This is a genomic window from Telluria sp. ZB4P34 (assembly GCF_059686055.1).
Genome location: NZ_JCASIF010000012.1, coordinates 57672 through 114947 on the forward strand (window position 1 = coordinate 57672; position 57276 = coordinate 114947).

Below are 57276 nucleotides of genomic sequence, written 5' to 3' on the forward strand. Positions count from 1 at the left end.
CCGGCGCCGGCAGCGCCATGGACGACCAGGAACTGAGCTGGTTCGTCGACAACGACGTGGCCAAGCGGCTGCTGAGCGTGCCGGGCGTGGGCGCCGTCAAGCGGGTCGGCGGCGTCACCCGCGAAGTGCGGATCGAACTCGACGACGCCCGCATGGCCGCCCTGCAGGTGTCGGCCCTGGACGTCTCGCGCCAGCTGCGCAACGTGCAGCGCGAAGCGGCCGGCGGGCGCGGCGACGTGGGAGGGGCCGAGCAGTCGGTGCGCACCATCGCCACCGTACAGTCGGCGCAGGAACTGGCGCAGATGGAGATCCCGCTGCCGGACGGCCGCCACGTGAAGCTCGACCAGGTGGCCACCGTCAGCGACACCGTGTCCGAACCGCGGGCGGTCGCCGAGTACGACGGCCGCAAAGTGGTTGGCTTCGAGGTGTTCCGTACCCGCGGCGCGGGCGAGGTCGACGTGGCCCAAGGCGCGGCAGCGGCAGTCGCCGCGCTGCAGAAGGAACACCCGAACGTGGTGCTGCGCCAGGTGGTCGATAATTCGGCGCCGGTGCAGGAGAACTTCGACGCCTCGATGGAAATGCTGTACGAAGGCGCCATATTGGCGGTGCTGGTGGTGTGGTGGTTCCTGCGCGACTGGCGCGCCACCCTGGTGGCGGCCGCCGCGCTGCCCCTGTCGGTGATCCCGGCTTTCCTGGGCATGTACCTGTTCGGCTACACCCTGAACATGGTCACGCTGCTATCGCTGGCCCTGGTGATCGGTGTGCTGGTGGACGACGCCATCGTCGAGATCGAGAACATTTCGCGCCACCTGCGCATGGGGAAGACCCCGATGGAGGCGGCGCTGGAGGCGGCCGACGAAATCGGGATGGCGGTGATCGCCACCACCTTCGCGCTGGTCGCGGTGTTCCTGCCCACCGCCTTCATGGGCGGCATTGCGGGCAAGTTCTTCAAGCAGTTCGGCTGGACCGCGGTGATCGCCATCCTGGCCTCGCTGGTGGTGGCGCGCCTGCTCACCCCGATGATGGCCGCCTACCTGCTCAAGCCCGCCAAGCACCTCGGCGAGGAAAAGGACGGCCCGCTGATGCGCCGCTACATGGCCGCCATGCAGTGGTGCCTGCGCCACCGCCTGGTGACCGCGATTGGCTCGGGCCTGTTCTTCGTCGGCTCGATCATGCTGGTGCCGCTGCTGCCGACCGGCTTCGTGCCGCCGTCCGACCGTTCGCAGACCCAGGTCACGGTCGAGCTGCCGCCGGGCTCCACGCTGGCCGACACGCATGCGATCGCCGAGCAGGCGCGGCTGGCGGCGATGAGCGTGCCGGAAGTGCGGCACGTGTTCAGCTCGATCGGCGGCGGCTCCAGCGGCGACGCCTTCGCCCCGGGTGCGGCAGCCGAGGCGCGCCGCGCGGTGCTGACCGTGAGCACGGTGGAAAAGGGCGAGCGCGACGTCGGCGTGTCCGACATCGAGCGCAGGCTGCGCGCGAAGATGTCGCAGATTCCGGGCGCCCGCTTCAACGTCGGCGCCAACGATACCGGCACCAAGATGCAGCTGGTGCTGCGCAGCGAAGACCCGCAAGCCCTGGTGACGACGGCGCGCCAGGCCGAGCGCGAACTGCGCACTTTGCAAAACATCGGCAACGTCAGCTCCAGTGCCTCGCTGGTGCGTCCGGAGATCATCGTGCGCCCGGACTTCGCACGCGCGGCCGACCTGGGCGTGACGGCGGCCGCGATCGGCGAAACGGTGCGCGTGGCCACGGCCGGCGACTACGACATCGCGCTGGCCAAGATGAACCTGGCCGAGCGCCAGGTGCCGATCCGCGTCAAGCTGCCGGACACGGTGCGCGCCGACCTCGACGCCATCGGGCGGCTCACGGTGCCGGGTGCACGCGGCCCGGTGCTGCTGGCGAACGTGGCCACCATCACGATGGAAAGCGGCCCGGCCCAGATCGACCGCCTCAACCGCAGCCGCCAGGTGACGCTGGACGTCGAGCTGCAGGGCCGCTCGCTGGGCGAAGTGAACGAGGAAGCGCGCGCCCTGCCCGTGTTCAAGAATTTGCCGCCCTCGGTACAGATTGCGGAACTCGGCGACGCGGAGGAGATGAAGACCCTGTTCGCCAGCTTCGGCATCGCGATGACCATCGGCGTGCTGTGCATCTACGGCGTGCTGGTGCTGCTGTTCAACGACTTCATGCAGCCGGTGACCATCCTGGCCGCGCTGCCGCTGTCGATCGGCGGCGCCTTCGTGGCCCTGCTGCTCACCCATAACGCGCTGTCGATGCCAACCATGATCGGCCTGATCATGCTGATGGGGATCGTGACCAAGAACTCGATCCTGCTGGTGGACTACGCCATCCTGGCGCGCCAGGCCGGCATGAACCGGTTCGACGCCCTGGTCGACGCCTGCCACAAGCGGAGCCGCCCGATCGTGATGACCACCATCGCCATGGGCGCCGGCATGATGCCGCTGGCGCTGGGCGTGTCGGGTGATGCGGCCTTCCGCTCGCCGATGGCGGTCGCCGTGATTGGCGGCCTGATCACTTCCACGCTGCTGAGCCTGCTGGTGGTGCCGGCCGTGTTCACCTACGTGGATGACTTCGAGCACTTCATGAAGCGCCAGATGGGCCGGCTGCGGCGCAAGCAGGCGCCGGCGAAGGTAGAGAAAAGCGTGATCGATCCGGTGAAATAAGCACCGGCTGACGATGCGGCCGGACGACGGCGTGCCCCCGGCAAGGCACGCCGTTTTTTCATCGGCCTTGTGGAAATCCGAGCAAGTTCAGCCCACGCCTTCGTGTATTCTCGTCTGTCGTATCACCTCGTCAGGAGTTCCGCAGAATGAGGTCCCGCCTTCGCCGCGCCTGCCTGTTTGCCGCGTGTGTCGCACTGTCGCTTCCCGCCATCGCCAGCGACACCTTGTCCCCGGCGCCTGCCGGGCAGTTCATCCGCGCCATGCAGGAGCAGCGTTTCGATGACGCCGGGGCGATGTTCAAGCCAAGGACGGGGGACACGCCGGCAGCGACTGCGGCGCAGTTGAAAAGGATCGCCAGCCGGATCGGCGGCCTGGCATCGCTGCACAATGTGCCGTCGCTACCGAATGGGAGGACGTTCAAGCTGGTGGCGCCATCGGCGCCGCCCGCCCCGAGGGCGGGCAGCTATCATCAGGTGATCTATGGGGCGATCGCCGCCGACGGCCAGCCGGTGTTCTACATCGTGGCGCTCGACCCTGAAGGCACGCCGCAACGCGTGCTGTGGCTGGAGATCCATCTGCCGGTCCAGGACGCCGCTTCCACACAGCGTGCGACGCAGCTCCTGCGCGACCTGATCTGACCGCCGCAGACAGCGCAAGAAAAAACCCGGCCAGGCTCACGCCTGCCGGGTTTGTCTTGAACGCCTCAGCGATCAGTCGCGGTAGTAGCGATACTCTTCACGCTTGGTGCTGTTCGAGCCGCCCAGCAGCTTGGCCAGCAGGAAGCCGACACCGGCCGCGACCAGCAGGGCGGTGCCCGGGTTGGTCTTCACGTACTCGGTGCTCTTGGTCGAGTAGGTCGAGTAGGTTTCACCCAGCTGGCCTTTGCGCTGGCCCAGGCTTTCCGAGGCGCCGCTCAGCATGCCGGTCAGGCGGTCGACACCGGCGTGTGCGGTGCTGACCAGGCGGTCGACCAGCGGCTGCGCGCTTTGCGCGAGCTGGTCGATTTTCTCGTGCGCCTTGTCCGGGGTGATGTTCGACATGGCAGCCTTGATGCCGCCCTGTCCGCCCTGCGACTGCGACTGGTCGCCGCTCGACGACGAATCGGACGACTGCGCGCTGGCGCCACCCATGCTGCCGCTGCTGCTGGCGGTGGTGCCCGAGCTGCTGCCGGTGGTGCTGCCTGCGGAGCTGCCGCTCGAACCCAGGGCGCTGTTGCCGCCGCTGGTGCTGCTCAGGCTGCCGCTAGTGCTGCCCAGGCTGCCGCTGCTGCCGGCTGCGCTGGAAGCCTGGGAGCCGGTGCTGCCCAGGTTGCCGGAGCCCTGGGTGCTGCTTTGCAGGCTGCCGGCATTGCTATTGCCGCCCACGGCGCCGCTGCTCGAGCCGGTAGCCGGCTTGGCGCTGCTTGGCGAAGCGTTGGTGCTGCCGAGGCTGCTGCCCGACGAGCTGCTCTGGCTGCTGCCCGATGCACCGCTGCCCTGGCTCAGGCCGGAACCCTGGCTCTTGCCGATGCTCGAACCTGCACCTTCGCGGCTTGCGTCGCTGCCTTTTCCCTCGGTAGATTTCTGATTATCCATGATGTATCCCTCGTAAAAATGTAGACCAACGCGATTAGACCGATACTCGACTATCACCACATTCTTCCTCGATTCCGCCCCTAATGGAGCGAGGAGACGAGAATTTCCTGCGCTATCTCAAGGCCGAACTTCGATCCTTGCCCTAGGCCCATTCTCATGAACCAAGACCCAAAGCTAACGTAAAAGTTCAGCGGTTGGCGCACACGTCATCATCGCTGCGTGGGCGGTCGCCTGTGGCGGTCCGACAATGCGCGCAGTATCGGACACTGCGTCGCGATACAAAAAATACAACGTTGCAGCCATTGGGACCGTGCGTTGCCTAACAGAGCTGAGGTATCGCTCGCGCAATGAACGATTTCGCCTGTCTCCTCCGCAGCCGCCGGCGTGAGCACACACGCGGACTGCCATGGCCTGAATGTTTCCCATTTGTGCGCCGCTTCCGAAAAGAAATTAATATAATTGTAACTTCCAACACCCGCGCGCGTAGAGATTCCCATGACGGCACACAACCTGGTATTCGACCGCATCGCCATGCTCAGGTATCTGATGATCATCGGCGTCGTTGTCCTGCATACACCGCCTTATGTGCCGATCCAGGAGATCGGTCCGGGTGTCTTCGACTTCATCAAGGCCTTCTTCCAGAGCGCGGCGTTCCGCGCGACGGTGCCGGTACTGACGCTGATCTCGGGCTATCTCCTGTTCCGCTCGGGACTGGATCAGCAATGGAAGAAACTGCTTAGCAAGAAGGCGCGTACGATCGTCCTGCCTTTCCTGGTGTTCAACCTGGCGGTCCTGGCAGGCGCCTTCGGGGCCCAACGCGTGCTCGGGCTCAGCATGAGTTACCAGCTCGTGCCTTTCGATCTGTCGACGTGGTTCGACGCGGCCTTCGGCCTGACGCAGTCTCCGATCAACTACCCGCTGAATTTTCTGCGCGACCTGGTCGTGCTGATGCTGCTTGCTCCCCTGCTCGGATTCGCGTTGCGTATTCGGCCATGGATCGGCTTCGCAGTGGTGTTCCTCATTTTCTTCAACAACCTGGACGGGATGCTGGTGCTGCGCGATGTGATGCCGCTCATGTTCTATGTCGGCGGACTGGCAGCGACGCGCAACTGGAATCTGCTGGCCCTGGACCGTTACGCCCTGCCCAGCCTGGTCGTCTTGCTCGTCCTGTGCCTGTGTGTGGTCTATTTCCGGATCGGTAACACCACCTATTTCCGCATGGTGGCCCCCTTCCTGATCTGGCCGGCGGCCGCACTCCTGCACGATACGCGCGTGGGGCGCTGGCTGCAGTCCCAGAGCAAGCTGAGCTTCTTCATCTTCCTGGCCCATGCGCCCCTGATGCTGGTGCTGTCGGTGGCCTACCAGAAGCTGGGCGAGCCGATCCCGTATCCACTCTACTGGTGTGCGATGCCGGTGGTGATCGTGGCCATCCTGAGCGTGCTGTACCGCGTGCTCATGCGCATCTGCCCGCGCCTGTTCGCCCCCATCATCGGCGCCGAGCCGTCCGGCAAACGCGAGGGAATACCGTCGCTGGCCGTGCCTGCGGGTCTGCCGCGCTGAAGGGAGCGCCGGCTGCGCCTCGCGGCCAGTTCGCGCATCGCGGCGGGCGGGACTCAGGCGCCGCCGAGGCTTGCCTCGTTTTCCTTGGGTTGCGCTGTTGCGGGCTTCGCCGCTGCCAGTGAGAAGGGACGCTCCACCATCAGGAACAGCAGCATCGATGGAACGAGCGTCCACACGAATGCCAAGGGCAGCAGCAGGAAAAACATCCGGCCCGTCGGCAGCACCATGAATGCCGCCTTCAGCGCCAGGCCATGGATCAGATAATACGAATAGCTCATATTCCCCAGACGGCGCATCGGCGTCCAGGTGAACGCGCGCGCCAGGATGCTGTCCGGATGCACGAAGCAATGCAGGCAAAACAGGTAGAACGCGGCAAACAGGCCCAGCGTTTCGACCGTTCCCGATATCGGCAGCACGGTTGCCGCCAGGCCCAGCACCAGTGCCAAGGCGCCCACCACGGCATTCGGCGCCCTCGCGCGCTTGACCGATTCATACAGCAGCATTCCCGACATGAACATGATCAGGCGAATATGGCCGCCATACAGGCTGCAATAGACCACGGTCAGGAAGGCCGCCACCAGGACCACGTCGCTGCGCCGGTGCGTGCCGAGCGGACGCAGGAAGAACACGGCCGCCGGCATGACGAGATAGAAGAACATCTCATAGCTCAGTGACCACGCCACCGTGATCATCGGTTCGATCGGCAGCATGCCCGGCAGGAGCAGCAGATTCTGGAGCAGGTAGCGGAACGCGCCCTCGTCCGGAATCTTGCTCTCGTTGGGAAACACGAAAGACAGCACGCAATAGGCGGCGAAGACAGCGAGAAAGGCGGGATAGATGCGCCGGATGCGGCGCGCCATGTAGGGCATGAACGCCTGCCTGCGCGATACCAGGCTGCCGTAGATCAGATAACCGCTCAACACGAAGAACAGGTCGACACCGGCATTGCCCATACTGTGGATGACTGTCGACATCCACACCGCACCATCGGGATCGGCCAGGCTCGCATAATGCACCAGGAATACCAGGAACACGGCAAAGCCGCGCATGCCTTCCATCGGCCGCAGATTGCTGCCGGCGACTTCTCTCGAGAGTTCGAATTTGCTCATTGCTGTCCGTGTCGCCGACGCCATGGAAACCGCCGGAACCGGCATGATGGGAAACCGCAGCTGGCACGCCGTTGACGTTGCCTCAGGCATATAAATACACCGCTATATTACCTTCGGGCAAAAGAAAAAGGCTACATACCGAAGCATATAGCCTTTTACTTGTTGCATCTTGGTGCCGCTGACCGGAATCGAACTGGTGACCTTCGCATTACGAATGCGCTGCTCTACCGACTGAGCTACAGCGGCGAAACCTGGATCCCGCCTGTCTTTTCACCATCTGCACAGCGGCCCGTCGGGACCTGCTGCGCGCCCTCCGACAGCAAGCCGGGCAGGTGAAAGAACCATATTTTAGCAAACAATGCGGCAAACTTGCTAGTGTGTATCGAAGTACGCCGCATTTTTTACCGAACGGTCAAGTTTTCCGGAAGGGTCCTTATTCGGCGTGGTAACGCGTCACCAGTTCGACTTCCGACTTCGAGCCCAGGAACACCGGCACGCGCTGGTGCAGCTTGGTCGGCTGGATGTCCATGATGCGGCCCTTGCCGTCGGTGGCGGCGCCGCCGGCCTGCTCGACGATCATGGCCATCGGGTTGGCTTCGTACATCAGGCGCAGCTTGCCCGGCGAGCCGGGATCGCGCATGTCGGCCGGGTACATGAAGACGCCGCCGCGGTTCAGGATGCGGTGCACGTCGGCCACCATCGAGGCGATCCAGCGCATGTTGAAGTCCTTGCCGCGCGGGCCGGTGGAGCCCGCCAGCATCTCGTCCACGTAGCGCTGCACCGGCGCATGCCAGTGGCGCTTGTTCGACATGTTGATCGCGAATTCCTTTGTGGTTTCCGGGATCTGCATGTCGCTCTGGGTCAGCACCCACGACCCCATCTCGCGGTCGAGGGTGAAGCACTGCACGCCGTTGCCGGTGGTGAGCACCAGCATGGTCTGCGGACCATACACGGCATAGCCGGCCGCCACCTGCTGCGTGCCCGGTTGCAGGAAGTCCTGCTCGCTGGGTTCCTTCATGCCTTCCGGCGCCTTCAGCACCGAGAAGATGGTGCCGATCGAGACATTGACGTCGATGTTGGACGAGCCGTCGAGCGGGTCGAACAGCAGCAGGAACTCGCCCTTCGGGTAACGGCTCGGGATCTTGCGGATGGTTTCCATCTCTTCCGACGCCATTGCCGCCAGGTGGCCGCCCCACTCGTTCGCCTCGAGCAGGATCTCGTTCGAGATCACGTCGAGCTTCTTCTGCACTTCGCCCTGGATGTTCTCGGTGTCGGCGCTGCCCAGCACTTCGCCGAGCGCACCCTTGCTGACCGAGTAGCTGATGCGCTTGCACGCGCGCGCGACCACCTCGATCAGGAGGCGCAGTTCGGCGTTGATGGTCTGGTGGAGACGCTGTTCCTCGACCAGGTATTGCGTGAGACTGACGCGTTTCATTGACTTCCTTTGGTTTGGTTTGGATTCTTGTGATCTGGCTTTTATGTAGGGTGGTCGGCTCTGCCGACCGCGCGTTCAACTTCGACATGCGTCATGGCTGCGCATGGGCTGGCTGAACGCGCGGTCGGCGAAGCCGACCACCCTACGTTAATTCGCGAGTGCTTTCGTCACGACCTCGCGCACGTCGTTCGACAGCCGCTGCTGCCCCGCCACCTGCTGCAGCGCCGTCTTCATGTGCTGCTGCAGCTCCGGGGTATAGCGGCGCCAGCGGTCCATGGCGCGCGCCAGGCGCGCCGCCACCTGCGGGTTGAGAGCGTCGAGCAGGGTCACGTGCTCGGCCCAGAACAGGTAGCCGCTGCCGTTCGGCGCGTGGAACTCAACCGGGTTGCCCATGCAATAGGTCGCGATCAGGCTGCGCGCGCGGTTCGGGTTGCGCAGGTTGAAGGCCGGGTGGCGCATCAGCTCGCGGATTTTGGCGATGTCGGTGGTCGGGGCCGCGGCCTGCATCGCGAACCACTTGTCCACCACCAGCGCCTCGCCCTGGAATTCGTCGTAGAAGCGCACCAGTTCCTCGTCGGCCTGCGGCGCGCGCGCGTGGATCAGGGCGCCCAGTGCCGCCGCACGGTCGGTCATGTTGTCGGCGTCGCGGCACTGGCGCAGCGCCAGCGCGATGGTGTCTTCGTCCGGCGCCGCGTTCAGGTAGGCCAGCGCCAGGTTCTTGAGGGCGCGCTTGCCGGCGGAGACCGCATCCGGGCTGTACGGGCCGGGCGTCTGGTTGGCCTCGTACTGCGCCAGCAGTTCGCCGCGCAGGCGCGCGCCGATGTTGGCGCGCATGAACTGGCGCGCCATGTGCACGGCCAGCGGATCGACCACCGCTAGCTGCTCGGCGATCATGGTCTCGGTCGGAAGCAGCAGCGCCTGCTCGCGGAAGGCCGGGTCGAGCGACTCGTCGAGCAGCACCCGGCGCATCGCCTCGATAAAGGTATCGTCCAGGCTCAGGCGGGTCGAGACCGGGGCCTCGCCGGTCAGCTTGAGCAGGCGGCCCATGGCCAGGCGCTGCCCGGCTTCCCAGCGGTTGACCGGGTCGCTGTCGTGCTTGAACAGGTGCAGCAGGTCGCTGTCGCTGTAGCCGTGTTGCAGGATCACCGGCGCGGAGAAGTCGCGCAGTACGGACGGCACCGGCTGCTCGGTCACATTGCTGAACACGAAGGTCTGCTGGGCATCGAGCAGTTCGAGCACGGCCGTGCTGCCCATCTCCTTGCCGTCCACCGTGAGCGGCATGTCGCGGCCCTCGCGGTCGAGCAGGCCGACCGCCACCGGGATGTGGAAGGGAAGCTTGTCCGGCTGGCCCGGGGTCGGCGGGCAGGACTGGAACAGGGTCAGCGAATACGTCTGCGCCGCCTCGTCGTAGCGGGTTTCGAAGCGCAGCACCGGGGTGCCGGCCTGGTCGTACCAGCGCTCGAACTGGGTCAGGTCGCGGCCGTTGGCGTCCGCCATCGCCAGGCGGAAGTCGTCGCAAGTGACGGCCTGCTCGTCGTGGCGTTCAAAATACAGGTCCATGCCCTTGCGGAAGCCTTCGCGGCCCAGCAGGGTCTGAACCATGCGCACCACTTCGGCGCCCTTCTCGTACACCGTGACCGTATAAAAATTGTTGATCTCGACAAACGAGTCCGGGCGCACCGGATGCGCCATCGGGCCGGCGTCCTCGGGGAACTGGGCCTGGCGCAGGGTGCGCACCTGGTCGATGCGGGTCACGGCGCGGCCGCTGTCGGTGCCGATCATGTCGGCCGTGAATTCCTGGTCGCGGAACACCGTCAGGCCTTCCTTCAGCGACAGCTGGAACCAGTCGCGGCAGGTGACGCGGTTGCCGGTCCAGTTGTGGAAGTACTCGTGCGCCACCACCGCTTCGATGCCCTGGAAATCGATGTCGGTGGCCACGCGCGGATTGGCCAGCACGAACTTGGTATTGAAGATGTTCAGGCCCTTGTTCTCCATCGCGCCCATGTTGAAGTCGCCCGTGGCGACGATCATGAAGCGGTCGAGGTCGAGCTCCAGGCCGTAGCGTTCCTCGTCCCAGCGGATGCTGTGCTTGAGCGACTGCATCGCATAGTCGGTCTTGTCGAGGTTGCCGTCTTCCACCCATACCTGCAGCAGGACGTCGCGGCCATCCGCCAGGCGGAAGCGTTCTTCCTGGCACACCAGGCGCGCGGCCACCAGCGCGAACAGGTAGGAAGGCTTCTTGAACGGGTCTTCCCACTTGGCGTAGTGGCGGCCGTCGCCCAGCTCACCTTCTTCCAGCAGGTTACCGTTGGAGAGCAGCACCGGATAGCGCTCCTTGTCGGCGCGCAGCATCACCGTGAACTTCGCCATCACGTCCGGGCGGTCCGGGAAATAGGTGATGCGGCGGAAGCCCTCGGCCTCGCACTGGGTGAAGAAGTTGCCGTTCGAGGTGTACAGGCCGCTCAGGGTGGTGTTCTGCTCCGGCACGCACACGGTCTCGATCTCGAGCGTGGCTTCATCGGGCGCATTCGGGATCGTGAGCATGCTGCCGTTGATCGCGTAGTCGCGCTCCGCCAGCAGCCGCCCGTTCAGGCGCAAGGCCACCAGTTCGATGTCCTCACCGTAGAGTTCGATCTCGCGCTGGGCGCTGTCGGGATTGCGGCGCACCGTCATGCGGTTGGCCACCACGGTGCGGGCGGGGTCGAGGTCGAAGCCGAGTTCCACGGTATCCACCAGGTAGCTGGGCGGGGTGTAGTCACTGCGGTAAACCGTCTGGGGCGTATCGGTGCGCATAGGGAAATCCGCAAAAAGGACAGGTTGAGATACGTAACTGAAGTGTTTATTTTACCAACAAGGCTTCCCGGCGCCCGCCACGTTTGGCGCATGTATCGGAATGTGGCGCGAGTAACCGGGTGTAAATTGTTTGTAGAAGATGCTGAACAGAAGGTAATCTAGACGATCGGAAAAGTCCGCATAGACGAGGGAGATAGCAATGAAACGCCTGATGATCGCCGCCGGAGCGGCGTTCGCAATGCTGCTGACGGGGTGCGCCACCACGATCCGCAGCGATGTCACCACCTTCCACCAGTGGCCCGCCCAGGTCGAGGACAAGAGTTATGTATTCGAAGCGCCGCCGGTGCACGACGACACGCTGGAGTACCGCGCCTACCAGGACCTGGTGCGTGGCCAGCTGGCGCGCCTGGGCTTCCGCGACGCCAGCAGCGGCGGCGGCAAGCCGGCGCTGGCGGTATCGATGCGCTTTACCACCACCGAGGTGCCGGTGCGCGTGGTCGAGCCGGTCATGCCCTTCTACCACCCGTTCTACCACCCGATGCAGCGCTTCGGCTACCGCGGCCTGCGCCGTCCGTTCTGGGGCTACCACCCGTTCTACCACGATCCATTCTTCAGCCCGGGCTACCAGGTCTCGATCGAGCACATGTACCGCCGCGAGCTGCAGGTCGGGATCAAGTCGGCCGCCGACGGCAAGCGCCTGTTCGACGTCACCGTGCACAACACCAGCCGCCAGCTGTCCACGCCCGCGCTGATGCCGGCGCTGGTGCAGAGCGCCTTCGAGGGCTTCCCGGGCCCGTCGGGCGTGGCGCGCCGGGTGGAGTTGAAGCAGCAGAACGGCTAATAGGCCGCAACGCAAAACGGAGCCGCTGGCTCCGTTTTTTGTAGGGTGGGCGGGTTTCCCGCCCGCGCGTTCAACGATTGCCAGCACTGCCACGGCATATCGTCCTGAAGCTATTCCCGCGTGGGCGGAGAATCCGCCCACGCTACGTGAAATACGCCTCCGACCCGAAGGTGATCGCCACGATCAGTACCAGCGCGAACGCCAGCACGATCAGCAGCCGCCCGAACTTCGGCGAGCCGTCGTCTTCCTTGTCGGGGCGGCTCATGGCAGCAGCACCGTCGAACCGGTGGTGCGGCGCCCTTCGAGCGCACGGTGCGCCTGCGCCGCATCGGCCAGCGCGAAGCGCTGCTTGACCTCGATCTTCAGCTTCCCGCTCTCCACCATGTCGAACAGCTCGCGCGCCATCGCCTCCAGGGCTTGCCGGTTGGCCGCATAGGCGAACAGCGTCGGCCGCGTGATGTACAGCGAGCCGCGCGACGCCAGTTCGGAAAGTAGAAACGGCGGCACCGCGCCCGAGGCGTTGCCGAAGCTGACCATCAGCCCGCGCGGCTGCAGGCAGTCGAGCGAGCGGATGAAGGTATCCTTGCCCACCGAGTCGTACACCACCGGCACCTTGACCCCGCCGGTAATCTCCCGCACCCGCTGCACCACGTCCTCGGTGCTGTAGTTGATGACGTGGGCCGCCCCATGGGCGCGCGCCAGCGCCGCCTTCTCTTCCGAGCCCACGGTGCCGATCAGCTCGACGCCCAGCGCCCTGGCCCACTGGCAGGCGATCAGCCCGACGCCGCCCGCCGCCGCATGGAACAGGATGGTCTGGCCGGGCTGCAGTGCATAGGTCTGGCGGAACAGGTACTGCACCGTCAGGCCCTGCAGCATCATCGCGGCCCCCAGCTCGAAGGAGATCGCATCGGGCAGTTTCACCAGCATGTCGGCCGGCATGACGCGCGCCCCGCTGTAGGCGCCAGCCGGACCGCCGGCGTAGGCCACCCGGTCACCGGGCGCGACGTGCGTGACGCCCTCGCCCACCGCCTCCACCACGCCGGCGCCTTCCTGGCCCAGGCCGGACGGCAGCGCCATCTTGTACAGGCCGGTGCGGTAATAGGTGTCGATGTAGTTCAGGCCGATCGCATGGTGGCGCACGCGCGCCTCGCCCGGCCCCGGCTCGCCGACCTCGACGTCCACGTAATCGAGTACTTCCGGGCCGCCGGTGGCGGCGATGCGGATTGCTTTGACCAGCATGGGGTTCTCCACATGCGCCTCCTTCAGCCCTGCACGCGGGCGGCCGTCGCCAGCTGCGTCAGCACCAGGCGCGCGGTCGAGACATTGGTGGCGCAGGCGATGTCGTGCACGTCGCAGGCGCGCACCAGCGCATTGATGTCGGGTTCGTGGGGCTGCGGCGTCATCGGGTCGCGCAGGAAGATCACGCAATCGATCTCGCCCTGCACCAGCTGGGCGCCGATCTGCAGGTCGCCGCCGACCGGGCCGGAGTGCTTGCGCTCGACCGTGAGGCCCAGCTCGTTGGCCAGCCGCCCGCCGGTGGTGCCGGTGGCCGACAGCGTGCAGCCCTGGAGGAAATCGCGGTACTCGCCCGCGAGGGCGATCATGTCGTCCTTCTTCTTGTCGTGCGCGATCAATGCAATGCGTGGTGGTCTGTTTGGCGTCGTCATTTTTTCAGCGAGAGAGAATAAATCCCCAGCAGCACCAGGCCGGTGCCGGCCAGCTGCACGCCGGTCACCGGCTCGCCGAGGATCAGCGCACCGAGGAACAGCGTCGACACCGGACCGATCATCCCGGCCTGCGAGGCGGTCGCGGCGCCGATGCGCTGGACCGCGGCCATGGTCATGAACACGGGGAAGATCGTACAGAATACCCCATTCACCAGCGAGAGCCAGTAAACCTCGGCCGGCTGCACCAGCATGCTGCTTGGGCGCAGCAGGAAGAACTGGCCGATGCAGGCCACGCTCGACACGCACATCGCGTACGCCACCAGGCGCAGCGAACCGATGCGCTTGACCATCTCGCCGGTGCCGAGCAGGTAGACGGCATAACAGATGGCCGAGCCCAGCACGAGCAGGGAGCCGATCGCCGTGTCACCCGAGCCACCGGCCAGGTCGTGCACGAACACCAGCACGATGCCGCAGTAGGCCAGGCCCAGCGCCGCCCACTCCACGGCCTTGACGCGCCGCTTGAAGATCGCCACGTTCGCCAGCAGCACGAAGGTGGGAGTCAGGAACAGGATCAGCCGCTCGAGCCCGACCGAGATGTGCTGCAGGCCGAGGAAGTCGAGGTAGCTCGACAGGTAGTAGCCGAGCAGGCCCAGCACCACGATGCGCCAGCGGTCGCTGCCCGATAGCGGCGGCTGGGTCCGCATCTTCCAGAATGCGACGGCCGCAAACACCGGAAGCGAGAACAGCATTCTGAACGCGATCAAGGTTACCGCGTCGATGTGGTAGCGATACAGCAGTTTGGCGACGATGGCCTTCGTAGAAAACAGGACGGCGCCCGCGATGGCGATCGACAGGCCGGCGACGAGCGCTGCACGTGGTAAAGGAGCAGCAGAGTTGGCGGGGGCGCTTGGGTTCATCCGACGATTGTAAGCGTGATCTGCCGGGCTTGCTGGAGCTGGCCCCATCCGCAAGACAGAACGCGGCCGCCGCAGCGCTGTCGAACAGCGCACGTCAACCATACCGAGGAGAGACAGAATGACGAACTCGTCAAACCATGGGCGCAAGCGGCGCCGGGCGGGCGCAAGGATCGTGCGAATGAGGGGTCCGCTCGCGCGGCGCGGGAGCCATCGATGAGCCTGGCCGGCATCGATGAACGCCCGGGCCGGCCGCTGGCGCTGGGCCTGGCCTGGATGGCCCTGCTCGCCTGCACCTGCTGGGCGTGGTTTGCTTTCCACGGCGCCGCGCCGCAGTGGGCCGCCGGCGCCGCGTCCCCGCCGCCGGCGCCCCTGCGCGCGGGCGGGCTGCTGCTATTCGCCATGTGGACCGGGCTGTGCGTGGCGCTGATGCTGCCGGCCGCGGTGGGGGGACTGTTCGTCTACCTGCGTGTCGCGCGCCGCCGCGGGGCCGTGCGCTGGCCGCGCCTGGCGACCTTGCTGTTCGTGCTCGGCTGCCTGCTGGCCTGGGCCGGCTTCGCGGCGCTGGCGACCCTGCTGCACTGGGCCCTGCACGACGCCGGCCTGCTCGAGGCCACGCTGGCGGCCCCCGATCCGGTGCTGGGACTGGCGCTGGTGGCGGCCGGCGCCTGGCAGTGGACCCCGGCCAAGCATGCCTGCCTGCAGCACTGCCGCGCGCCGCTGCCGGGCGTGCTGGTCGACTGGCGCGCCGGCGCGCCTGGCCCGCTGTGGCAGGGAGCGGAACACGGCCGCCTGTGCCTGGGCTGCTGCTGGCTGCTGCTCCTGCTCCTGCTGGGCGGCGGGCCGGGCAATCCGGCCATCGTGCTTGCGGTGGGGCTGCTGGCGCTGGCCGAACTGCAGCTCGAGGAAGGCGCGCTGGCTGCCTGCGTGGCCGGCGCGGCGATGGTCGCCTTGGGAACCTTGTTCTTGTTTCCGTGACATCCCCGGACCGATTTTGCACGAAGGGGCTATGTTAAAATGTCGCCCATTCTTGCATCAGGGAAGCTAGATCACCGGCCGCGCAGCGCGCACCCGGCGCACCGGCTTCCCCTACCGTCTAAGGAAATCTCGACATGGCTGGACACAGCAAATGGGCTTAAAACCAGTCGAACATATCAGCAAATTTTGACGGTGTCAACAAGTACAAGTCATTGATTTTATTGGGTTTTATTTTTAGACGATTTTAAGCAAATCAGTCGAAATCAGCCTGTCTCACCACACCATTGTGTTTTTTTTGTGTTTTTATGCTTGAGATTATACTTGCTGATTTGAGAAGAATTTTTGGCAACAAAGTCCTGCTCACTCCTGAAGACATTGCTGAAATAATTGGCATGTCCGTAGGTCAGCAAGCCAACAAGCGAAGTGAGGGTAAATTTCCGATACCGTATGAAGATGAGACAGGTCGGATAAAAATTAGCATCTATAGCCTTGCTGAGTATCTTGCCAATCACGGTCGGCAACAGGTTAAACAGGCTCTCAAGCACGAAATTTCACTCTCACCTGACAAACCTACTAGAGTGCAGAAAAAAGCCCGTAAAGGGCATCTAGAGAAGGATTGGTGGGCATTTAGACAGAGAGCAATTGTTGCAATCATCAACAGGTCAATTCTAGAATTTGAACTTGCTGTTCAGCCTGAAAAAACGAAGAAGCACATCGGATTCAAATAAAAGCCAACAACAACAATGAAATATATTAAGGCAATATTGATGCTTATTCCCCTTATCATAGGGGTGCTTCTTCCAATAGTTGCCATTGTATTTGGCTTAATGCACATGCTCATAGATGAGCCAAAATCATTCTTGTTCGTTCTGTCGTATTGTGCAGGTATTTCAGGAATATTTTATGTAATATATTTGTTGCTTAAAAATCCTAAGACTGCATTGCCGACAAAAATAATAATTTCAATCTTTGCTGTAATTTTCTTTGTGAAGTCTTGCAATGAATATTCAGGATCTGGCTGTGGATCAAGCCGATATTTTGACTGTGATTACTGACAGATTTTAAACTCTAAAAGCCAGCCTTTCGGTTGGCTTTTTTACATCTTGAGTTTTTTACTGCGAGTTTTTTGACTGCTTAATTTAAGATTTTCAACAAGATCCGCTGACATTTTTTCAGCCGCTCGAATTCTCGCTTCTTCCTTCATTTTTTCTTCCAGTTGGAACTTCGCGCGAAGGACTTCTTGCTTAGTTTTTAAAACTATTAATTCGGCATCTTTTGCTTCTTTTTCTTTGTATTGCCTGAACTGTTCTTCTCTTTCCAATTCTTGTTTTTTCTTATAAATGGCATTAGCAATATCTAGCAAGCCATTCTTATCAGTTTTCTTTTGCAAATTTCCAGGCATAGGTTTTGGCAAACCTCGTTTTGCTTGTGCTTTCATTTGAATAAACTCATCAGCAGATTTTTGACAAGCATCATCATCTAAGGTGGTTGCCTTAACTGCTTCTTTCACTGCATTCTTCTTATATTTTTCAATATCATTTTCGTTTATATATAGTTTGTATTGGTTCTCATGCCTACTTCCATCAACATAACATTTTTGTGCTGATGTATTTGGATTTCCAAGATGGTAGGTATTTTTAACAGTAACACCTTGGCTTTTGTGGCTTGATATTGCAAAGCAATGGTTGAATTTATTGTATTCACCTGAATTAAATTTCACGGTTCTAAATCCATCTTTTTCAGAACCAATTTTCACCTCGATGTTGAAATGCCCATTCTTGGCAATCTCAATTTTCTGAATTATTCCTTGCTCGGCATTGTTGAATAAGTTCGCACTCTTATTGCTTTTATCTTTAAAATTTTGCAAGAATACAATTCTATCCCCTTTGCAAAAACCTCTTTCCTGCTTAACGACAGATAAACCTGATTTTCTCTCAACCTCAATTGATACTTGATTTTTATAATCAATGCCTGAGTTACCTTGCTTTATTAATGCATTACGAATTTTGTCATTGATGTAGTCAATTTCACTATTTAAGCCACAAACAATAATCTTGCTTTCTTCCTTATCGGCTAAATAGTCAGCACATAATTTATCAGCAAGTTTACTGTTATCTTTATCCTTGACAAGCAAGTTATTTTTTTCAAGATTTTCAAAGACCTTATCAATATCCTTATCTCTATAGCCTTCGGCAATTTCTTTAGCAACTTCGTTTTTTTGCCTAGTGTTCTCCTGGAGCCTAGAAATGTCATTTTTATCTAACTGATTTTGGATCTGAACAAAAGCATTCCCGTAAGAAACTGATTGGAGTTGTTTTTGATCTCCTACCAATAACAATTGGGAATTCGACTGTCTAGCCCAATCTGTAATTTTTCGATAATCTTCTGCCCCGATCATTCCTGCTTCATCAAAAATTAAAACGGAGTTCTTATTTTCAGACAAGAACTTTGGTTTAATTTCTCCAGTGTTTAAATCAAATGCCTTAGCAATAAACTGCTTCGTATTCAAACAATTTTGCTCTTCAATATTAGCCTCGGTTAAGGCTTTACTTGTTTTGGTTTGTGTTGAAATACCAAAGACTTTCTTTCCATTCTTTGAGTGGAACAGATTAGCAAATTTTATTACAGACGAAGTTTTGCCTGTTCCAGCATCACCGATAACTAAAGTAATTGCCTTATCCTCGACAATATTCTTACATGCTTCTAACTGTCCGTCTTTCAATGGCTTCTTATTTTCTCTTGCTTCGCTAACAAATTTAGCAAGAATTTTCCTTGAGTTTTCTCTCTCCTCTATACTTGGAATATTCAATGTATTCTTGATTACTTCAATATTTTCCTTGAGTAGTCTTTCATTCAATACAATATCAAGTTTAGTAAATCTTCCGTCTTCCATCTTAATCAATCTATCTTTACCGTTCTCTTTCATTGATAGGGTTTTGATAGTATTTTCAATTGATTTGTTGAAGTCTTCAACACTATTAAACTGCTTTGAGTATTTCAATTCTTGGATAATTGCTTTCCTTAGTTTGGTTTCTTCAATTACTCCATCGGTTTCAAACCCAGCAGTAGATAGAATTTTTTTGTAATCGATCTCTTTGTATTCCTGCCTTGCAGTCTTCTGAACTTCATCAATACTTTCTTGCTCTGCTATAGAAATGTTTTTATTCACTTCATTTTTAACAATTTCTAATATTTCATTCGCATTGTGGTGAATTTTTTCATTTTGGGTATTTCTACGAACCTTATCTGCAAAGGCTGCTTCAGCCTGAACTGTTGAAGAAAAATAATTCCCTTTCTCTTTTTGCTCTTCAATAAATGCTTCAATTTCAGCCTGTCTTTTTGACATGGATAATTCTTGGCTCCTGGTATAACCAGCAATGCGAAAGGTTTCAAAACCATCTTCGGTGGTCATTGCCTCTGTTTTAAAACCAGCCTTCTGAAGTTCTGAATTTAGTAAACCATCATGCATGGCAGAATTTTCAAGCTGTCGCTTGAAAATTTGTTCAGGATCGATAGCAAGCATTTTCTTTTCAAAGACATAGTTGCCTTTATCGTCCTTCATTCTATTGCCGTCTTTATCATGCTTATATAACGAGAATTCAGCAAACGGCACACCTTCATCGTGCTTGTGCAAATGGGGGTCTAAACCCCTATCCTCGTAGTGAGTAAAACTCATCACAAGCCACTTTGTTTGTTGAGGATCAAAATCCTGATATTCGCCTTTCTTGCAACTAGGCTTCAACTGCTTTGCATATTCTGCATACATCATTTCATTGGTTTTTTCTAATGCAGAATTAATTCTATCTCGTTCGTCTTGTGAACCTTTTGCAAAATGAATTGAGACAGACTTTGGAACTGTCGACAGCATCGACAGTCCAGTTTGCTGATTTTCTTTTATGTTGATTAAATTCTTTGATTTTTTTAGTTTGTAACCGTGGATTTTTTCAAACTCATCGTTACCAATTGGGGATTTACCACTCTTCAACTCAGAAAAAACTTTCTTCGAATATTTTATATTCCAAAGGTCAGCAAGACCTCCCGACATCTTTGCCTCATAATGGCTATTTTCTTGGTTGAGATAATTCTCATATGCTTTAAAGTCCATTGTTTCAGGCTTGATGCCTTGTTCGCTCAAATATCTGCTGAACCTTTCTGTATCAAAAGCCAGGTCAGGATTGCTATTGTGTGCTGTTTCAGCATCGGCTAAATAGTCGACTGTTCCTGAACCTGCTTTTGAAATCTTAATCACTTACTTCTCCCATAAACTTTTAACTTTTGAGACAAACGATTTGTCTTTTGCTTTAATCCAATCATTTATTTCTTTAAAAAACTGCTTTTGATTTTTTTCTCGTTCTGCTGACACTGAAAACATTTGACCAACTTGAATCTTTAATTTTTCCACTCTATCTTTTTGCCCAATAATTTCACTGTCAGTTTTATCTAAATTTTCCTTTAAAGTAGAATTTTCAGATTTCAGTGTTCCAATCTCTTCCTTTAGTTTTCCGATCTCGATTGCTAACTGCTGGTATTGAAAAGACATTCTTACGGCTGTTTCTTTAAGTTCTTCGGTTACATTCGCATTCATTTCTTCGTTCATTCGTAGATAAGCATTTTCTATCAACTGCTCTAAAACACTATCAAAAGAACGATTGAAATAATTCCTCAACTGGATCAGTTTTTCATTTTTATCTTTAGTTATCCTAAAAGTTTTTTTTGTTTTCTCCATCATTGCTGACTACTCCCATCAATTATCTCTCTTAAAAAATCTTCCTTTGCTTGGCACCTTGTATAAAAAAGCATAGGTTTTGGTGCATCTTGTGAATTTTTTACATATGTATTTTTATGAAGTTTCTGGCAATAACATGTTAAGAACTCGATCTCATCATTGCTTGATAATCCTACTTTTCCCTCTTGCCAAATCGCATTTGGACAGTCCCAGCAGGCAAACCCATGTTCAGGCTTTAAATTAATGTCTTTCATTTAGTTCTCCCTGCTGTTTGGATAAATCTCGATTTCTCCGTCTTGATAGATGCAACCGAACACACAGTCGTTTGCATCAGCAATGTCGGCACAACCCAAATTTTCTAATTCATCTTCGTCGTAATATCCCATACCGCTATCTGTAAAAATTCTTGCCATAACTTTTCCTCTATATTGTATTTTTCATAATACAAATATATTAAATTTAAAATTAAAGTCAAGTTTTTGAGATGGCTTTTTGCTGGCATGAGAAAAACCCGATAAATAAAGGCTTAAGGGAACCATCAGATTTTCCTTTTGTAAAAAGGAAGTGACCTAGTCAATTTTAGATTTTCTTATTTTTAGATGTAAAAAAACCTGCTCTCGCAGGTTCGTTTTTGCTGTTGCTGGATTTTCTTAGTTCAGTGCAGATGCATCTTCACTATCGTGTTTTTCTTCAACTTTTTCTATATCTAGAACTAGTGAGTGAAGGAGTTTTGCTTCTGCAATGTTCTTTATTTTTCCTTTGAGATATTTGGTAATATCTCGCGGAGTAAATGGTTTATTTTGTTGTTTAAACTTCTCTTTTAACTCAATTGCTCTGTCAATTATACTGTGAGCCTCATTCTCATCATACATATCCAGCATTTTTTTCAGGTCAACAAAATGAGTAAATGTAATTCTATCCGCCCATCTAATATCTTCTTCGTCAATCATGTTGGAACTCTTGTTTAATAGCACATGGTAAAGAAGAGCATATTTCAAGGTCTTAAACTGAGTTCTTCTGAAAAATGAGTATGAAATTCCTTTGAACTGATTGTAATTTTGATGGAAGAGTTTTTCGAATTCTGTGATCGCTCGATCTGACAAATAGAATTTCAGGTGTTCAATGTTACCTATCGTTCTGTTTAATTCATCTTTGATTATTTCAATGCCTTGGTTATGTCTGAGCAATGCTTTTTTCTTATCTCTTTCTTCACAAAATACATAATTGAACCTTTGGGCAAAACCGTCTAATAGCATTTCTTCGGTAATGTATTTAGTGAAGGTTCTATCAACTGTCGAACCATAGATGCTTATTGCAGGTTCATGAGCCACAGTGCTATCTTTTCCTGTGGTCCTGGATATATCAGCATTGTCGTAGGTCTTTAAAAAATAGTCTTTTAACTCAAGTAGATATGTTTGTTGTTCCATTCCTGCTAATAGTTGAGCAAACTCGTCTTTGACGAGTAAACCTTTAGGAGTTTGTGCCAGATTTTGAACATATGCTTTTGCTGTTGTGAACGGCTCTAATTTTTTCAAGTCGACATCTGCAAATAATTTTGAGATGAAACTCTCGACTGTGCTTTTTCCTGATCCAGATGGGGCAAGGATTATGTTCCAAATGTCTGGGTAGATTTTCTGCCCATGTAGATCAATATGAATCTCTTTGCTAAGTAGGTAGCCTGCTAGATAGTGTAAAACACCAAAAAATGCAATTTGATGAGGAAAATCTGTTCCTTTTCTTGTCTGCTCAATCACAAGGTTTAATACAGAATTTACGGGTGTTAGAGCCATAATCCTATCCCAATCATTGCCAGTCTTTATGCTTCTTGATAAACAGTAGAGACTGATAAATTCTGCATATTTTTCTTTGTCGTGCTGGATTTTAGCCAGCATCTCTATCATTTTTGCTCTGTTAAATGCCATTTGATTTCTCCTTTATTTCAACTCATTAAAGCAAAAAAATTCCAAATGTCAACAGATGGAGACAATTTTTTTCTCCTTTTTTCAAAAATATATACCCCCCACCCCCCTATATTTTTCTCCTTTTCTGGCAAGCAGCCCGTATTTATTGGGTTTCAGCCGTTTTTTCTTTTCTCCTTTCTTTCTCCTTGTTCTCCATAAAATCTCTGAAAGCCTTTATGTATCGGATTTATGCTTGATTTTTCCGTTTCGGCATTGAGGTTTGTTATATCGTCTTTATAACAAATTTTTCTCCAAACATAAAAAATCCCCTTGCGGGGATATCTTGGTTAATACTGTAAAAGTTTACATTACCCTTGCTATAGATTTTTACGGTAAAAAACTAAAGATAGGTCCTACAAAGGGCTCCAATTATTAAATATGTACGGTATTCTTTGACTATGAAAACACTCAAGAAAACCCTCATATTTGTTCTTATTATTCTCCTGCCTGGTCCCATGCTTGCTTGGTGGATTTGGAAGAGATTTGTGAATTATCTCAAGAACTTATAAGAAAAGCCCCATGTAGGGGCTTTTGGTTAATACTCAATTTTACAGTAATCTTACTGTATTATTTTACAGTGCATCACCTTTGATAAATTCTTTCACGATGCTCTTGCCAATTTCACGAAGATATTCAGGATCTTTCACGAGATCAAACCAAGTGTCAAACACTCGCCATTGTTCTGCCTTGTCTAACTTTTTAATACATTCAAACGGCTCGGATACATTGCCAGTTAGCCACTGGCTGAGCCAGTAAACCCTTTGCTTCTCATGCTCATTGTTTGATAGTTGTTCAATGGCTTCAAGGTCGAAAACCTCTTTAAATTGGTCTTCGCCAAGGTTAGCCATATGATTTTCATCATTGATAAATTCACTGATTTTCATAATTTCTCGAATGTAAAAGCCCCAACTTGTGGGGCTGTTTGTTTAAAAATACTTACCAAAGTTTATGAAGTATTGATGAAGGTCGCAAATGTGCATACCTTTTAAGAGAATTTAGACTTGCATGTCCTGTAATAGAAGCAATCTCCATATCGGTCAAATTTGGTGCTTTTTCGTAGAATCGGCTAGTCCCTTCGTGCCTCAGATCATGCCATCGAATGTCATGTATTTCTGCCTTATTACAACAAATTTTAAACTGTCGGCTGAGTTGATGTTCGCTTACATCGTAAAAATCGAATACCCGTTTATTTCTCTTGTTTTCAGGATTGTGATGTTTCTTAATCCACTGCAAGATCTTTCTTGCTGTTGAACTGATTGGGATTTTTCGGGTTTTTTTAGTTTTAGTATTTTTTGCCAAGAATGTTACTTCTTGATTTTTAATATCAACTTCGCTCCACTCCAACTTCAACATTTCGCCAATCCTGCAAGCAGTCTCAATTGCAAATAAAACTGTAAGTTTTAATTCTTTTTGTTTAACTCGGCATCGATGTTTGATTGTCTTGAAAAGTTCAGCAGTTTCATCACGGCTAAACCGTCGTTCTCGTTGGGTTGAACCTGTCGGACATTTGGCAAGTTTGAAAATCTCTTGACTATAGCCGTGTTGAACACTGTGATGTTCAAGAACATTTTTTAAGGCTACATAGTAATGGTAAACCGTCGACGGCTCGTTTATTTCTAACCGTTTATCAATCCATTTTTGAAGAATTTTTGCGGTCAAACTTCCAACGGTGAAATGTTCAAATTCTGTCTTCAAAAAATGTAACCTGTTAAAATGCTTCTTTGTCTTTAAGACTCTTTGCTTGTTTGGGTTCTTGATATACCAATCAATTACTTCTGAAATTTTAAGTTTTGTGTTGGATTTTGAGGTGATCGTCTTGTTGTTTAAGACATTTGCCTCATTGACAATTGCCCATCTGGTAGCCTCTTCTTTGGTTGCAAAGGTCTTACTTTTGGGCGGGTAGCCCGTTCGTCGTATCTGCACTTGAAACGACTTCACCTTGGTCGTAGGATGGGTCCTCTCGTAGATGCTTGCCATCTATGATGCTCCTGGTTGTGTGTTTTTTTGAGATAATAACTGACTGACGGAAACGACATTGTGTTTTTGTTGTGTTTTTCGGCTGAGTCAGCCAACACAAATGTCTCTAACTTACTGATTTTAAAAGAGAATATTTAAAAATGGCTGGACACAGCAAATGGGCCAACATCAAGCATAAGAAAGCCGCCACCGACGCCAAGCGCGGCAAGATCTGGACGCGCCTGATCAAGGAGATCACCGTGGCCGCACGCATGGGCGGCAGCGACATCGCTTCCAACCCGCGTCTGCGCCTGGCAGTTGAAAAAGCGGCCGATGCGAATATGCCGAAGGATAACGTCACGCGCGCGATCCAGCGCGGCGCCGGCGAGCTCGAAGGCGTCGCCTACGAGGAAATCCGCTACGAAGGCTACGGCATCGGCGGCGCGGCCATCATCGTCGACTGCCTGACCGACAACCGCGTGCGCACCGTGGCCGAAGTGCGCCACGCCTTCAACAAGTACGGCGGCAACATGGGCACCGAGGGTTCGGTGGCTTTCATGTTCAAGCACGTCGGCCAGTTCCAGTTCGCGCCGGGCGTGGACGAGGACAAGCTGATGGAGGCGGCGCTCGAATCGGGCGCCGACGACGTGGTGCAGGACGAGGAAGGCGGCTTCGAAGTGCTGTGCCACCCGTTCTCCTATTCCGGCGTGAAGGAAGCGCTGGAAAAGGCCGGCTTCAAGGCCGAGGTATCGGAAGTCATCATGAAGCCGGACAACGAGACCGTCCTCACCGGCGAAGACGCCGTCAAGATGCAGAAGATCCTCGACGCGCTGGAAAACCTGGACGACGTCCAGGACGTCTACACCAACGCGATCATCGAAGAGTAAACACGAAGAGCAAGCGGAAAAACCACCATGAAAATCCTCGTAGTCGGCTCCGGCGGCCGTGAACATGCCCTGTCCTGGAAACTGGCGCAGTCGGAACGGGTCCAGACAGTCTTCGTCGCTCCCGGCAACGGTGGCACCGCGCTGGACACGCGCCTGGTGAACGTCGAGATCACCGACCCGGCCGCGCTGGCCGACTTCGCGGTGGCCGAAGGCGTGGCCCTGACCCTGGTCGGTCCCGAAGCGCCGCTGGCGGCCGGCATCGTCAACCTGTTCCGCGCGCGCGGCCTGAAGATCTTCGGCCCGACGAAAGAAGCGGCGCAGCTGGAAAGCTCGAAGGATTTCGCCAAGGCCTTCATGCAGCGCCACGGCATCCCGACCGCGAAGTACCAGAGCTTCTCGCATGCCGCCGACGCCCATGCCTACGTCGATGCGAACGGCGCCCCGATCGTCATCAAGGCCGACGGCCTGGCCGCCGGCAAGGGCGTGGTGGTGGCCATGACGCTGGAAGAGGCTCATTCTGCCGTCGACCACATGCTGTCGGATAACGCCTTCGGCGACGCCGGCGCGCGCATCGTCATCGAGGAATTCCTGGCCGGCGAAGAAGCCAGCTTCATCGTCATGTGCGACGGCAAGAATGTGCTGGCGCTCGCGACCAGCCAGGACCACAAGCGCCTGAAAGACAACGACGAAGGCCCGAACACGGGCGGCATGGGCGCCTACTCCCCTGCCCCGATCGTGACCCCGTCGATGCACGCGCGCGTGATGCGCGAGATCATCAATCCGACCATCCAGGGCATGGCCAAGGACGGCATCGTCTTCACCGGCTTCCTGTATGCGGGACTGATGATCGACGGCGAAGGCAACCCGCGTACGCTGGAATTCAACTGCCGCATGGGCGACCCGGAAACCCAGCCGATCATGGCGCGCCTGAAAAGCGACCTGGCCACCGTGCTCGACCACGCCTGCAACGGCAGCCTCGACGCGGTCGAGCTGGAATGGGACCGCCGCACCGCCGTGGGCGTCGTCCTGGCCGCCGCAGGCTATCCGGACAGCCCGCGCAAGGGCGACGTCATCGACGGCATCCCGGCCGAGACGCCGGAATGCGTGACGTTCCATGCCGGCACCCAGCTGGTGGGCGGCTCGCTGCAGACCAACGGCGGACGCGTGCTGTGCGTGGTCGGCCTGGGCGACAGCATCAGGATGGCGCAGAAGCAGTCCTATGAGACGGTGGAGAAGATCCACTTCAACGGCGCCCAGTACCGCCGCGACATCGGCTGGCGCGGCCTGAAGCAGGGCTGAAGCCGTAGGCTTCTTCAACAGCAGCTTCCACAATGCCCGGCCCGCAGCATGCGGGCCGTTTTTGTCGGGGCAGCGGCCGCGGTGTACAATCGCCCCTTTTGAAACCGACCCATTCTCCATGTCCATCCCCAACCCCGACGCCGTCAAGGCCTGGCTGCTCGACCTGCAGGAGCGCATCGTGCATGCGCTCGAGGCGGTCGACGGCAAGCCCTTCCTGGCCGACAGCTGGGAACGGGCCGAAGGCGGCGGCGGGATCTCGCGCCTGATCGAAGAGGGCAATGTCTTCGAGCGCGGCGGCTGCAATTTCTCGCACGTGCGCGGCGCCAGCCTGCCGCCATCGGCGATGGCCGCGCGCCCCGAGCTGGCGGGCCGCGCCTGGGAAGCGATGGGGGTGTCGCTGGTGCTGCACCCGCGCAACCCGTATGCGCCGACCGTGCACATGAACGTGCGCTTCTTCGAAGCTACGGCTGAGGGCAAGGACCCGGTCTGGTGGTTCGGCGGCGGCATGGACCTGACGCCCTATTACGGCAACGCGGACGATGCGCGCCACTTCCACCAGGTCTGCCATGACGCGCTGGCGCCGTATGGCGCCGACCTGCACCCGCGCTTCAAGCGCTGGTGCGACGAGTATTTCTACCTGAAGCACCGCAAGGAGCCGCGCGGCGTGGGCGGCATCTTCTTCGACGACTTCAACGAGACCGGCTTCGACGCCGCGTTCGCCATGGTCAAGCGGGTCGGCGACGGCTTCCTGGACGCCTACCTACCGATCGTCGAGGCGCGCAAGGACCTGCCCTATGGCGAGCGCGAGCGCGACTTCCAGGCTTACCGGCGCGGACGCTATGTCGAGTTCAACCTCGTGTGGGACCGCGGCACCCTGTTCGGCCTGCAGTCGGGCGGCCGCACCGAGGCGATCCTCATGTCGATGCCGCCGATCGTGAAATGGCGCTACGACTGGCATCCGGAAGCGGGCAGCCCCGAAGCCGCGCTGTACACCGACTTCCTCGTCCACCGCGACTGGCTGGACGCCGGACCACATTCGTGAACCCCTGCATTGCCCTGCTGGGTGGCAGCTTCGACCCGGTGCACCACGGCCACGTCGCGCTGGCCGCCCTGTTCGCCGACCTGTTGCGGCCCGACCAGCTGCGCATCCTGCCGGCCCGTCCGTGGCAGAAGGGCAGCCTGCAGGCCAGCGACGCCCAGCGCGTGGCGATGCTGGAACTGGCCTTCGCCGGCCAGCCCTTCCCGGTCACGATCGACCTGCAGGAGATCGAACGCGGCAGCGCCACCTATACCGTGGACACGCTGCGCGGCCTGCGCGCGGAACTGGGCGAGGCTGCCTCGATCGTCTTCGTGATGGGCGCCGACCAGTTGCAAAAGCTCGACACCTGGCGCGACTGGCCCGTGCTGTTCAGCCTGGCTAACCTCGGCGTGGCGGCACGCCCGGGCTATGCACTGGACCAGGACAAGCTGCCGCCCGCGGTGGCCCAGGCGCTCGCAGGACGACTGGCGACGCCCGCGGAAGTGCGCGCTACGCCCTGCGGCAAGGTATGCCTGGCACACACTTTAGCGGTCAACATTTCCGCAACCCAAGTCCGACACCGCTTACGCGCGGGCGACAAGAAGGGCACAGACATAAGCGCGCTCCTTCCGCCGCAAGTGCTAGACTATATTCAACAACACAACTTATACAAAAGCTAATGGATATCAAGAAACTGCAAACGCTCGTCGTCGACGCCCTCGAGGACGTCAAGGGCCAGGACATTGTCCTGTTCGACACGATGCACCTGACCAGCCTGTTCGACCGCATCGCGGTCGTCTCGGGCACCTCGAACCGCCAGACGAAGGCGCTGGCCGCCTCGGTGCGCGACAAGGTCAAGGCAGCAGGCGGCGATGTCGTGGGCCTGGAAGGCGAGGACACCGGCGAATGGGTGCTGGTCGACCTGGGCGACATGATCGTCCACATCATGCAGCCGGCCATCCGCCAGTACTACCGCCTGGAAGAAATCTGGGGCGAGAAGCCGGTCAAGCTGGGCGCCGCCAAGCGCAAGTCGACGCCGGAAGCGGCCGAGGCAGCCGAGTCGAAGACCAAGTCGAAGCACCTGGCCGCCAACAAGGACGAGCCGGAAGCCCAGCCGGTCAACGAGCGCAAGCCTGCCGCCAAGCGCGCCGCCAAGACCGCTACCGGCGCCACCGCCGCGAAGAAGCCGGCCGCCAAGAAGGTTCCGACCGGAAAGACCGTGAAGGTCGCGCCGAGCAAGAGCGAAGTCGCCGCCGTCGAAGCCACCAAGGCCAAGCCGCCGAAGCGTACCCCAAAGGCTGCTGCCCCCGCAGATGCCGAGCCGGTGAAAAAAGTGATCCGCCGCGTGAAGAAGGCCGCCGAATAAGCGCCTTCTCATGCAGCTGATCATTGCCGCAGTCGGGCACAAGATGCCGGCCTGGATCGAATCCGGGTTCGGCGAGTATACGAAGCGCATGCCGCCCGAGCTGCGCATCGTGCTCAAGGAAATCAAGCCGGTCGAACGCTCCGGCAGCAAGACTGCCGCCACCGCGATGGCGCTTGAGCGCGAGCGCATCGAAGCCGTGCTGCCGAAAGGCGTGCGCATCATCGCCCTCGATGAACGCGGAAAGGACCTGACCAGCGTCGGCCTGTCGCAGATGCTGGAGCAGTGGCAGCAGGATGGGCGCGACACCGCCTTCCTGATCGGCGGCGCCGACGGTCTCGACCCTGCCCTGAAGGCGCGCGCCGAAGGCATGATCCGCATCTCCAGCATGACGCTGCCGCACGGAATCGTGCGCGTCATGCTGGCGGAACAGTTGTACCGTGCCTGGTCGATCACCCAGAACCACCCGTATCACCGCGTCTGAAGCGCTCCCAGATGAAACTTACCGACAAGAAGATCTACCTCGCCTCGAAGAGCCCGCGCAGGCGCGAACTGCTGCGCCAGGTCGGCGTGGAATTCGAACTGCTGATGCTGCGCGGCGACCCGGCGCGCGGCATCGACGTCAGCGAAGACGTGCTGCCGGGCGAAGACCCGCACGCCTACGTGGCGCGCGTGGCCAGGGAAAAAGGCGCCTTCGCCTGGAACATTCTGCAGATGCGCCGCCAGCCGCTGCGCCCGGTGCTGACGGCGGATACCACCGTCACCATCGACGGCGAAATCCTGGGCAAGCCGGCCGACCATGCCGAAGCAGTTGCCATGCTCGAGCGCCTGTCCGGGCGCACGCACGAGGTGCTGACCTCGGTGGCGGTGCATGCGGAGCGCGTCGCCGAGCAGCTCACGCAGGTGTCGACGGTGCGCTTCGCCACCCTCACTCCGGCCCAGATCCAGACCTACTGCGCCACGCCGGAACCCTACGACAAGGCCGGCGGCTACGGCATCCAGGGACTGGCCGCGCTGTTCGTCGAGCACATCGAGGGCAGCCATTCGGGAATCATGGGGCTGCCGCTGTTCGAGACGGCGAACCTGCTGCGCAAGGCGGGCTACCCCGTGTAGGGTGGTCGGCTTCGCCGGCCGCGCGTTCAAATCACGCATGAATTGACGCGCCGCGACGGCATTGGCGTTGGTTGAACGCGCGGTCGGCAGAGCCGACCACCCTACGTAAAACCCTCTGCCCGGCCTCCTTCGCGTGCGCCCACCGTGTATCATGTCACTCTGAACAATACTGCACGGCCGGCCATGAACGAAGACATCCTCATCAACATCACCCCGCAGGAAACGCGCGTGGCGCTGATCCTGCAGGGCGCTGTGCAGGAACTGCACATCGAGCGCACCCTCACGCGCGGGTTGGCGGGGAACGTCTATCTCGGCAAGGTCGTGCGCGTCCTGCCGGGCATGCAGTCGGCCTTCATCGACATCGGCCTGGAGCGCGCGGCTTTCCTGCACGTGGCCGATATCTGGGAAGCGCGCAACCACGAAGGCCCCAACGGCGCCCTGGCCGCGCCCACGCCCATCGAAAAGCTGCTGTTCGACGGCCAGGTCCTGACCGTGCAGGTCATCAAGGACCCGATCGGCACCAAGGGCGCGCGCCTGTCCACCCAGATCTCGATCGCGGGCCGCATGCTGGTCTACCTGCCGCAGGACCAGCACATCGGCATCTCGCAGAAGATCGAGAAGGAAGCCGACCGCGAGCACCTGCGCACCCGCCTGACCAACCTGCTGCCCAAGGAAGAACGGGGCGGCTACATCGTGCGCACCCAGGCCGAGGAAGCCTCGGATGCGGACCTGGCCGCCGACGTCGACTACCTGCGCAAGACCTGGGCCGCGGTGCAGCAGGGCGCGCGCACCCGGCCGCCCACCTCGCTGCTCTACCAGGACCTGAACCTGGCCCAGCGCGTCCTGCGCGACTTCGTAACCGACGAGACCGCCACCATCCAGGTCGACTCGCGCGAGAACTACAACATGCTGGTCGAGTTCGCGCAGGTCTACACCCCGAGCGTGCTGTCGCGCCTCACCCACTACACCGGCGAGCGTCCGCTGTTCGACCTGTACGGCGTGGAGGAAGAAATCCTGCGCGCCCTCGGCCGGCGCGTGGACCTGAAAAGCGGCGGCTACCTGATCGTCGACCAGACCGAGGCGATGACGACCATCGACGTCAACACCGGCGGCTACGTCGGCGGGCGCAACTTCGCCGACACCATCTTCAAGACCAACCTGGAAGCGGCGCACGCCATCGCGCGCCAGCTGCGCCTGCGCAACCTGGGCGGCATCATCATCCTCGACTTCATCGACATGGAGAACAACGAGCACCGCAACGCCGTGCTCGCGGAACTGAAAAAAACCCTGGCGCGCGACCGCACCAAGGTCTCCGTCAGCGGCTTCTCGGCCCTCGGCCTGGTCGAGATGACGCGCAAGCGCACGCGCGAATCGCTGGCCCACATCCTGTGCGAGCCCTGCCCGGCCTGCAGCGGCAAGGGGCAAGTGAAAACCTCGCGCACGATCTGCTACGAGATCCTGCGCGAACTGCTGCGCGAGGCCAAGCAGTTCAACCCGCGCGAGTTCCGCATCGTCGCCTCGCAGGAGGTGATCGACCTGTTCCTGGAAGAAGAATCGCAGCACCTGGCCATGCTGGGCGACTTCATCGGCAAGCGCATCTCGCTGCAGGTGGAAAAGGGCTACCACCAGGAACAGTACGATGTCATCCTGATGTAACAATCGGGCGGCGCGCCAGCCCCATGCCGGTATGATGGTCTCGACATACAAGGCAAGGACATCGATGGAAACCGAACCGACATTGACCCTGGCAGCATCCAAGGAAGCGGCGCCGGCAGCCGTCAAGGCGGCGCGCGTGCGCCTGAAGCGCAAGATGCGCATGGAAGATGCGCTCCAGTGCATCGGCCTGAACTGCCTGGCGCAGGTCGAAGCCAACCGCCCGGGCGTGCTGGCGCAAAACGCCGAGAGCCTGCACCAGATGCGCGTCGGCCTGCGCCGCCTGCGCGCCCTGCTCGCCATGTTCCGCGAACTGGCCCCGCTGCCGTCCGAACTGCAGCAGGAACTCGACTGGCTGTCCGGCGAACTGGGCGCCACGCGCGACTGGGACGTACTGGCCGACACCACCCTCCCGACACTGGGCGGCATCCATACCGAAGCCCTGCAGGCGGCGGCGCGCGAGCGCGCCCGCCTGCTCCACCGCGAGCTGCTCGGCACGCTGCAGTCGCCGCGCGCCGCCAGGCTGCTGCAGGACATGCACGACTGGCTGCATGGCCGCCAGTGGCGTCCCGCCGCCGGCCTGTCGCCGGACGATCCGCTGGAGCAAGCCGCCCTCGACGGACTGGTGCCGCTCATGCGCAAGGCCCGCAAACGCCTGCGCAAGCGCATCAAGTCGCTCGACGAGCACGACGCCGACGCCCGCCATCGCGTACGCATCGCGGCCAAGAAGGCGCGCTATGCGGCCGAATTCTTCCGCGACCTGCTGCCGGCCAAGGACGCCAAGGCCTATATAAAGGCCTTGTCGAGCGTGCAGGACCGGCTCGGGCGCCTGAACGACCTCGCCGTGGCCGGCAAGCTGCTGCCGGTGCTCGAGAACAGTGGCCATGCGCACGACGGCGCCTATGCGCGCGGCTGGGTGGGCGGGGCCGCCAGCACCGCGGCCGACGGCCTGGGTGACGCGCTGGCCAAGGCCGCGCGCCTGAAGCTGCCGTAAAGCCGGGATGAACGTGCTGCCCCGCGCCTGGGACGACGCCTGGCAGGCGCTCGGTCTGGCGCCCCCAGACGGCGCCTACGGCCGGCTGCTGGACGCCTATCGCGAACCGCAGCGGCACTACCACACCCTGCAACACCTCGAAGAATGCTTCACGCTGGCGCACACCTTGCAGCCGCAGATGGCGCATCCTGGCGAGGTCCTGCTCGCACTCTGGTTCCATGATGCCGTCTACGACGTGCGCGCGCGCGACAACGAAGAACGATCGGCCGCCTTGGCCGACCGGCTCATGCTGGAGGCGGGACTCGGCGATGCCGTCCGCATGCGCGTGTGCGAGCTGATCAATGCCACACGGCACGACGCCCTGCCCGCCACCCCGGACGCCGCCCTCCTCACCGACATCGACCTGGCGATCCTGGGGGCGGCGCCCGCCCGTTTCGCCGAGTACGAACGCCAGATCCGCGCCGAATATGCCTGGGTTCCCGACGACGTCTATGCCCTCAAGCGGCGCGCGGTGCTGCGCGGCTTCCTGGACCGGGAACGCATCTACCAGACCCCGGCACCCTACGCGCAGTTCGAGGCGGACGCACGGCGCAACCTGGCACTGGCAAGCTGAAGCCCGTACTGGCCGCAGCTACAAGATCAGGACATTGTTTCACCCACATTGTCCGCTTTCCTGTATACAATATTTCCATCGTTAAACGCGCGCCACGGTGCGCGCCAGGCCCGGCAGCCCGCCAGCTTCATGGAGAGAGACCGATGCAGGAACACGTTGCGGAGTCGCCGGACCATTCGGCCACGCTGGATGAGCGGCTGACGGCTGCCGTCCAGAAGCGCAACAGGGAGCTTGCCGACTATTTCGCTCACTGGGCCGCGGCCGAAGGCTGCGCCAACGGCATCCGGCGCCTGGTCGGCGATGCGGACACGGGTGCCGAGGCCCTGATGGCGACGCTGTCCCGGATCGAGGACAGCCTGGACCTGATCCACGCCTACTTTACCGAGCTCGGCCGTATCCCGCGCCACAACGGTGATTTCGAGCTCGACAGCTACCTGTGTTCCGTATTCGAGCGCCAGATCGGCAACGGCCAGATTCGCTGCATCGACGACATCCCGGAACAATTCCACGACCATTTCCGCCATCTGGTCGGGACCGAAGCCCATGAGGCCATCGACTTGCCGCGCGATACGGAAAGCATCCTTGCCGACCTCGGCTGCGCGCGCCGGACACTGGACGAACTGCTCGCCCGGCCGGTCGATTTTTCCGGCTACTTTCCGGCAGGAAAAACATTAGGTTCGCCCGCGCTCGACGGCTTGCGCCAGGAGCTCGATTCCTCGTGGGACGCCTTCCTGGTCGCCGCACGCGCGCTTGCCTGCCGTTTCTGAGCACCGCCAGCCCTCTCTCGCCCGCCATACCTGCCACCTGCCGCCCCCCAAGCCCGAGGCCCGGCGGCGTTCGCACGAACATCTCTTGCAAGACCGCAGTTCAACGCCGTGTTCAATTGAGAAAAAAGTCTGTGAGAAAATTATTTTTATGTAATGATCTTGTCACATTATGTGTTGACCTTTTATTACTACAGTGTTGCGTTATTAAGAATCCAATAACTACTTAACATCATTATTGACGCCATGGACAATCACACCATCCGACTCGACCTGGATCGCGTCATACAAGTCTTGATGGCGATCGCAGCGTTTCTACTCATCGGAAGCTTCACTGGTCAGTTGTCGAAATTTCTTCTCGGGTACGACAATGTCAAAGGTCTGGTGCCCATGTTCAACGTCAATCAGGAACAAAACCTTCCAACCTTTTTCTCGGTGCTGCTGGCCCTGTCATGCGTGGCGCTGCTGACGATCACGGGCCTGCTTACGCGGGCCGACCACAAGCGCGATGCGGGCTACTGGTTCGCCCTCGCGCTGGGCTTTCTTTTCCTGTCGTATGACGAAGCCTTCCAGGTCCACGAACAGCTGATGAGCCCGATGCGCGCGATGATGGGCAGCCGTGCAACCGGGGTCCTGTATTTTGCCTGGGTCGTTCCCGGCATCCTGGGCGTCGTCACGATCCTTGCCGTGTTCATGCGATTCGTCCTGCGCCTTCCGCCGGCGACGCGCAAGGGCTGCATCCTGTCCTGCGCATTGTATGTGGGCGGATGCATCGGGATGGAATTGATCTCGGGACGCTATGTCGAGCTGCATGGCGCCGACCTGACGCACGCCATGCTGACGACGATCGAGGAAGGCATGGAAATGCTGGGCTTTATCTGGTTCGTGCGCACCTTGCTCATCCACATCACCACCTGCCATCGCCACGTGACGCTCGACCTGGAGGCCGTGGCGGGCCCGGTCGCGAACCCCTGAACGGGCGCGCCGCCTACCTGCGGGCGGACGGGAAGAACAGCTGCTCGCCTTCCGGCCGGAAGGCCGCGATCTGCGCCTGGCCTGCCGGGGAAGTGATCCAGTCGATCAGCTGCCTGGCGCCCTGGTAGTTGACGCCCTTGTGCCTGGCCGGACTGACCGCGATGATGCCGTAGGGGTTGAACATGCGCTTGTCGCCTTCCACCAGCACGGCCAGGCCGGTCCTGGCCTTGTAGGCGCCGTAGGTGGCGCGGTCGGTCAGCGTATAGGCGCGCATCTCGGCCGCCATGTTCAGCACTTCGCCCATGCCCAGGCCTGCCGACACGTAGCGCGCGCCTGCCGGTCTGGTTCCAGCGGCCTGCCAGTAGCCCTTTTCCATCACGTCGGTGCCCGAGTTGTCGCCGCGCGAGATGAATTTGACGCCGCTCGCCGCGATCTTCCGGAAGGCGGCGATCACATCCTTGCCGCCCTTGACGCCGGCCGGGTCGGCGGCCGGGCCGACGACGAGGAAGTCGTTGTACATCACCTCGCGGCGGTCCACGCCCCACCCTTCCGCCACGAACCTGTCTTCCAGCTGGCGCGCGTGCACCAGGGTCACGTCGACGTCGCCGTTCTTGCCCAGCTCGAGCGCCTTGCCGGTGCCGACCGCGATCACGTGCACCTTGATCCCTGTCTTCGCTTCGAAGGCCGGCAGCAGCGCCTTGAGCAGGCCCGAGTTCTCGGTGCTGGTGGTGGTCGACAAGCGAATCGCTTCCTGCGCCTGCGCCGGCGGCGCGGCCAGGACGGCGCTCAACAGCAAGGACATGGCGGTGCGGCGTTGCATGGTGTTCTCCCGGTGGTGGATGTTGGACAAGACAGCCTAGCGGTATTAGCGGTACTCCAGGCGTCCGTCGCGCAGCTTCAAGCGCCGGACACCGGGCAGCCCGATCAGGTCGCGGTCGTGGCAGGCCATCACCACGCTGCTGCCCGCTTCCAGCAAGGTGGGAATCAGGCTGATGACCTGCTCGCGCGCCGGACCATCGAGGTTGGCCGTGGGCTCGTCGAGCAGTAGCAGGCGCGGCCGCAGTACGCGGGCGCGCGCCAGCGCCACGCGCTGCTTCTCCCCGCCCGACAGGCGCGCCGGCGCGGTATCGCGCAGGTGCGCCACGCCGGCCCACGCCATCGCTTCCTCGACCATGGGCGCCACCCGGTGCCGGCTCTCGCCGCGCGCCAGCAGGCCGTAGGCGATGTTGTGGGCGACGCTGGTCGAGAACATGATCGGGTGCTGGTGCACGAAGACGATGGCGCGCCGCAGCGCTGCCGGGTACGGATGCAGGGGCATGCCGCGCCCGTCGAATTCGACCGTGCAGGCATCGACGCGTTCCAGTCCCGCCAGGGTGCGCAGCAGCGTGGACTTGCCGGCGCCGTTGGCGCCGGTCAGCACGTAGGCCGTCGCGGCCTCGATGGGCAGGGTGTCGATCTCGAACAGCGTGCGCTCCCCGTGGCGCTTGCGCAGGCCGTGCAGGGTCAGCAACCCGGTAGAGGCCGGATTCACCAGCGTCCTCCGGCCGTATGCGCTTCGCCCTGCAGCAGCACCAGCGCGCCGTTCATCAGGAGCGCCAGCGACACCAGCACGATGCCCAGCGCGATCCCCTGCGCGAAGTCGCCCTTGCTGGTTTCCAGCGCGATGGCGGTGGTGATGGTGCGGGTCTGCCCTTCGATGTTCCCGCCCACCATCAGCGCGCAGCCGACCTCCGAGATCACGCGGCCGAAACCGCTGATGACGGCCGCCATCACGCCGTAGCGCGCCTCGTGCAACACGGTCAGCATCACCCGCCAGTTCGCCGCGCCATGGGCGATCGCCGTCTCGGCGTAGCGCGGGTCGGCCGCCTGCACGGCCGCCACCGTAAAGGCGAGCAGGACCGGCAGCCCGATCACCATCTGTCCGAGGATCACGCCCTGCTGGGTGAACAGCCATTCCAGCGAGCCCATCGGTCCGCGCCGCGACAGCAGCAGGTAGAGCAGCAGGCCGATCAGGACCGTGGGCAGCGACAGCGCCGCCTGGGCCAGCCAGACGGCCAGGCGACGGCCCGGAAAACGGTGCATGGCGATGACGTAGCCGAGGAAGACCGCCGGCGGGGCCGCCAGCAGCAGCCCGAGCACGCTGGTCTTGAGCGACACCCAGACGATCCGCCACAGCGCCTCGTCGCCGGAGAACAGCAGCGCGAATGCGTGCGCGGTGGCGTCCAGCATCAGGCTTGCGTGTGATAAGGGGCGTTCAGGGGTTCCAGCAGACCTGGCTCGAATACCAGCCGCTCGTGCCCCGCGAGCAGCAGGAAATGCTTGCCCGAGCAGCGTGCCAGCAGCGACATCCCCACCTGCTGCGCCACCGCATGTCCCATTTGCGTGGTGCCCGAACGCGACAGCAGGAATGGAATGCCCATCTGGGCGCCCTTGATCACCATTTCCGAGGTCAGGCGCCCCGTGGTGTAGAACACCTTGTCGCCGCCCTCGACACCGTCGAGCCACATCAGGCCGGCGATGGCGTCCACCGCATTGTGGCGCCCCACGTCCTCCACGAAGTACAGCAGTTCGCCGGCGTTCGAGAACAGGGCGCAGCCGTGCACCGAGCCGGCCTGCTTGTAGACCGACTGCTGGGTGCGGATGGTGTCGACGATGCGGTAGACCACCGATTGCGGAAGGCGCGCATCCACCGGCAGCGCGATCCGGTCGACCTCGTCCATCAGGCCGCCGAATACCGAACCCTGGCCGCAGCCGGTGGTGACGACTTTCTTCGCGGTGCGCTCCGCGATGTCGGTGATGCCGCCGCGCGTGCGCACCGCCACGGCCTCGACCGCCCAGTCGACCTGGATCGAGACGATGTCGTCGGGCGCGCGCACCAGGCGCTGGTTGCGCAGGTAGCCCAGGGTCAGGGCTTCGGGCGCGCCGCCCAGGGTCATGAGGGTGACGATTTCGCGCTTGTCGACATAGATGGTGAGCGGACGCTCGGCCGGGATATGGATGGCCGATGCGCGGCCGCGCTCGTCCAGCGCGCGCACCTCGTGCGTGAGGGGCGCGCGCGCATCGGACAGTGCCGGGCGGTAGCGCGGCGGATGTGGATCGTTCATGCCCCCGATTGTGCCATGCTCGCCAATATTTGGCCGCCACCATAGCTTCCCTGCGGCGCGACTTCGCCGCCGGGGGTGACCTTGATCGCACAGTACTTGAACTCGGGGATTTTCCCGAATGGATCGAGCGCCGCATTGGTCAGGCGGTTGATGGCCGCTTCGTAGTAGCAGAAGGGCACGAAGATCGCCCCCACCGGCGAACTGTCGTCGGCGCGCGCGTACAGCACCACTTCGCCGCGGCGCGAGGCGACCGTGATCGCCTGCCCCGGCCGGATGCCCAGGCGCTCCAGGTCGAGCGGATGCACCAGCGCCACCGGATCCGGCTCGATCGCATCGAGCACCGTGGCGCGCCGGGTCATGCTGCCGGTATGCCAGTGCTCGAGCTGGCGGCCGGTGATCAGCACCATCGGATAGTCGGCATCCGGGCGCTCGTCGGCCGGAATGATGTCGGCCGGGACGAAGCGGGCCTTGCCGCCCTCTCGCGGGAACTGCGCGGTGAACACCACCGGCTGGCCCGCATCGCCCTCGTTCGGGCAGGGGTAGACCACCGCCCCGTCGCGCTCCAGGCGCTCCCAGGTGATGCCGCCGATGCTTGCCATGGTGCGGCGCATCTCGTCGAACACTTCCGACACGTGGCCGTAGTTCCATGGCAGCCCGAGGCGCTGCGCCATCTGCTGGATGATCCACAGGTCTTGCCTGGCCTCGCCCGGCGGGTCGATCGCCTGCCGGCCAAGCTGCACCAGGCGGTCGGTGTTGGTGAAGCTGCCGGTCTTTTCCGGGAAGCTTGAGGCCGGCAGGATCACGTCGGCCAGGTAGGCCGTCTCGGTCAGGAAGATATCCTGCACCACCAGGTGCTCGAGCGCTGCCAGCGCGGCGCGCGCATGGTTGGCGTCGGGGTCGGACATGGCAGGGTTCTCGCCCATGATATACATGCCGCGAATCTGACCGGCGTCGATCGCGTCCATGATCTCCACCACGGTCAGGCCCGGCTTCGGGTCCAGGGTCGCGCCCCAGGCCCGCTCGAAGCGCGCGCGCGCTTCCGGATTGTCGACCCGCTGGTAGTCGGGCAGCATCATCGGGATCAGGCCGGCGTCGGAAGCGCCCTGCACGTTGTTCTGGCCGCGCAGCGGATGCAGGCCGGTGCCGGGGCGGCCGATCTGGCCGGTCATGAGGCTGAGCGCAATCAGGCAGCGCGCGTTGTCGGTGCCGTGCACGTGCTGCGACACGCCCATGCCCCACAGGATCATCGAGCCCTTCGAGCGCGCGTACAGGCGCGCCACGTAGCGGATGGTGTCGGCGTCGATGCCGCAGATCGGCGCCATCGCTTCCGGACTGTAGTCGGCGACGTTCTTTTCCAGGTCGTCGTAGCCGACCGTGCGGCCGGCGATGAAGCCGCGGTCGACCAGGCCTTCGCTGACGATCACGTGCATCATGGCGTTGAGCAGGGCGACGTCGGTGTCGGGTTTGAACTGCAGGTAGCGGTGCGCGTGGCGCGCCAGCTCGGAGCGGCGCGGGTCCATCACGACCAATCTTGCGCCGGCCTTCACCGCGTTCTTGATCCAGGTGGCGGCGACCGGGTGGTTGACGGTGGGGTTGGCGCCGATGACCACGATCACCTCGGCGCGCATCACGTCCATCACCGGGTTCGACACCGCACCCGAGCCGATGCCTTCCAGCAGGGCGGACACCGAAGAGGCATGGCACAGGCGGGTGCAGTGGTCGACGTTGTTGGTGCCAAAGCCGGTGCGCACCAGCTTCTGGAACAGGTAGGCTTCCTCGTTGCTGCCCTTGGCCGAACCGAAGCCGGCCAGCGCCGCGCCGCCGTGGGTGTCGCGGATGCCGGCCAGCCTGCCGCCGGCCAGGGCCAGCGCTTCTTCCCAGCTGGCTTCGCGGAACACCTCCAGCACCCGGTCGGGGTCCATGCTGAAGTCGCCGCTCTTGGGCATGCCTTCGCGGCGGACCAGGGGCATGGTGAGGCGGTGCGGGTGGTGCGCGTAGTCGAAACCGTAGCGGCCCTTGACGCACAGGCGGCCCTGGTTGGCCGGGCCGTCGCGTCCCTCGACGTACAGGATCTTATTGTCCTTGATGTTGTAGGTAAGCTGGCAGCCCACGCCGCAGTAGGGGCAGACCGAATCGACCTGCCTGTCGGGGATGCGCAGCGCCACTTCGCGCGCCGGCATCAGGGCGCCGGTCGGGCAGGCCTGCACGCATTCGCCGCAGGCCACGCAGGTGGAGGCGCCCATCGGGTCGTCCTGGTCGAACACGATCTTTGTGTCCTGGCCGCGGAAGGCCAGGCCGATCACGTCGTTCACCTGCTCGTCGCGGCAGGCGCGCACGCAGCGCGTGCACTGGATGCAGGCATCCAGGTTGACCGTGATGGCGGCATGGGTCCGGTCCGCCTGCGGCTGGCGCCGCGTGGGCGCGAAGCGCGGCTTGCCGATGCCGAGCTTTTCCGCCCACAGGTCGACCTCGTTCCTGCGCGTGTACTCCGCCTCGGGCATGTCGGCCTGCAGCAGCTCCAGCACCATCTTCTGGGCGGCCAGCGCGCGCGGGCTGTCGGTCCTGACCTTCATGCCGGGCGTGGGCGCGCGGCAGCACGAGGGCGCCAGCACCCGTTCGCCGTCGATCTCCACCATGCAGGAGCGGCAGTTGCCGACCGCCTCCATACCTTCCTTGTAGCACAGGCGCGGCACCTCGATGCCTTCGCGTGCGGCGACCTCGATCAGCGGCTCGTGCGCCAGCGCCTGGACCGTACGGCCATTGAGTTCAAACGAAACGGTGGGGATGGAAGCATTCACGCTTGCACCACGGGGTTGTCGAGTTCGTGGGGGAAGTAGCGGATCACGCAGTCGATCGGGTTGGGCGCGGCCTGCCCCAGGCCGCAGATCGAGGCGTCGCGCATCACCTGCGACAGCTCGCCCAGCAGCGCCGTGTCCCACTGCGGCCGGCGGATCAGGTCGAGCGCCTTGGCGGTGCCGTTGCGGCAGGGCGTGCACTGGCCGCAGGATTCGTCCTTGAAGAAGGCCAGGGTGTTGCGCGCGGCGGCCACGGCGCTGTCGTGGCTTGACAACACCACCACCGCGGCCGAGCCGATGAAGCAACCATACGGTTGCAGCGTGTCGAAGTCGAGCGGGATGTCGCCCATGCTGGCCGGCAGGATGCCGCCCGAGGCGCCGCCCGGCAGGTAGGCATAGAAATCGTGGCCTTCCTGCATGCCGCCGCAATACTCGTCGATGAGTTCGCGGATGGTGATGCCGGCCGGCGCCAGCTTCACGCCTGGCTCGCGCACCCGGCCCGAGACCGAGAACGAGCGCAGGCCGCGGCGGCCGTTGCGGCCGTGGCCTGCGAACCAGTCGGCGCCGCGCTCCAGGATGTCGCGCACCCAGTGCAGCGATTCGAAATTGTGTTCCAGCGTGGGCCGGCCGAACAGGCCGACCTGGGCCACATAGGGCGGGCGCAGGCGTGGCATGCCGCGCTTGCCTTCGATCGATTCGATCATGGCCGACTCTTCGCCGCAGATATAGGCGCCGGCGCCGCGCCGCAGGTGGATCGCCGGCATGCCCGCCACCGGCGGGTCGGGGCGCAGCTTGTCCAGCTCGGCCTCGAGCATGGCGCGGCAGCCATGGTATTCGTCGCGCAGGTAAATATAGATGGCCTCGATGCCGACCGCCCAGGCCGCGACCAGCGCGCCTTCCAGGAAGCGGTGCGGATCGCGTTCGAGGTAGACGCGGTCCTTGAAGGTGCCCGGTTCGCCTTCATCGATATTGATGGCCATCAGGCGCGGGCCGGGTTCGGCGCGTACGATGCGCCACTTGCGGCCGAGCGGGAAGCCGGCGCCGCCCAGGCCGCGCAGGCCGGAGGCTTCCAGGGTGGCGATTACGTTTTCCACATCGTGTTCGCCGGCGGCGCAGGCCTGCAGCAGCGCATAGCCGCCGCCGGCGCGATAGGCCGCATAGTCGGCGTATTCCAGCGGCTGCTCGCGGGTCTGGCCGGCGGCGACCGCCGCCTGCACCGCCCCGGCACTGGCGTGCGGGACCACGCGCTGGCCGACCACGGCGGCCGGGGCCGTTTCGCAGCGGCCGATGCAGGGTGCTTCCAGCACCCGTACATCGCGGCCCAGCAGGGACGGCAGCCTGTCCAGCAGTTCGCGCGCGCCCGCCATCTCGCAGGACAGGCCGGCGCACACGCGCACGGTCAGCGCGGCGGGCGCGGCCTCGCCTTCCTTCACGACGTCGAAATGGTGGTAGAAGGTCGCGACTTCATAGACCTCGGCCTGGGCCAGGCGCATTTCCTGGGCCAGCGCGGCCAGGTGCCGGCTCGCCAGGTGGCCATAGCGGTCCTGGAGCTTGTGCAGGTGCTCGATCAGGAGGTCGGGCTGGCGCGATTCGGCGCCCAGCAGGGCCTGGACCTCGGCCAGGGCCTGCGGGTCGACGCGGCGGCCTTTCGGCGCTTCGCGCTTGCGCTGGCGGCTGGCGCCGGCGACGGCAATCGGGATGATGGGGTGGTTCATGGTCGTCGTCCCAGTGTAATGCGATTGTGCGATGGTTCGAATGATAGTCGAACGCGCGGCCGGCGGAGCCGGCCACCCTCGGGTTCGCGTCCACGTGGCGCCTGCCGGCACCCGCATGCTGCTCGAGATGATGCTGGCCGCCGGCGGGCCGCCGCCGGACGCGATCCACGGCTTCGACAGCGCCGAGTTCACCCATTCGGCGGTGGCGGCCTATATTGCCGCCGGCATGTGCGCGGGGGACGGGTGAGATCGTGGACATCGAGGAGGCGTTTTCGATGCCGAACCCGCCTGAAACCTGAGCTGGAAAGCCGGGCCGGAAACCCGGCGACGTCGTCACCCTCAGCGCCGCCTTTTCTTCCAGTTGTACTCCGGTCCGGTCACGTCGACGCCGGGATGACCCACCAGGTCCGGATGCTCGGACGCCATCGTGATGAAGCGCACCCCTTCGCCTTCGCGCTGGCGCCTGCGCAGCGCTTCCATGTACTGCATCGCCGCGACCATCTCGGTAGTCTCGAACAGTTGTTCGTGCGGCGTGCAGTTGTCTGCCTCAATCATTGTCCAGTACACCATGTACATCGCATCCTCCTGTTTACCTCATTGTCGCCCGGCCGGCAGTGGCGCGGCGCACCGATTGGCCTATGCCAGTGCCAACAGAAATTTCCTGATAGCAGAACTTAAGTGCTAAATGCCATCAAAATCAACGAACATGCCTACAAAAAGTAGGACTTGTCCGAAAAAGCCTTTTTATGTGGGCCAGTTCACACAACCCATCGAAGCTGGCAATTAGGCTAGGGCCTGTCTTAACAAATAGCGGGTCAGAACATGAACATTCAAGCAGATTCTCAGCCGGACCAGACCCCGGATATCGAACTGTGGGGGGGACTGGAGTGCACGGTCAACCGTGTGCGCGACGATTATTTCAGCCAGATGGACCGCAACGGACATGCGGAACGCCTGCAGGACATCGACCGTTTTGCCTCGCTGGGTATCAAAGCCATCCGCTATCCCGTGCTCTGGGAGCGCACCGCGCCCGACGGCATCGACACGGCCGACTGGTCATGGCCGGACGAACGCCTGCCGGCGCTCCAGCAACTGGGGGTAACGCCGATCGTCGGCCTTCTCCACCATGGCAGCGGACCACGCGACACCAGTTTGGTCGATCCCGCCTTCCCCGAAAAGCTCGCCGAGTACGCCGGCGCGGTAGCACGCCGCTACCCCTGGGCCGAGTACTACACCCCGGTCAACGAACCGTTGACCACGGCGCGCTTTTCCGGTCTGGCAGGCGTGTGGTACCCGCACGGCAGCGATGAATCCACCTTCGTGCGCGCCCTGATCAACGAGTGCCGCGCCACGGTGCTGTCGATGCGCGCGATCCGCGAAGTCAATCCGGCTGCCAAGCTGGTGGCGACCGACGACCTGTCCAAGACCTACGGCACCCCGGAGATGCAGGAACTGGTCAGCTTCTTCAACGAGCGTCGCTGGCTGGGCTGGGATTTGATGTGCGGGAAGGTGGACCAACACCACCCGCTGTGGGACTACCTGCTCGAGTCGAACGCTACCGCGGAAGAGCTGCTCTGGTTCCGGGACAACCCCTGCCCGCCCGACATCATCGGCGTCAATTACTACGCGACCAGCGAACGCTGGCTCGACCACCGTCCGGAGCGCTACCCGGAAAACCGCCGCCATGTCTACCGAGGCATCCACCACGCCGACATCGAGACGCCGCGCGCGCTGGCCACGCCGACACCCGGCATCGCGCCGCTCCTGATGGAAACCTGGGAGCGCTACGGCCTGCCGATCGCCATCACCGAGGCGCACATCGACGCCAACCGCGAAGACCAGATGCGCTGGCTGCTCGAGATCTGGAATGCCGCGCGCAGCGCACGCCAGCAGGGCGCCGACGTGCGCGCCGTGACGGTCTGGGCCCTGCTCGGCTCCTACGACTGGAACTGCCTGGTCACCGAATGCCGCGGCTATTATGAGCCGGGGCCGTTCGACGTGCGCGGTGGCGAACCGCGTCCGACCGCGGTGGCCACCCTGATGCGTGAACTGTCCACCGGCCGCCCGCTGACCAATCCGGTGCTGCAGGGTGAAGGCTGGTGGCGCCGTCCCGGCCGCTTCCTGTGCAAGCCGGTCGCCACCCCGTCCGCCGTGGCGGACCTGTCGATCCGCAGCCAGTTCAAGTCGAGCGTGGTGCAGCCGGTCCTGATCACCGGCGCCACCGGCACCCTGGGTTCGGCCTATGCCCGCATCTGCAAGAACCGCAACCTGGCTTTCCACGTGCTGACGCGCCAGGAGATGGACATCACCGATCCCGCTGCGGTGGAAGCGGCGATCCGGCGCTACAAGCCGTGGGCGATCATCAATGCGGGCGGCTACGTGCGCGTGGACGAGGCCGAAGCCGATGCCGAACGCTGCATGCGCGAGAACACGCTCGGACCGACCGTGCTGGCGCTGGCCTGCATCCGCCACCAGCTGCGCTTCATGACCTTTTCGACCGACCTGGTGTTCGACGGCGCCAAGGGTGCGCCCTACGTCGAGTCGGACGCCATGAACCCGCTCGGCGTGTACGGCCTGAGCAAGATGGAAGCCGAGCAACGCGTGCTGGACGCCGACCCGCAGGCCCTGGTGATCCGCACCAGCGCCTTCTTCGGGCCCTGGGACCGGCACAACTTCGTCACCCAGGCGCTCAACGCGCTGGAGGCCGGGCTGTCCTTCCAGGCGGCCGGCGACATGACCGTATCGCCGACCTACGTCCCGGACCTGGTCAATGTGTCGCTCGACCTCCTGATCGACCGCGAACGCGGCGTCTGGCACCTGACCAATGCCGAAGCGGTGAGCTGGGCCGAGCTGGCCAGGCGCGCCTGCGAGGCGGCCGGGGTGGACACGGCGAAGCTCGAAGTGGTGTCGGGTGACAGCTGCGGCCACGTGGCGCGCCGGCCGGAGTCCAGTGCGCTGTCGAGCGAGCGGGCGCGGATGCTGCCGTCGCTCGACGATGCGCTGCGCCGCTATATCGAAGCGATGCAGGACCGCGCGCACGGGCGCGACGCGGAGCAGCCGGGGGAAGCGGCGCATTACGCGAGCTGAGGCGCTTTCGTAGGGTGGTCGGCTATGCCGATCGCGCGTTCAACTCCGCGGTGCTCTGACGCTCATCGGCCATTTCACGTCTGGCTGGACGCGCGGTCGGCAAGCCGACCACCCTACGCCTTTTCGTCCGCCGCCACGAACTGCAAGCGATACAGGTTCGCATACATCCCGTTCGCATCGAGCAGCTGCGCATGCGTGCCCTGCTCGACGATGCGCCCGTGCTCCATCACCACGATGCGGTCGGCCCGTTCGATGGTCGACAGGCGGTGCGCGATCACGATGGTGGTGCGTCCCGCCATCAAGGTCTCCAGCGCCGCCTGCACCGCGCGCTCGGATTCGTTGTCGAGCGCCGAGGTGGCCTCGTCCAGGATCAGGATCGGCGCGTCCTTGTAGATCGCACGCGCGATCGCCACGCGCTGGCGCTGCCCCCCCGACAGGCGCATGCCGTTCTCGCCGATGCGCGTCTCCACGCCGTCTTCCAGCTTGGCCACCACATCCGTCAGGTGCGCCGCCTTCACCGCCGCCGCCAGGCGCTCGTAGTCGATCTTCTCGACGCCGTAGGCGATGTTGGCCGCCAGCGTGTCGTCGAACAGCACCACGTTCTGGCTCACCATCGCCAGCTGCGCGCGCAGGCTCGTGAGGCGGATGTCCTGGTAAGGAATACCGTCGAGCAGCAGGCGCCCCGCTTCCGGGTCGTAGAAGCGCGTCACCAGGTTGACAAAAGTAGACTTGCCGCCGCCGGACACGCCCACCAGGGCCACTGTCTGCCCAGGCCGCACGTCCAGGTCCACCTCGTGCAAGGCCGGGTTGACCGCGTTCGGATAGCGGAACGAGACGTTCTCGAAACGCAGGTGTCCCGTAGCACGGCCCAGCTCGCGCGTGCCGGTATCGTGCTCGGCCGGCGAATCGATCAGGCCGAACACCGTCTCGGCCGCGGCGATCCCGCGCTGCATCGGGCCATTTACCTCGGCCAGCGACTTGAGTGGCGTGAGCAGCATCAGCATCATGGTCACGAACTGCACGAATTCGCCTTGGGTCATGTTGGCCTGGATCGCCAGCACCACCACCAGCGACAGTGCGATCGACGTGGCGATCTGGGTCACCGGCGTGGTGGCCGCAAACGCCACCGTCATGCGTTGCGAGAAGCCGCGCAGTGCTTCGCTGCGGGCGTGGAAGCGCGCACGCTCATAGCGTTCGCCCGAGAACACGCGGATCACCTGGTGGCCGCGGGTGGCCTCCTCCACCACCTGGGTCATCTCGGCGGTTACACGCAAATTCTCGCGGTTCAGGCGGCGCAGGCGGCCGGTCGTCGTGCGCACGATCACGGCCGTCAATGGAATCACGACGATCGCCACCAGGGTCAGCTTCCAGTTCAGGTACAGCAGGGTAGCAAGCAGGCCGATCACCACCAGGGTATCGCGCACACAGGCCACGAACACCGACTGCAGCATGTCGACCACCTGGCGTACTTCGTTCACCACGACATTGATGATCTTGCCGGTCGACTCTTCGTGGAAGCGCGCTATCGGCAGCTTGAGCACGCGTTCGAACACCATTGCGCGCAGGTCGTTCAACACGCGGCTGGTCACCCAATTGTTGAGATACGCGGTCGAGAAGGTGCCTATGCCGCGCAGGATGAAGATCGAGACCAGCACGCCCGGTATCCACCACAGGCTGAACGGCACCTTCTCTTCGAAACCTTTGTCGATCAGCAGCTGCAAGGCCTTGCCCAGCAGAGGCTGGGTGGCGGCGGTGAGCGCCATCGACAGCAGCGCAAACCAGGAGCGCGTCTGGTAAGGCTTGACCACTGCCAGCAGGCGCTTGATGACGACCTTATTTTCCACAATTATCTTTCACACTTTTGATTCGGTTTCGATATCCGCATCGGCCCTCGCATTCAGGCAGAAGCCCATGAGCAGGGCCACCATGAGCACGTAGAACATGCTGCCCTTCAGGGACCAGAAGATCACCTCGGTCATGCCGAAGCCGAAGTAGCTGAGCACCACCAGCATGCCGGCCAGCGCCGGGGCGAATTCGGGCATGGACCGGCGAGAAGATTGCGGCCCGATGCGCCGCACGCCCTGCCCGACCGTGCGCGCGAAAAAGGCAAAGGGCATGGCCAGGATGCCGGCGTAGGCCAGCAGGCCGAACACGCCGCCGGTGGCCTGGGCCTGCAGCACGTCGTTGTGCAGGTGCTCGTAGGGCAGCACCACGTCCTGGATCCTGCCCTGCTGCGCCAGTTCGCGCAGCCCGGCGCGCACGCTCAGCGGGTCGCGCCCGAACAGGGGCAGCTCGGCGATGAGGTGCTGCGCGCCCCTCCACAGTTCGAGGCGGATGCCGATGTTGGACAGGGCGCTGCCGCCGTCGAGCCAGGTGCGCACGTCGTGCATGCCCTGCCCGACCCGTTCCTGCACCCCGAAGGCCGGAATGAAGAAGGTCGAGGCGAACAGCGCGAAGCTGCCGACCAGGAGCAGGCGCACGCGCCGGCTGTGCAGCAGCCGTGCATAGGTCAGGAACAGGATCGCCGCCAGCACCAGCGCGACCCAGCCGCCGCGGGTGCCGCTCAGGAGCGTCGCCGCCAGCCCGGCCAGCGCGCCGAGGGCCGGGAAGATCGCGCTGCGGGTGCTGTGGCGGAAATCGATCGCGGCCGCCAGCGCCACCAGCGCCAGGCACAGCGCGATGTCGCCGAAGGTGATCGGGTTGAGCCAGCCGCCCGGGCGGTAGATCTCGAGGACGATGCGCTGGTACGCGATGAAGGGCAGCGCGGCGAGCGCGCCGAGGATCACGCCCCACCACAGGGTGGCGCGCGGCGGCCGCGCCAGCACCACCAGCAGGGTGGCGCTCAGGCCGAAGAACATGCGCGAGGGCTTGTCGAGGTAGCCCCAGGTCGCTTCCGGGCGTACCAGCACGAACACCAGCGCCAGCAGGAAGTAATAGGCAAAGGCCAGCACCACCCAGCGCAGCTCGCGCACGTCGCGCCAGTGCGGCGCCATCGCCGCCCACGCCTTGCGCGGCACGCACAGCGCGACGAGCACGAAGACGAGGCTGGAAAAGCCGATGCCGGACGGGGTGATGAGGCTGAGGAAGGGGAACAGGAAAACCAGGAAGCCGATCCCGCGCTGCATCGGCGCCCCGATTTTCGTCGGATTATTGTTCATTCATGTTCTAGTGGGATATTCTTGCCAACCTTGAGCGCGTGTCTTTAACGGAATCCCATGCAGCAAACCCCGACCATCTCCGTCGTGATCACCACCTACAACCGCCCGGACGCACTCGAAGCGGTCGTGGAAGCCTGTTTCATGCAGGATGACAAGAATTTTGAAATCATTATCGCTGATGACGGCTCGACTGCCAACACGCGGGACACCATCGACCGGCTGCGCTCCCGCGCGCCGGTTCGCCTGACGCACGTATGGCAGCCGGACGAAGGCTTCCGCGCCGCGATGGCGCGCAACCGCGGCACGCTGGCGGCAACCGGCGACTATATCATCTTCCTGGACGGCGACTGCGTGCCGCAGCGCGACTTCATCGCCCGCCACCGGCAGCTTGCGCGCCCGGGCTTCCTGGTGTCAGGCAGCCGCATCCTGCTCAGCCAGGCGCTGACGGAACGGGTGCTGCGCGAGCACCTCGACCTTCCCGGGCTGGGCGTCGCCGAACGCCTGCGCTACCGCCTGCGCGGCGACCTGAACAAGGTACTGCAGACGATGCTGCGCTGGCCCGACGTCGGCCGCGTGCGGCGCAAGTTCAGCTGGCGCCGCATCAAGAGCTGCAACCTGGCGGTGTGGCGCGCCGACCTGGAGAAGGTCAACGGCTTCGACGAGAGTTTCGTCGGCTGGGGCCACGAGGATTCCGACCTGGTCGTGCGCCTGTTCCACGCCGGAGTGCTGCGCAAGGACGGCGCCATGGCCACCGAGGTGCTGCACCTGTGGCACCGGGAAGCGAAGCGCGACGAGGAATCGAGCAACCGCAGGGTGGTGCTGGAGCGGGCGGCAAACAAGACTACCCAGGCAAGCCGCGGCCTGCGCGAGCACGCGGGCGAGCCGGCATTCATGCCGCCTAGGCACTGACCGGCGGATTGGCGCTCAGGCGGCGAGCTGGCCGGCCGGAACCGCACGCAGTCCCGGGCGGCGCCACATCTCCACGATGGTCAAGGCGTAGGCGGCGACGACGACCGCCGCCGACGCGCTGACGGCATAGGCGGGAAACGCGAAGTAGACCGCCACCAGCCCCGCGGTGCGCAGGATTGCGTGGCGGTAGCCGAGCGGATGGTCGATGATCCAGGAGTAGACCATCCAGTGCAGCCCGAGCGCCATGCCCAGGCTGAGCGGGACGAACTGGGGCGCCTGCATCAGGAGCGGGATGTGGACGGCCCACAACAGGTTGACCATCACGACGCAGGTGAACATCAGCTTCGCCAGGGGATTCGTATTCTCGATCAGCTCCTCTCCGCGCAGCTTCGCGATCGCCATCGCCACCGGGAAGATCGCCCCGGTGGCGAACACCAGGGCCAGCGTGGCGGCCTTGGGGGGCAGGACCAAGCCGAGTATGCCGACGATGCACCAGACGATCAGGCCGGCGGTCGGCAGGGACAGCGAGCGCCTGGAGCGCTCGTCGAAATCGGCCCTGAGCTGGGAAAGCGTTTGCATTGGTGGTCCCCTGTTTTGGTGATTGTAATGTTCAAAATCTATCACGGCGGCGGCCAAAAATACACTCCGGGCTTGCCTTGCCGGCCCTCTACCAATCCATCAGGGTAGGCGGCACCAGCAGCAACAGCGCGAGCACGAGGTAGGCCAGCTGCAGCGGCAGCATCCACTTTGCCCAGACCAGCCAGGAAATGCGCGCCAGCGCCAGCACGCCGACCGTGATCCCCGAGGTCGGGATCATCGGCGTCGACAGTTCACCGAGCTGGAAGGCCAGGATCGCCGTCTGGCGGCTGACGCCGACAAGGTCTGCCGGCGGCGCCATGATCGGCATGGTCAGCGCCGCCTGGCCGCTGCCCGAAGTCCGCTAGGCGAGGCGGCGCTGCCGGCGGGATGCGCCGCCACAGCGCCATGACAGCATGCCGGCCTCGACACGCATGCCTAGTTGCCGGACACCGCGCAGCGCAGCGCCGCGGCCTGGTGCGCGACATGGTCGCGGCCCACCACGGCGAATACGGTTTTCCCTTCGCGCACCGCCGCCGCAAGGCGGTTCACCATCGTGATGTTGCGGAAGCTGCTGGAACGCGCATTGACCTCGTTGGTGAACACGCCGCCCGTCTCGGCCGAACCCAGCTTCGGGTCGAACCAGCGCGAGGGCGCCTGCCACCACTGCGCCGGCTCCTTCCAGTAGCGCCCATAGGCCTGGGCCACCTCGAGCGAACTGCTGAATGGAATCGCACTGAGCCCCATGGCGGACGCGCGTTTCAGCAAGGTGTCGATGGCGTGGGCGATCTCCGCTTCGCCCATGTTGCGCCGTTCGCGCAGGCGCGACGCCTCGCGCAGGGTGAAGAAGAGCCCCACCTGTTCGGGCGTGAAGGCCTGCAGCAGATAGGCGGTTTCGTCTTTCGGATCCGGTTCCAGGCGGGCCAGCGGGACGCCGTCGCGCGCGGCAAGCCAGCGCACGAAGCCCGATTCGCCGGTCTGGCGGATGGCCTCGTTCCTGTCCCTGGGCACCGGCCGGTTCGGCCCTTCGTAGAAGGCGACCTGGGGCCGTTTCGCGTTCCACTGCTGCTCGATGTCGGCGAACTGGGGGTCAGTCGGGTCGGATGAATGACGCGCGCCGATATAGCGCAGTTGTCCGTCGCCTGCGGCCAGCGCCAGCCGGTATTCCGGCTTGGCGATGGTGGCCGAGTAGGGGACGAGGCGCTCGATGCACGGGCCGGCAGCCGCGTGCGCGGTGGCGAAGGAGGCGATCAGGATGAGCGTTTTCATGCCGCCAGACTAGCGCGCCGCGCCCTGCCCCGCGCGGGCTTTCCGACAAACCCGTCTTTACGGCGGATAAACGGCGCGGAACGAACGATGGCCGGTCCAGCCCGCTCAGCTGCTCTCGAGACCGTAGCGCCTGAAAATCCTGCGCTGGGCGCCATCCGCGACCAGTTCCGCCATCGCCGCGCGAAAGCGCCCGACTTCAGCTTCGCTGAAATCGAGTGAGCCTGCCAGCCAGGCGCTCGTCGAACGCAGCGACGGGCTGAGCCGGAAGTTCTTTTCTTCCCCGCGCATGCGCAAGGAGCGATGGATGATCGCGCGCTCGCCGAAGACGGCATCGGCCATGCCTGCCAACAGCATGCGGTGGATCTCGTCGATGGACGAGGCTTCTTCGAGGCGCCGGAAACCCAGCTCGGCCAGCATGGCGGACTGCGCCGCCCCGCGCAGCAGCGCGATCCGCTTGCCTGTCATGTCCCGGGGGCGCTCCACGTCGAAGCCGCTGCCATGCAGCGCCATGAAGATATAGTGTTCCTTGTAGAGCGGCGCCAGCCAGCGGAATCGGGCTTCGCGCTCCGGCAGCCGGGTCAGGGGGAAAACGGCCGTCCGCGGCATCGTCGTCGCCATGTACAGGGCGCGCCGCCAGGGGACGAAGGCCAGGTCCGGGGCGACATCCAGGCGGCGGCACAGCGCCTCCACCAGTTCGCGCAGCGCACCCGCCTGCTTCCCGCCCGGCTCCAGCACGAGGGGCGGCAGGTGGGATGTCGCGATACGCAGCGGGGTCGCGCCACCCTGGTGTGCGCTACCGTGGCCACTGGCGGCCGTGCCCAGCGCGCCCGCCGCCAGCGCCAGCATATCGCGTCGATCGATCAACACTGCTCCTCTTTGTTCAGACCCGTGATCGTAACGCACCTGCCTGGCCAATGGCGAAGCCGGCATTGGGCGATGGCAAAATACGACAGCGGAAGGGGTGGCGCGATCAGGTCCGCATCGTACGGGCTCTGACATGCATAGATTGACCGTCAAGTTCCGGCATGCAATTATCGATCGATGTTTAACTTTCCGGAAAGGAAGTCAACGTGGGTCGACTAACTGCATTCCTGCTTGCCAGCGCCGTCTCGGGCGCATCCGCTGCCCAGGCTTACCAACCGGATTTCGAGCCGGGCAAGCTGAAGGGACCGGCCAAGGGCCGCGCGAACGAAGTGATGGTGCTCGGTTCTCCCCATCTCTCCTACTTCCCGAAGAGCTTCGATCCGGCCACCCTGCGCGGTCTGGAAGACCGGCTGGCCGGGTGGAAGCCGGATGCGATCAGCATCGAGGCGCTGTCGGGCGCGCAGTGCGACCACGTACGCCGCTACCCGGGCCGCTACAAGGACACGATCACGAGCTATTGCTGGGATCCGGCGCCGGCCCGGCTGGCAACCGGCCTGGACGTGCCCGAAGCAACGGCGCAGGCCGAGCGACTGCTGGCCTCCTGGCCCGCGACACCGTCGGCCAGCCAGCGCCGCCGCCTGGCGGCACTGTTCCTGGCCGGCGGCGAGCGCGCCTCGGCGGTCGTGCAATGGCTGCGCCTGCCCGAGGCGGAACGCCGCGCAGGGGACGGTCTCGACGACAAGCTGGTCGACTTGCTCGGCAAGCTGAAGGACCGGCGCGACGAAAGCTACCTGATCGCCGCCCGCCTGGCTGCGCGCCTCGGCCACGAGCAGGTGTTCGCGATGGACGACCACACGGCCGACCGCATGGTAGCGGACGAGAAGGCCTGGGGCGAGGCGATTCAAAAGGCATGGAACAACCCGGCTACCCAGCAGCGCCGCAAGACCCACGAGGCCTTGCAGGCGAAACTGGATACGCCGGACGAGGTGCTGGCGGTGTACCGCGCCTATAACACGCCGCAGGAGATGCGCCTGACCTTCGAGAGCGATTTCGGCGCAGCGCTCGAAGAGCCGTCCGCGCAGCGCTTCGGGCGCCAGTACCTCGGCTACTGGGAGACGCGCAACCTGCGCATGGCCGCAAATATCCGCGACGCCCTGACTCCGCGGCCGGGGAGCAGGATGCTGGTGGTCGTGGGGGCCTCGCACAAGGGCTACCTGGAGGCGTATTTACACCAGATGCACGATATTCGGGTGGTCGAGACAGCAGTCGTATTACGCTGAGGGCGAAGAGAGATGCTGTCGAAAATCCTTACACCTTGGATATCCCTCTGACACGCTTCACTTGTAAGTTGTTGACAATAAAGTAAATTTTCAATCAGGAATAGAAATTGCTTCTGATCAATCAGAATTTCAAATTATAACTATCTCTGATGGAAGACATATGTCCAAACTGATCAATGGCATCGTCCTTGCCGCCGCTCTCGTCCTTGCCGCTCCCGCCTCGGCTGAGGTCATCCAGACCAGCACCATTGGATCTTTTTACGGCGGTGGATGGGGCCCTTACCTCGTCACAAAAGTAAGCCTGGCGCAGGGAACCAACGTGATCACAGGCTTGACCACCACGGCCCGTGTCTGGGACCAGGGCACGGGCCCGGAAGATCCCGGCTTCAATCACGTATTCATGGGCTTGTATGAAGGCAGCGACCTCCTGTGGTCGTCGTGGGTTGCGGGTGGGCGCCATCAACCGGCCGTCCAAACCTTTGATTTACGCGATATCCCGTCCATGCTCGACCAGCTGAACGGTAAGCTGAATACGGTAAACTGGTCTTCAGGCAAGGCAGTGAACTTGCAGATGATGGCGTCGCCGATCCCTTATGGGTTTCGACTGAACGTCGACAACGCCAGCTTCACCGTCACCTCTGACATCCGCGCGGTGCCGGAGCCGGGTTCGCTGGCGCTGCTGGGTCTCGGCGCACTCGGCCTGGCGGCACGCCGCCGCGTAATGCGCGCCTGAGCAGCGCGTTCACGTGAAAACGCCCGATGCGTGCATCGGGCGTTTTTCATGGGCGCAGCGCGGATCAGTACTCCACCGCCACATCCTTCGCCCCCAAGCTGAGCTCCAGTTGCTGCTTGAGCATATCCGACGGCGCCACGCGCCAGTCGTCGCCCAGCTGCAGAATGGCTTCGACGCCCTGCGGCTTGATGCGCAGGCTGACCGGCATGCCGTCCTGCATGCGGTGCGGCTGCAAGACCTCGGCCAGCCTGGCGGGATTCAGGTCGCAAGGCACGTCCATTTCCAGCTTGAAGCCGTACTGGATGCGCGCTTGCGCGATGTCGTAGGCCTTCTCGGCCGTGATGCGCAGGCCGCCGTTGAAGCGGTCTTCCGACACCTTGCCGACCACCAGCAGGAATTCGTCCTCCTTGAAGATGTTCTTGTTCTGCTCCAGCAGCTCGCTGTAGACCGTCACCTCGACCACGCCGGTCTTGTCGTCCAGGGCCACGATCAGGATCTTGCCGCGCTGGGTCATCTGGGTGCGCACGCCGGTGATCACGCCGCACAGCATGCGCGGGTCGCGCGAGGGTTCCAGGTCCTTCAGCTTGGTCTTGGCGAAGCGCCGCACCTCGGCTGCATAGGAGTCGAACATGTGGCCCGACAGGTAGTAGCCGAGCGCGGTCTTCTCTTCGGCCAGCTTCTGGCGGTCGGTCCACGGGATCGCCTTGACGTACTCGGGCGGGGCCACCAGGTCGGAGTCAATGCCGCCGAACAGGCTGACCTGGTTGGCGGCGGCCGCAGCCTGGCCCGCCGCTTCCATCGCGAAGCCGACCGTTGCCAGCAGCACGGAACGATCGACCCCGAATGCGTCCATCGCGCCCGCACGAATCAGCGATTCGATGGTGCGGCGGTTGATCTGCTTGCGGTCCACACGCATGCAGAAGTCGAACAGGTCCTTGAACTTGCCCCCTTCCGTGCGCGCGGCGATGATCGCCTCGATCGCTCCCTGCCCCGCGCCTTTCACGCCGCCCAGGCCGTAGCGGATGTTCGAGACCTGCTTGCCCGTCACCGAGCGAGGCTGGCCTTCCGGGGTGAAGCGGAAGTGCGATTCGTTGACGTCCGGCGGGAGGATCACGAGCTTGCATACTTCCTTCGCATCCTCGACCAGGATCTTGATCTTCTCGGTGTCTTCCATCGCCAGCGACATGTTGGCTGCCATGAACGCGGCGGTGTGGTGCACCTTGAGGTAGGCCGTGTGGTAGGACAGCAGCGCATAGGCGGCCGCGTGCGACTTGTTGAAGCCGTAGCCCGCGAACTTTTCCATCAGGTCGAAGATCTCGTCGGCCTTCTCGGTACTCAAGCCGTCCTTGGCGGCGCCGGCGCGGAAGATCTCGCGGTGCTCGGCCATCTCTTCGGCCTTCTTCTTGCCCATCGCGCGGCGCAACATGTCCGCGCCGCCCAGCGAGTAGCCGCCGACGATCTGCGCCATCTGCATCACCTGCTCCTGGTAGACCATGATGCCGTAGGTCTCGGACAGGATGGATTCGGTGCGCGGGTCCGGATAGTCGAACTTCTCGCCGTGCTTGCGCTTGCAGAAGTCGGGGATCAGGTCCATCGGGCCCGGACGGTACAGCGCCACGAGCGCGATGATGTCCTCGAAGCGGTCGGGACGCGCATCCTTCAGCATGCCCTGCATGCCGCGCGATTCAAGCTGGAAGATCGCGACGGTCTTGGCGTCGGACAGCAGCTTGTACGAGGGCCGGTCGTTCAGCGGCAGCGTTTCCAGGTTGAACCCGGCATCCTGCGGATCGAGCGCGCGGATATAGTTCACCGCGCGGTCGAGGATGGTGAGCGTGGTCAGGCCCAGGAAGTCGAACTTCACCAGGCCGACGGCTTCCACGTCGTCCTTGTCGTACTGCGAGACGACGCCGGCGTCGCCGCCCTGGGTGTACAGCGGGCAGAAGTCGGTCAGCTTGCCCGGCGCGATCAGGACGCCGCCGGCGTGCATGCCGATGCCGCGCGTGATGCCTTCGACCTGTTGCGCGAGGTCGAGCAGCTGCTTGACCTCTTCCTCGTTCTCGAGGCGTTCCTTGAGCAGCGGTTCCTCTTCGATCGCCTCGGCGATCGAGACCGGTTTGCCCGGCTTGAACGGAATCAGCTTGGAGATGCCGTCGCAAAAGTTGTAGCCGAAGTCGAGCACGCGGCCGACGTCGCGGATCGCGCCTTTCGCGGCCATGGTGCCGAAGGTGGCGATCTGCGATACTGCATCACGTCCATACAAATCTTTTACGTGCTGGATGACGAGTTCGCGCTTTTCCTGGCAAAAGTCGATGTCGAAGTCGGGCATCGAGACGCGTTCCGGGTTCAGGAAGCGCTCGAACAGCAGGTTGTACTTGAGCGGGTCGAGGTCGGTGATCTTGAGCGCATACGCGACCAGCGAACCCGCGCCCGAGCCGCGACCCGGGCCGATCGGCACGCCGTTGTTCTTGCCCCACTGGATGAACTCCGCCACGATCAGGAAGTAGCCCGGGAACTTCATCTTGATGATGGTCTGGTTCTCGAACTCGAGGCGCGCCTCGTAGCGCGGGCGCTCCTTCTCGCGCTGTTCTTCGTTCGGGTACAGCTGGACCAGGCGCTCTTCCAGGCCCTTCTTCGTCTCCGACACGAGGAAATCGTCGATGCTCATCCCGTCCGGGGTCGGGAAGTCCGGCAGCTGCGGCTTGCCCAGCGTGAGGGTGACGTTGCAGCGCCTGGCGATTTCCACCGAGTTGGCGAGCGCGCCGGGCAGGTCGGCGAACAGGATCGCCATCTCTTCCTGCGATTTGAAGCACATGGCTTCGTTGAAGCGGCGCACCCGCTTGGCATTGGCCAGCATCTCGCCCTCGGCGATGCAGACGCGCGCCTCGTGGGCGATGAATTCGTCCTTGTTC

At 61.6% G+C, this 57276-nt stretch carries 51 protein-coding genes, 1 tRNA gene and 2 pseudogenes (2 of these 54 running past the window's edge); 24 read left to right on the forward strand and 30 right to left on the reverse strand.

Translation table 11 applies throughout. From position 1 onward, the window contains the following. Positions 1 to 2684: the 3' portion of an efflux RND transporter permease subunit gene (locus tag AC56KL_RS17780; protein WP_497181501.1), read on the forward strand. Its footprint begins 439 nt before the window's first position; the window shows 2684 of its 3123 coding nt (coding positions 440–3123); its start codon lies off the left edge, out of view; it ends in the stop codon at positions 2682 to 2684. Between the two features lie 146 nt (positions 2685 to 2830). After that, positions 2831 to 3322 carry a hypothetical protein gene (locus tag AC56KL_RS17785; protein ID WP_497181502.1) on the forward strand — a complete coding sequence of 164 codons (492 nt, stop codon included), beginning with the start codon at positions 2831 to 2833 and terminating at the stop codon, positions 3320 to 3322. 72 nt (positions 3323 to 3394) lie between these two features. Here AC56KL_RS17785 and AC56KL_RS17790 read toward each other — a convergent pair whose 3' ends face one another. After that, positions 3395 to 4258, reverse strand: a complete 864-nt coding sequence (locus AC56KL_RS17790) for a hypothetical protein (RefSeq protein ID WP_497181503.1) — start codon at positions 4256 to 4258, stop codon at positions 3395 to 3397. Between the two features lie 495 nt (positions 4259 to 4753). On the opposite strand from AC56KL_RS17790, the gene AC56KL_RS17795 reads away from it, so the two are divergent. Then, positions 4754 to 5818, forward strand: a complete 1065-nt coding sequence (locus AC56KL_RS17795; RefSeq protein ID WP_497181504.1) for an acyltransferase family protein — start codon at positions 4754 to 4756, stop codon at positions 5816 to 5818. Between the two features lie 53 nt (positions 5819 to 5871). Here the strand turns inward: AC56KL_RS17795 and AC56KL_RS17800 are convergent, their stop codons facing one another. The 4 genes from AC56KL_RS17800 to pepN form a co-directional block, all read right to left on the reverse strand. Beyond that, the gene (locus AC56KL_RS17800; protein ID WP_497181505.1) at positions 5872 to 7017 is read right to left on the reverse strand and encodes an acyltransferase family protein; all 1146 of its coding nucleotides are present in this window, start codon (positions 7015 to 7017) and stop codon (positions 5872 to 5874) included. Positions 7018 to 7097: 80 nt separating this feature from the next. Next, a tRNA-Thr gene (locus AC56KL_RS17805) sits at positions 7098 to 7173 on the reverse strand. Between the two features lie 187 nt (positions 7174 to 7360). Further along, positions 7361 to 8362 (reverse strand): class 1 fructose-bisphosphatase, encoded by a 1002-nt coding sequence (locus AC56KL_RS17810; protein ID WP_497181506.1) that lies wholly within the window; start codon positions 8360 to 8362, stop codon positions 7361 to 7363. A 147-nt stretch (positions 8363 to 8509) separates the two neighbouring features. Continuing rightward, on the reverse strand, positions 8510 to 11155 hold the full coding sequence (gene pepN / locus AC56KL_RS17815) for an aminopeptidase N (RefSeq protein ID WP_497181507.1): 2646 nt from the start codon (positions 11153 to 11155) through the stop codon (positions 8510 to 8512). Positions 11156 to 11354: 199 nt separating this feature from the next. Between pepN and AC56KL_RS17820 the strand changes: the two genes are divergently transcribed. Next, positions 11355 to 11996: a DUF4136 domain-containing protein gene (locus tag AC56KL_RS17820; protein WP_497181508.1), complete on the forward strand. Its 642-nt coding sequence runs from the start codon at positions 11355 to 11357 to the stop codon at positions 11994 to 11996. Between the two features lie 142 nt (positions 11997 to 12138). Here the strand turns inward: AC56KL_RS17820 and AC56KL_RS17825 are convergent, their stop codons facing one another. From AC56KL_RS17825 to AC56KL_RS17840, 4 genes are read right to left on the reverse strand one after another with little or no spacing between them, the layout of a single operon-like run. Beyond that, the gene (locus tag AC56KL_RS17825) at positions 12139 to 12261 is read right to left on the reverse strand and encodes a hypothetical protein (protein ID WP_497181509.1); all 123 of its coding nucleotides are present in this window, start codon (positions 12259 to 12261) and stop codon (positions 12139 to 12141) included. After that, the gene (locus AC56KL_RS17830) at positions 12258 to 13232 is read right to left on the reverse strand and encodes a quinone oxidoreductase family protein (protein WP_497181566.1); all 975 of its coding nucleotides are present in this window, start codon (positions 13230 to 13232) and stop codon (positions 12258 to 12260) included. Before AC56KL_RS17830 ends, AC56KL_RS17825 begins: the two co-directional genes overlap by 4 nt. 26 nt (positions 13233 to 13258) lie before the next feature. After that, positions 13259 to 13663 (reverse strand): methylglyoxal synthase, encoded by a 405-nt coding sequence (locus AC56KL_RS17835; RefSeq protein WP_497181510.1) that lies wholly within the window; start codon positions 13661 to 13663, stop codon positions 13259 to 13261. Continuing rightward, positions 13660 to 14580, reverse strand: a complete 921-nt coding sequence (locus AC56KL_RS17840) for a DMT family transporter (RefSeq protein WP_497181511.1) — start codon at positions 14578 to 14580, stop codon at positions 13660 to 13662. Before AC56KL_RS17840 ends, AC56KL_RS17835 begins: the two co-directional genes overlap by 4 nt. Before the next feature lie 213 nt (positions 14581 to 14793). On the opposite strand from AC56KL_RS17840, the gene AC56KL_RS17845 reads away from it, so the two are divergent. The 3 genes from AC56KL_RS17845 (at position 14794) to AC56KL_RS17855 (ending at position 16610) form a co-directional block, all read left to right on the forward strand. Beyond that, positions 14794 to 15555, forward strand: a complete 762-nt coding sequence (locus tag AC56KL_RS17845) for a copper chaperone (protein ID WP_497181512.1) — start codon at positions 14794 to 14796, stop codon at positions 15553 to 15555. A 305-nt stretch (positions 15556 to 15860) separates the two neighbouring features. Further along, positions 15861 to 16283 (forward strand): hypothetical protein, encoded by a 423-nt coding sequence (locus AC56KL_RS17850; RefSeq protein WP_497181513.1) that lies wholly within the window; start codon positions 15861 to 15863, stop codon positions 16281 to 16283. Positions 16284 to 16298: 15 nt separating this feature from the next. Further along, positions 16299 to 16610, forward strand: a complete 312-nt coding sequence (locus AC56KL_RS17855; RefSeq protein ID WP_497181514.1) for a hypothetical protein — start codon at positions 16299 to 16301, stop codon at positions 16608 to 16610. Positions 16611 to 16651: 41 nt separating this feature from the next. On the opposite strand, the gene AC56KL_RS17860 is transcribed toward AC56KL_RS17855, so the two are convergent. From AC56KL_RS17860 to AC56KL_RS17890, 7 genes are all read right to left on the reverse strand, one after another. Next, the gene (locus tag AC56KL_RS17860) at positions 16652 to 19804 is read right to left on the reverse strand and encodes an ATP-dependent DNA helicase (RefSeq protein ID WP_497181515.1); all 3153 of its coding nucleotides are present in this window, start codon (positions 19802 to 19804) and stop codon (positions 16652 to 16654) included. Next, positions 19805 to 20284 carry a hypothetical protein gene (locus AC56KL_RS17865; protein ID WP_497181516.1) on the reverse strand — a complete coding sequence of 160 codons (480 nt, stop codon included), beginning with the start codon at positions 20282 to 20284 and terminating at the stop codon, positions 19805 to 19807. It lies immediately after the preceding gene. Further along, the gene (locus tag AC56KL_RS17870; RefSeq protein ID WP_497181517.1) at positions 20281 to 20535 is read right to left on the reverse strand and encodes a hypothetical protein; all 255 of its coding nucleotides are present in this window, start codon (positions 20533 to 20535) and stop codon (positions 20281 to 20283) included. The genes AC56KL_RS17865 and AC56KL_RS17870 overlap by 4 nt, the downstream gene beginning before the upstream one ends. After that, on the reverse strand, positions 20536 to 20694 hold the full coding sequence (locus AC56KL_RS17875) for a hypothetical protein (protein ID WP_497181518.1): 159 nt from the start codon (positions 20692 to 20694) through the stop codon (positions 20536 to 20538). A 237-nt stretch (positions 20695 to 20931) separates the two neighbouring features. Then, positions 20932 to 22203 carry a DUF3987 domain-containing protein gene (locus AC56KL_RS17880; RefSeq protein ID WP_497181519.1) on the reverse strand — a complete coding sequence of 424 codons (1272 nt, stop codon included), beginning with the start codon at positions 22201 to 22203 and terminating at the stop codon, positions 20932 to 20934. A 611-nt stretch (positions 22204 to 22814) separates the two neighbouring features. Then, positions 22815 to 23126 carry a hypothetical protein gene (locus AC56KL_RS17885; RefSeq protein ID WP_497181520.1) on the reverse strand — a complete coding sequence of 104 codons (312 nt, stop codon included), beginning with the start codon at positions 23124 to 23126 and terminating at the stop codon, positions 22815 to 22817. A gap of 52 nt (positions 23127 to 23178) precedes the next feature. Further along, entirely contained in the window at positions 23179 to 24219 is a 1041-nt protein-coding gene (locus tag AC56KL_RS17890; protein ID WP_497181521.1) for a site-specific integrase, read from the reverse strand. Positions 24220 to 24359: 140 nt separating this feature from the next. On the opposite strand from AC56KL_RS17890, the gene AC56KL_RS17895 reads away from it, so the two are divergent. The 12 genes from AC56KL_RS17895 (at position 24360) to AC56KL_RS17950 (ending at position 34877) form a co-directional block, all read left to right on the forward strand. Further along, positions 24360 to 25085: a YebC/PmpR family DNA-binding transcriptional regulator gene (locus tag AC56KL_RS17895; protein ID WP_497181522.1), complete on the forward strand. Its 726-nt coding sequence runs from the start codon at positions 24360 to 24362 to the stop codon at positions 25083 to 25085. Between the two features lie 27 nt (positions 25086 to 25112). Continuing rightward, complete coding sequence (gene purD, locus AC56KL_RS17900; protein WP_497181523.1) at positions 25113 to 26384, forward strand: phosphoribosylamine--glycine ligase; 1272 nt, start codon at positions 25113 to 25115, stop codon at positions 26382 to 26384. 118 nt (positions 26385 to 26502) lie between these two features. Continuing rightward, positions 26503 to 27426 carry an oxygen-dependent coproporphyrinogen oxidase gene (hemF, locus tag AC56KL_RS17905; protein ID WP_497181524.1) on the forward strand — a complete coding sequence of 308 codons (924 nt, stop codon included), beginning with the start codon at positions 26503 to 26505 and terminating at the stop codon, positions 27424 to 27426. Next, positions 27423 to 28082 (forward strand): nicotinate-nucleotide adenylyltransferase, encoded by a 660-nt coding sequence (nadD, locus tag AC56KL_RS17910; RefSeq protein ID WP_497181525.1) that lies wholly within the window; start codon positions 27423 to 27425, stop codon positions 28080 to 28082. Before hemF ends, nadD begins: the two co-directional genes overlap by 4 nt. Next, positions 28082 to 28768, forward strand: coding sequence for a ribosome silencing factor (gene rsfS / locus AC56KL_RS17915; protein ID WP_497181526.1), 687 nt, complete (start codon positions 28082 to 28084; stop codon positions 28766 to 28768). The genes nadD and rsfS overlap by 1 nt, the downstream gene beginning before the upstream one ends. Before the next feature lie 10 nt (positions 28769 to 28778). Beyond that, complete coding sequence (rlmH, locus tag AC56KL_RS17920; protein ID WP_277482897.1) at positions 28779 to 29249, forward strand: 23S rRNA (pseudouridine(1915)-N(3))-methyltransferase RlmH; 471 nt, start codon at positions 28779 to 28781, stop codon at positions 29247 to 29249. An 11-nt stretch (positions 29250 to 29260) separates the two neighbouring features. Next, positions 29261 to 29878 (forward strand): Maf family protein, encoded by a 618-nt coding sequence (locus AC56KL_RS17925; protein ID WP_497181527.1) that lies wholly within the window; start codon positions 29261 to 29263, stop codon positions 29876 to 29878. Between the two features lie 183 nt (positions 29879 to 30061). Next, positions 30062 to 31534 (forward strand): ribonuclease G, encoded by a 1473-nt coding sequence (gene rng, locus AC56KL_RS17930; protein ID WP_497181528.1) that lies wholly within the window; start codon positions 30062 to 30064, stop codon positions 31532 to 31534. Positions 31535 to 31598: 64 nt separating this feature from the next. Continuing rightward, a complete protein-coding gene (locus AC56KL_RS17935; RefSeq protein WP_497181529.1) occupies positions 31599 to 32525 on the forward strand; it encodes a CHAD domain-containing protein in 927 nt (308 codons plus the stop codon). A 7-nt stretch (positions 32526 to 32532) separates the two neighbouring features. Further along, positions 32533 to 33138: an HD domain-containing protein gene (locus tag AC56KL_RS17940; protein WP_497181530.1), complete on the forward strand. Its 606-nt coding sequence runs from the start codon at positions 32533 to 32535 to the stop codon at positions 33136 to 33138. A gap of 143 nt (positions 33139 to 33281) precedes the next feature. Continuing rightward, a complete protein-coding gene (locus AC56KL_RS17945; RefSeq protein ID WP_497181531.1) occupies positions 33282 to 33905 on the forward strand; it encodes a hypothetical protein in 624 nt (207 codons plus the stop codon). A gap of 243 nt (positions 33906 to 34148) precedes the next feature. Beyond that, positions 34149 to 34877, forward strand: a complete 729-nt coding sequence (locus tag AC56KL_RS17950) for a DUF8692 domain-containing protein (protein WP_497181532.1) — start codon at positions 34149 to 34151, stop codon at positions 34875 to 34877. Positions 34878 to 34890: 13 nt separating this feature from the next. Here the strand turns inward: AC56KL_RS17950 and AC56KL_RS17955 are convergent, their stop codons facing one another. The 6 genes from AC56KL_RS17955 to AC56KL_RS17980 are packed head-to-tail and all read right to left on the reverse strand — an operon-like array spanning position 34891 to position 42491. Continuing rightward, the gene (locus tag AC56KL_RS17955; RefSeq protein ID WP_497181533.1) at positions 34891 to 35697 is read right to left on the reverse strand and encodes an ABC transporter substrate-binding protein; all 807 of its coding nucleotides are present in this window, start codon (positions 35695 to 35697) and stop codon (positions 34891 to 34893) included. Positions 35698 to 35742: 45 nt separating this feature from the next. After that, entirely contained in the window at positions 35743 to 36408 is a 666-nt protein-coding gene (locus AC56KL_RS17960) for an ATP-binding cassette domain-containing protein (protein WP_497181534.1), read from the reverse strand. Further along, the gene (locus tag AC56KL_RS17965) at positions 36405 to 37106 is read right to left on the reverse strand and encodes an ABC transporter permease (protein WP_497181535.1); all 702 of its coding nucleotides are present in this window, start codon (positions 37104 to 37106) and stop codon (positions 36405 to 36407) included. Before AC56KL_RS17965 ends, AC56KL_RS17960 begins: the two co-directional genes overlap by 4 nt. Further along, on the reverse strand, positions 37106 to 37981 hold the full coding sequence (locus AC56KL_RS17970) for a formate dehydrogenase accessory sulfurtransferase FdhD (RefSeq protein WP_497181536.1): 876 nt from the start codon (positions 37979 to 37981) through the stop codon (positions 37106 to 37108). The genes AC56KL_RS17965 and AC56KL_RS17970 overlap by 1 nt, the downstream gene beginning before the upstream one ends. After that, on the reverse strand, positions 37978 to 40779 hold the full coding sequence (gene fdhF, locus AC56KL_RS17975; RefSeq protein WP_497181537.1) for a formate dehydrogenase subunit alpha: 2802 nt from the start codon (positions 40777 to 40779) through the stop codon (positions 37978 to 37980). The genes AC56KL_RS17970 and fdhF overlap by 4 nt, the downstream gene beginning before the upstream one ends. Then, entirely contained in the window at positions 40776 to 42491 is a 1716-nt protein-coding gene (locus AC56KL_RS17980; protein WP_497181538.1) for an NAD(P)H-dependent oxidoreductase subunit E, read from the reverse strand. Before AC56KL_RS17980 ends, fdhF begins: the two co-directional genes overlap by 4 nt. 97 nt (positions 42492 to 42588) lie before the next feature. Between AC56KL_RS17980 and AC56KL_RS17985 the strand changes: the two are divergent. Continuing rightward, positions 42589 to 42720 (forward strand): annotated as a pseudogene (locus AC56KL_RS17985) (substrate-binding domain-containing protein); the annotation flags it as partial. Positions 42721 to 42830: 110 nt separating this feature from the next. Here AC56KL_RS17985 and AC56KL_RS17990 read toward each other — a convergent pair. Then, positions 42831 to 43046 carry a hypothetical protein gene (locus AC56KL_RS17990; protein WP_497181539.1) on the reverse strand — a complete coding sequence of 72 codons (216 nt, stop codon included), beginning with the start codon at positions 43044 to 43046 and terminating at the stop codon, positions 42831 to 42833. Between the two features lie 267 nt (positions 43047 to 43313). Between AC56KL_RS17990 and AC56KL_RS17995 the strand changes: the two genes are divergently transcribed. Then, positions 43314 to 45578: a family 1 glycosylhydrolase gene (locus tag AC56KL_RS17995; protein ID WP_497181540.1), complete on the forward strand. Its 2265-nt coding sequence runs from the start codon at positions 43314 to 43316 to the stop codon at positions 45576 to 45578. 113 nt (positions 45579 to 45691) lie between these two features. Here AC56KL_RS17995 and msbA read toward each other — a convergent pair whose 3' ends face one another. Both msbA and AC56KL_RS18005 read right to left on the reverse strand, forming a co-directional pair. Continuing rightward, on the reverse strand, positions 45692 to 47422 hold the full coding sequence (msbA, locus tag AC56KL_RS18000; RefSeq protein ID WP_497181541.1) for a lipid A export permease/ATP-binding protein MsbA: 1731 nt from the start codon (positions 47420 to 47422) through the stop codon (positions 45692 to 45694). A 9-nt stretch (positions 47423 to 47431) separates the two neighbouring features. Next, positions 47432 to 48736 carry an O-antigen ligase family protein gene (locus AC56KL_RS18005; RefSeq protein ID WP_497181542.1) on the reverse strand — a complete coding sequence of 435 codons (1305 nt, stop codon included), beginning with the start codon at positions 48734 to 48736 and terminating at the stop codon, positions 47432 to 47434. A 57-nt stretch (positions 48737 to 48793) separates the two neighbouring features. Here AC56KL_RS18005 and AC56KL_RS18010 point away from each other — a divergent pair, with 57 nt between their 5' ends. Then, positions 48794 to 49645, forward strand: coding sequence for a glycosyltransferase family 2 protein (locus AC56KL_RS18010; protein ID WP_497181543.1), 852 nt, complete (start codon positions 48794 to 48796; stop codon positions 49643 to 49645). 15 nt (positions 49646 to 49660) lie between these two features. Here AC56KL_RS18010 and AC56KL_RS18015 read toward each other — a convergent pair whose 3' ends face one another. The 4 genes and pseudogenes from AC56KL_RS18015 to AC56KL_RS18030 form a co-directional block, all read right to left on the reverse strand. Next, a complete protein-coding gene (locus tag AC56KL_RS18015; protein ID WP_497181544.1) occupies positions 49661 to 50224 on the reverse strand; it encodes a DUF7010 family protein in 564 nt (187 codons plus the stop codon). Between the two features lie 88 nt (positions 50225 to 50312). Next, positions 50313 to 50570, reverse strand: a pseudogene (locus AC56KL_RS18020) (YfcC family protein); the annotation flags it as partial. A gap of 89 nt (positions 50571 to 50659) precedes the next feature. Beyond that, positions 50660 to 51490, reverse strand: coding sequence for a hypothetical protein (locus AC56KL_RS18025; protein WP_497181545.1), 831 nt, complete (start codon positions 51488 to 51490; stop codon positions 50660 to 50662). Between the two features lie 105 nt (positions 51491 to 51595). Next, positions 51596 to 52354 carry a substrate-binding periplasmic protein gene (locus AC56KL_RS18030; RefSeq protein WP_497181546.1) on the reverse strand — a complete coding sequence of 253 codons (759 nt, stop codon included), beginning with the start codon at positions 52352 to 52354 and terminating at the stop codon, positions 51596 to 51598. 206 nt (positions 52355 to 52560) lie between these two features. Here AC56KL_RS18030 and AC56KL_RS18035 point away from each other — a divergent pair, with 206 nt between their 5' ends. Next, entirely contained in the window at positions 52561 to 53634 is a 1074-nt protein-coding gene (locus tag AC56KL_RS18035) for a DUF5694 domain-containing protein (RefSeq protein ID WP_497181547.1), read from the forward strand. A gap of 160 nt (positions 53635 to 53794) precedes the next feature. Next, positions 53795 to 54367 (forward strand): PEP-CTERM sorting domain-containing protein, encoded by a 573-nt coding sequence (locus tag AC56KL_RS18040; protein WP_497181548.1) that lies wholly within the window; start codon positions 53795 to 53797, stop codon positions 54365 to 54367. Positions 54368 to 54431: 64 nt separating this feature from the next. On the opposite strand, the gene dnaE is transcribed toward AC56KL_RS18040, so the two are convergent. After that, positions 54432 to 57276, reverse strand: partial view of a DNA polymerase III subunit alpha gene (dnaE, locus tag AC56KL_RS18045; RefSeq protein ID WP_497181549.1) — the 3' portion only. Its footprint extends 653 nt past the window's final position; the window shows 2845 of its 3498 coding nt (coding positions 654–3498); the start codon falls outside the window, past its right edge; it ends in the stop codon at positions 54432 to 54434.

Bases quoted from the DNA above. Each gene is read 5' to 3' on its own strand.
- AC56KL_RS17785 (WP_497181502.1), top strand. From the start codon at position 2,831: ATGAGGTCCCGCCTTCGCCGCGCCTGCCTGTTTGCCGCGTGTGTCGCA.
- AC56KL_RS17790 (WP_497181503.1), bottom strand. From the start codon at position 4,258: ATGGATAATCAGAAATCTACCGAGGGAAAAGGCAGCGACGCAAGCCGC.
- AC56KL_RS17795 (WP_497181504.1), top strand. From the start codon at position 4,754: ATGACGGCACACAACCTGGTATTCGACCGCATCGCCATGCTCAGGTAT.
- AC56KL_RS17800 (WP_497181505.1), bottom strand. From the start codon at position 7,017: ATGCCTGAGGCAACGTCAACGGCGTGCCAGCTGCGGTTTCCCATCATG.
- AC56KL_RS17810 (WP_497181506.1), bottom strand. From the start codon at position 8,362: ATGAAACGCGTCAGTCTCACGCAATACCTGGTCGAGGAACAGCGTCTC.
- pepN (WP_497181507.1), bottom strand. From the start codon at position 11,155: ATGCGCACCGATACGCCCCAGACGGTTTACCGCAGTGACTACACCCCG.
- AC56KL_RS17820 (WP_497181508.1), top strand. From the start codon at position 11,355: ATGAAACGCCTGATGATCGCCGCCGGAGCGGCGTTCGCAATGCTGCTG.
- AC56KL_RS17825 (WP_497181509.1), bottom strand. From the start codon at position 12,261: ATGAGCCGCCCCGACAAGGAAGACGACGGCTCGCCGAAGTTCGGGCGG.
- AC56KL_RS17835 (WP_497181510.1), bottom strand. From the start codon at position 13,663: ATGACGACGCCAAACAGACCACCACGCATTGCATTGATCGCGCACGAC.
- AC56KL_RS17840 (WP_497181511.1), bottom strand. From the start codon at position 14,580: ATGAACCCAAGCGCCCCCGCCAACTCTGCTGCTCCTTTACCACGTGCA.
- AC56KL_RS17845 (WP_497181512.1), top strand. From the start codon at position 14,794: ATGAGCCTGGCCGGCATCGATGAACGCCCGGGCCGGCCGCTGGCGCTG.
- AC56KL_RS17850 (WP_497181513.1), top strand. From the start codon at position 15,861: ATGCTTGAGATTATACTTGCTGATTTGAGAAGAATTTTTGGCAACAAA.
- AC56KL_RS17855 (WP_497181514.1), top strand. From the start codon at position 16,299: ATGAAATATATTAAGGCAATATTGATGCTTATTCCCCTTATCATAGGG.
- AC56KL_RS17865 (WP_497181516.1), bottom strand. From the start codon at position 20,284: ATGATGGAGAAAACAAAAAAAACTTTTAGGATAACTAAAGATAAAAAT.
- AC56KL_RS17870 (WP_497181517.1), bottom strand. From the start codon at position 20,535: ATGAAAGACATTAATTTAAAGCCTGAACATGGGTTTGCCTGCTGGGAC.
- AC56KL_RS17875 (WP_497181518.1), bottom strand. From the start codon at position 20,694: ATGGCAAGAATTTTTACAGATAGCGGTATGGGATATTACGACGAAGAT.
- AC56KL_RS17880 (WP_497181519.1), bottom strand. From the start codon at position 22,203: ATGGCATTTAACAGAGCAAAAATGATAGAGATGCTGGCTAAAATCCAG.
- AC56KL_RS17885 (WP_497181520.1), bottom strand. From the start codon at position 23,126: ATGAAAATCAGTGAATTTATCAATGATGAAAATCATATGGCTAACCTT.
- AC56KL_RS17890 (WP_497181521.1), bottom strand. From the start codon at position 24,219: ATGGCAAGCATCTACGAGAGGACCCATCCTACGACCAAGGTGAAGTCG.
- AC56KL_RS17895 (WP_497181522.1), top strand. From the start codon at position 24,360: ATGGCTGGACACAGCAAATGGGCCAACATCAAGCATAAGAAAGCCGCC.
- purD (WP_497181523.1), top strand. From the start codon at position 25,113: ATGAAAATCCTCGTAGTCGGCTCCGGCGGCCGTGAACATGCCCTGTCC.
- hemF (WP_497181524.1), top strand. From the start codon at position 26,503: ATGTCCATCCCCAACCCCGACGCCGTCAAGGCCTGGCTGCTCGACCTG.
- rsfS (WP_497181526.1), top strand. From the start codon at position 28,082: ATGGATATCAAGAAACTGCAAACGCTCGTCGTCGACGCCCTCGAGGAC.
- rlmH (WP_277482897.1), top strand. From the start codon at position 28,779: ATGCAGCTGATCATTGCCGCAGTCGGGCACAAGATGCCGGCCTGGATC.
- AC56KL_RS17925 (WP_497181527.1), top strand. From the start codon at position 29,261: ATGAAACTTACCGACAAGAAGATCTACCTCGCCTCGAAGAGCCCGCGC.
- rng (WP_497181528.1), top strand. From the start codon at position 30,062: ATGAACGAAGACATCCTCATCAACATCACCCCGCAGGAAACGCGCGTG.
- AC56KL_RS17935 (WP_497181529.1), top strand. From the start codon at position 31,599: ATGGAAACCGAACCGACATTGACCCTGGCAGCATCCAAGGAAGCGGCG.
- AC56KL_RS17940 (WP_497181530.1), top strand. From the start codon at position 32,533: ATGAACGTGCTGCCCCGCGCCTGGGACGACGCCTGGCAGGCGCTCGGT.
- AC56KL_RS17945 (WP_497181531.1), top strand. From the start codon at position 33,282: ATGCAGGAACACGTTGCGGAGTCGCCGGACCATTCGGCCACGCTGGAT.
- AC56KL_RS17950 (WP_497181532.1), top strand. From the start codon at position 34,149: ATGGACAATCACACCATCCGACTCGACCTGGATCGCGTCATACAAGTC.
- AC56KL_RS17955 (WP_497181533.1), bottom strand. From the start codon at position 35,697: ATGCAACGCCGCACCGCCATGTCCTTGCTGTTGAGCGCCGTCCTGGCC.
- AC56KL_RS17965 (WP_497181535.1), bottom strand. From the start codon at position 37,106: ATGCTGGACGCCACCGCGCACGCATTCGCGCTGCTGTTCTCCGGCGAC.
- AC56KL_RS17970 (WP_497181536.1), bottom strand. From the start codon at position 37,981: ATGAACGATCCACATCCGCCGCGCTACCGCCCGGCACTGTCCGATGCG.
- AC56KL_RS17980 (WP_497181538.1), bottom strand. From the start codon at position 42,491: ATGAACCACCCCATCATCCCGATTGCCGTCGCCGGCGCCAGCCGCCAG.
- AC56KL_RS17990 (WP_497181539.1), bottom strand. From the start codon at position 43,046: ATGATTGAGGCAGACAACTGCACGCCGCACGAACAACTGTTCGAGACT.
- AC56KL_RS17995 (WP_497181540.1), top strand. From the start codon at position 43,314: ATGAACATTCAAGCAGATTCTCAGCCGGACCAGACCCCGGATATCGAA.
- AC56KL_RS18005 (WP_497181542.1), bottom strand. From the start codon at position 48,736: ATGAACAATAATCCGACGAAAATCGGGGCGCCGATGCAGCGCGGGATC.
- AC56KL_RS18010 (WP_497181543.1), top strand. From the start codon at position 48,794: ATGCAGCAAACCCCGACCATCTCCGTCGTGATCACCACCTACAACCGC.
- AC56KL_RS18015 (WP_497181544.1), bottom strand. From the start codon at position 50,224: ATGCAAACGCTTTCCCAGCTCAGGGCCGATTTCGACGAGCGCTCCAGG.
- AC56KL_RS18025 (WP_497181545.1), bottom strand. From the start codon at position 51,490: ATGAAAACGCTCATCCTGATCGCCTCCTTCGCCACCGCGCACGCGGCT.
- AC56KL_RS18040 (WP_497181548.1), top strand. From the start codon at position 53,795: ATGTCCAAACTGATCAATGGCATCGTCCTTGCCGCCGCTCTCGTCCTT.